This is a genomic window from Sphingomonas sp. NIBR02145, from assembly GCF_027359115.1.
GTDB lineage: Bacteria > Pseudomonadota > Alphaproteobacteria > Sphingomonadales > Sphingomonadaceae > Sphingomonas > Sphingomonas kyeonggiensis_A.
The window spans coordinates 2,885,425-2,941,381 of sequence record NZ_CP114791.1 but is presented as its reverse complement, the minus strand read 5'-3'; the positions used below and the strand labels follow the sequence as shown (position 1 = coordinate 2,941,381).

Sequence of the window (55,957 nt, the reverse complement as noted above, 5' to 3'; positions counted from 1 at the left end):
GCGATGGGGTCTTTGCACCGCTCCGGAGCGAGCCGTTTCGATACCCGGACGGGGTCAGCGGGCGGGAAGGAGACGGAGCAGCCGCACATTGCCGGCGAACCCCGCGGAGCCAAGCACCAGCTTGTTGTTGCCGTCGAGCAGCGAGACCGGGGCGGGGAGGCGCAATTTCTGCCAGCCGGGCTTGCCGGCCACTGCGAGCGTAACCGGGGCGCCGCCGTTGAGCGTGATCCTCAGCGGGCCGCCGGTGTCGGATTTCACTTCGATCTCCACCGCGAAGCTGCCGCCGCCCTCGGCCACCAGCGTGTAGCGCATCCATTCGCCGGGCACGAAGTCGCTGACATACAGGCTCTCGCCCTCGCCACGGGCGATGTCGACCCCGTCGTTGCGCCAGGTCCGCCCGTTGTTCCACAGCGTGCGCGCCTTGCCGGTGGAGACATGGTAATTGGCGTTGTCGCTGTCGTGATAGGCGACGCCGTCCGGGCCGAGATCATAATCGGTGGCGCCGATCTCGGCGCCTTCGGCGGCTACCCCGAGCGGTGCGAAGGACCGGGGGCTGGGATCGTGCGGCTGGCGCAGCATCGCGTCGACCACGTCGGGATGGAAGACATTGTTCTCGTGCCGGATGTCGTGCCGGGCGAGCTGCATCAGCGTGGCATAGGCTTCCTCGGCGGTCGGGCGCGGGCCCTTGGCGGTCCAATAGGCGACCAGCTTCGCCCAGCCGGGATTGGGCACGATCTCCAGCGGGTTGTTGAAGCCGATCTTCTTGAGCGGCCAGAAGGCCCAGCCGATATCGTGCTTCTCGACCAGGCTGATCGCATCGCGGAACCAGACATTGGAGTTCTCGCCCGATTCCCCCAGCCAGAGCGGCATGTCGTAGGTCTCGCGCAGCTTGAGTACGCCGGCGATCGAGGCTTCGTCGTTGGTGTTCCAGTATTTGTGGAAGCTGAGCGCGGTGTTCTTGTCGGCGAAGGGCAGCAGGCCCTGGTAATTGTTGCCCCAGCAATTGCCCTCGATGATGATCATGTGGCGCTTGTCGACCTGGCGGATCGCGGCGGCGATATCGGTATAGAGCTGCTTGAGCGGGGCGTTGCTCGTCTCCTTGCAGCCATGGTCGCCGCCGGGCGCGGTGAAGTCCCAATTGGGCTCGTTGAGCACGTCATAGGCGCCGATGCCGGGTTCGTCGGCGTAGCGCCGGGCAAGCTCGCGCCACAGTGCGATCGTCTTGCGGCGGTTCTCGGCGTTCTGCCACAGCGAAGGCTTGTCGGGATCACGGTCGGCGATCGGCAGGTCGTTGCCCTGGCCGCCGGGCGCCGCGTGCAGGTCGAGGATCAGGTACATGCCGTTCGCCCTGGTCCAGGCGAGCAGCGTGTCGATGCGCTTGAAGCCGTCCTCCAGCCAGCTGTCCTTGCCTGCGACGGGTTCCTTCTCGATCGGCAGCGTGAGCAGGTTGTAGTGGAGCGGCAGGCGGACCGAGTTCATGCCCCAGCGCGCCATCATGTCGATGTCCGCCTTGCGCGTGTGGTTGTCGATCCAGGCCTTGTAGAATTCCGCCGTCTTCTCCTCGCCGATCAGCTCGGCGATCGCGGCGCGGATGCGATATTGCTGGCCCGAGCCCAGCTGGCCGAGCTGGAGCATATAGCCTTCCTGCAGCATCCAGCCGCCCAGCCCCATGCCACGCAGCAGCACCGGGTTGCCGCTCTCGTCGACGATGCGCTGGCCATCGGCGCGCAGGAAGGTCTGGGCTGACGCTGGCAACGTTGTCATGCAAGCGAGCAAGGCGAGCGCGAGCTTCTTCATTCCGGGCGGTCCTCTCTGTTCGGTTTTGGAGGAACCTAGCGCGAAGCGCGGTTGAGAGCGATCACAATTGTCGACGGGATGGCGCCGGAAGGCGGTTCTTGGCCTGTACTTCGTGTACTTCCGATTCGGATCAATCGATGATCGGGTGCTTGTCGCGCAGGCGATCGGCGATGCGCTCGATCGCGTCATTCTCGTCCGCCTCGCCGCCGGGGGTAATCGACCAGTTGCAATGCGGATGGGTCTCGGCGCTGTAGCGCTTCACCGGGCCGATGACGTTGCGCCAGCGCCGCCGCGTGCCACCCACTTCGCGCAGCAGGATGGCGAGGAACTGGTCGGTAAGGTCGAGCGCGTTCATGCGCCTTCCGCCGCCAGGCCCTTGAGCCGGTAGAGCATCTCCAGCGCCTCGCGGGGGGACAGGCTGTCGATGTCGAGCGCGCCGAGCTCGGTGCGCAGTACATCGACCGCTTCTTCCTCTTCCACCGCGTTGGCGGCGAATAGCGGCAGGTCGTCCAGCCCCGCCGCGAGCCCGCCGGTCTGGGCGCGGCCGGCCTCAAGCTTGTCGAGCACTGCCTTGGCGCGCTTGATCGTGATCGGGGGCAGGCCGGCGAGGCGCGCGACGGCCAGGCCATAGCTGCGATCGGCCGGGCCCTCGGCGACTTCGTGGAGGAGGACGAGATCGCCCTTCCACTCGCGCGCGCGGACATGGTGGAGGGTGAGCGCGTCGCAGCGCTCGGCCAGCCGGGTCAGCTCGTGATAGTGGGTGGCGAACAGGCAGCGGCAGCGATTGTCCTCATGGATCGCCTCGACCACCGACCAGGCGATGGCGAGGCCGTCATAGGTCGAGGTGCCGCGGCCGACCTCGTCGAGGATGACGAAGCTGCGCGGGGTCGCCTGGGCGAGGATCGCGGCGGTCTCGACCATCTCGACCATGAAGGTAGAGCGGCCCCGGGCGAGGTTGTCGGAAGCGCCGACGCGGCTGAACAGCCGGTCGACCATGCCGAGCGTCGCGCGGGCAGCGGGGACGTAGCTGCCGGCCTGGGCCAGCACCGCGATCAGCGCGTTCTGGCGCAGGAAGGTCGACTTGCCGCCCATGTTCGGGCCGGTGACCAGCCAGAGCCGGCTGCTCTCGGACAGGTTGCAGTCATTGGCGACGAAGCGCCCGCCGCTCTTCGCCACGGCGTCCTCGACCACCGGATGGCGTCCACCCTCGATCTCGAAACAGGCATGCTCGACGAGATGCGGGCGGGCCCAGCCGCCTTCGGCGGCGCGTTCGGCGAGGCCGGCGGAGACATCGATCCGGGCAAGCGCGTCGGCAGTGCGGGCAATGGTCTCGCGGTCGCCGAGCGCCCGGTTGGTGAGGTCCTCGAGATGCGCGGCTTCGGCGGCGAGCGCATGGGCGCCGGCCTGGGTAACCTTGACCGCGACATCGTGGAGCTCGGGCGCGTTGAAGCGGACCACGCCGGCCAGCGTCTGGCGATGGGTGAAGCCGCTGTCCTGCGCCATCAGCGGATCGGCATTCTTGGCCGGCACTTCGATATGATAGCCGAGCACGCCGTTATGGCGGATCTTGAGCGAGCCGATGCCGGTTCGGGTGCGATACTCGGCTTCGAGCGCGGCGATGGCGCGGCGGCCGCCGGCGCCGGCGTCGCGCAGGTCGTCGAGCGCTGCGTCATAGCCCTCGGCGATGTACCCGCCATTCGCGGCATCGACCGGCGGCTCCGGGACGAGCGCGCGGCTGAGCAGGTCGATCAGCGCACCGTGGCCGCGCATCTGCGGGATCAGGTCGGCGAGCAGTGGCGGAATGCCGGTCGCCTCAAGCCTTTCGGCAAGGCGCCAGGCGCCGTCCAGGCCGTCGCGCAGCTGGCCAAGGTCGCGCGGGGAGCCGCGCCCGGCGGCGAGACGGCCGAGCGCGCGGCCGATGTCGGGCATGGCCCGCAATGCGCCGCGGACCATGTCGCGCAGCAGGGCGTCGTCATGGAAATGGGTGACGAGATCGAGGCGGGCCTCGACGCCAGGGCGGTCCATCAGCGGCGCGGCGATGTCGCTGCCAAGCAGGCGCGCGCCGGCGCCGGTGACGGTACGGTCCACGCTGTCGAGCAGGCTGCCCTTGCGGGTGCCCGCCGAGCTGACGGTGAGTTCCAGGCTCTCGCGCGTCGCGGCGTCGATCGCCATCGCCGCTTCGGTGCGGGTGACGCGGGGCGGGCGCAGAAAGGGCAGCGAGCCCTTGGCATTATGCTCGAGATAAGCCGTGAGGCCGCCCGCCGCGGCCAGCGCGGCACGGGAGAATTGCCCGAAGCCGTCGAGCGTCGCCACGCCGAACAGCCGCTTGAGCCGGTCCTCGCCGGCGGCGCTGTCGAAGTCGACGCGCGGGCGGGTGACGGTGGCGAGTTCGTCGAAGGACGATCCGTCGCCGACCACGGTTTCGGCGGGAGAGAGGCGGGCGATCTCGGCGCCGGCGCGGTCGGTCGTCGTCTCGATGATCTCGAAGCGGCCGGTGGAGATGTCGGCGCAGGCGATTGCGACGCTGCCGCCCGCTTCTCCGATCGCCGCGCACCAGTTTGCGGTGCGGCTGTCGAGCAGCGATTCCTCGGTCAGCGTGCCGGCGGTGACGACGCGGACGATGGCGCGGTTGACCAGCGCCTTGGAGCCCATGCGCTTGCGCGCTTCCTCCGGCGTCTCGGTCTGGTTGGCGATGGCGACGCGGTGGCCGGCCTTGATCAGGCGGGCGAGATAGCCCTCCATCGCATGCACCGGCACGCCGCACATCGGGATGCGCTCGCCGTCATGCTCGCCGCGCGCGGTCAGTGCGATGTCGAGCACCGCGCTGGCGATCTTGGCGTCCTCGAAGAACAGCTCGAAGAAGTCGCCCATCCGGTAGAAGAGCAGGCAATCCTCGGCCTCGGCCTTGAGCGCCAGATATTGCGCCATCATCGGAGTGGGAGCGGTGGAGGACATGTCCGTTCCGGACTAGCCGAACGTCCCCGCCGATCAACACCCGCTCGTCGCTTTTCTGGGGAAAAGCGAGATGTGCGGTTTTCCGCACGGTTGCGCGAAATTATCAGACCAGGAACGCGGCAAACCTAGCGTCATTTGGCGGATTCCGCGCATTGCGACCTCGGAAACGCCCCCCTAAAGGAGGGGTAATCCGGGAGAGAGAAATGTCTGAGGAATCGAACGTCCAGTTTTCCGAGCGCGAGGCGCTGCTGTACCATTCGGAAGGACGTCCGGGTAAGATCGAGATCATCGCATCCACGCCGATGGCGACGCAGCGCGACCTCGCGCTGGCCTATTCGCCCGGCGTCGCCGTGCCGGTGCGCGCGATCGCCGAGGATCCGGCGACCGCTTATGACTATACCGCCAAGGGCAATCTGGTCGCCGTGATCTCCAACGGCACCGCGATCCTGGGCCTCGGCAATCTCGGCGCGCTGGCTTCCAAGCCGGTGATGGAAGGCAAGGCCGTGCTCTTCAAGCGCTTCGCCGACGTCGATTCGATCGACATCGAGCTGAAGACCGAGGACGTCGATCGCTTCATCGACGCGGTCGAGCTGATGGAGCCGACCTTTGGCGGCATCAACCTGGAGGACATCAAGTCCCCCGAGTGCTTCGTGATCGAGCAGACCCTGCGCGAGCGCATGAACATTCCCGTGTTCCATGACGACCAGCACGGCACCGCGATCATCGCCGCCGCCGGCCTGATCAACGCGCTCCACCTGACGGGGCGCGACATCAGGACGACCCGCGTTGTGGTGAACGGCGCCGGCGCGGCCGCGATCGCCTGTGCCGAGCTGATCAAGGCGATGGGCCTGCCGCACGACAATCTGCTGATGCTCGATCGCACCGGCGTGATCTATCAGGGTCGCGAAGGCATCAACCAGTGGCAGTCGGCGCATGCCGTCTCCACCGAGCGCCGCACCCTGGCCGATGCGCTGGAAGGCGCCGATGTTTTCCTGGGCCTCTCGGCCGCTGGCGCGCTGCCCGCCGAGCTGCTCAACCACATGGCGCTCAAGCCGATCATCTTCGCGATGGCCAATCCCGATCCCGAGATCACGCCGCCGGAAGCCAAGCGGGCCCGTCCGGATGTGATCATCGCCACCGGACGTTCGGACTATCCGAACCAGGTCAACAACGTGCTCGGCTTCCCGTTCATCTTCCGCGGCGCGCTCGACGTGCGCGCGACGACGATCAACGACGCGATGAAGGTCGCCGCCGCGCAGGCCATCGCCGAGCTCGCCCGCCAGCAGGTGCCCGAGGAAGTCGCCGCGGCCTATGGCACGCAGCACAGCTTCGGCCCCGACTATATCATCCCGGCGCCGTTCGATCCGCGCCTGATGGAACTGGTGCCCGCCGCCGTCGCCCAGGCGGCGATGGACTCGGGCGTGGCAACCAAGCCGATCACCGACATGAACGCCTATCGCCAGACGCTGCGCGCGCGCCTGAACCCGACGACGTCGGTGCTCAGCCTCGCCTATGAGGGCGCCAAGGCCAATCCGAAGCGCGTCATCTTCGCCGAAGCCGAAGAGGAAGTCGTGCTGCGCGCGGCGATCGCCTTCAAGGATGGCGGCTATGGCACGCCTGTGCTGGTCGGCCGCGAGAGCGTGCATGATCGGCTGCGGGTGCTTGGCGTCAATCCCGACGACTTCGAGGTCCACAACAGCGTCAACTCGCCGCTGGTGCCGGAAATGGTCGAGTTCCTCTATGCCCGCCTGCAGCGCCGCGGCTATCTCCGCCGCGACGCGGAGCGGATGGTCAATCGCGACCGCAACATCTTCGGTGGCCTGTTGCTCCAGCTCGGCCATGCCGATGCGATGATCACCGGCGTGACGCGCACCTGGGCCGAATCGATGCGCCAGGTGAAGCGCGTGATCGATCACCGCCCGGGCCAGACGCCGTTCGGCATGCACGTGCTGGTCGGCCAGTCGCACACCGTGTTCATCGCCGACACCACGGTGAACGAGCGGCCCAGTGCCGAGGAACTGGCCGACATCGCGGAGGGCGCTGCGACGGTTGCCCGTCGCATGGGCCATGAGCCGCGTGTCGCCTTCCTCAGCTACTCCAATTTCGGCAATCCCGAAGGCCAGTGGCTCGACAATGTCCGCGGCGCGATCAAGATTCTCGACGGGCGCGCGGTCGAGTTCGAATATGAGGGCGAGATGTCGCCGGACGTCGCGCTCAACGAGCGCCAGCTCGCCAACTATCCCTTCGCGCGGATCTCTGGCCCGGCCAATGTGCTGATCATGCCCGGCCTGCAGTCGGCCAACATCTCGGCCAAGCTGCTTCGCGAGCTGGGTGGCGATTCGACCATCGGCCCGATGCTGATCGGCATGGAGAAGCCGGTGCAGATCGCGCCGATGACTGCCACGGCCAGCGAACTGGTGACGCTGGCGGTGCTGGCTGCGGGCGGGATTGCCCGCTGATATAGCACGATAAAACACCTCTTGCCTGTTACATTTGTAGCATGCTACAAATGTAACAGGTTGAGGGAGGTCGAGTCGTGATCGAATCGCTGCCGCGCCGTGAGCGCGAGGTATTCGAGGCATTGTGCAGCCTGGGTGAGGGCACCGCCGCCGCCGTGCGCGGGGCGATGGCCGATCCGCCCAGCGACTCCGCGGTGCGTACCCTGCTCGGCCGGCTCGAGGCCAAGGGGCTGATCGGCCACAGCACGCGCAACCAGGCCTATGTCTATGCCCCGGTGCCACAGGCCGATGCGGTGGCGGAGACGGCGCTGCAGCGGCTGGTGCAGACCTTCTTCCAGGGTTCCGCGGCACGCGCCGCCACGGCGCTGCTCGGCATGGAGACCCGGCTGACCCGGGACGAGATCGACGAGCTCCAGCGCGCGATCGACGAAGCACGGGGAGAAGCGAAATGAGCTTCGACCTGCTGATCGAGCTTGGCTGGAAATCCTCGCTGGCCTGTGCCGTTGCATTGTTCGCGAACCATGCGCTGCGCGGGCGGCCGGCGGCGCAGCGGGTCGCGATGCTGCGTGCCGGGGTTGTGGCGCTGCTGTTGCTGCCGCTGCTGATCCTCACCGTGCCCGCGCTCGAGATCGCGGTGTTGCCCGCGAGCGCGCCGTTGCCGGCACTGCCGGAGGCGGCGGCTGCCGTCGTCTTGCCCGTGGCGACGGCGGCGCCCGCGCCCGAGATCGACTGGATCGCCCTTGCCTACATGATGGGTGGCACGCTCATCCTGCTTCGTCTCGCGCTCGGCCTGTTCACGCTGCACCGTTGGACCCGCCATGCGGTGCCCGTCTCCGATCCCGTGTGGATGGAGGCGATCGCACGGGCCGCCGAACCCTTGAGGCGGCCCGTGCGACTGCTCGTCTCGCCGCGCGTGCCCTCGCCGCTGAGCCTGGGCGTGGCGCCGGCGACGATCCTGATCGGACCCGATACCGAGCGTTCGCCCGACCGCGCCGCCGCGGTGGTTGCTCATGAGATGGCGCATGTCCGCCGCTTTGACTGGCCGGTGATGCTCGCCGCGCGGGTCGCGCTGGCGCTGTTCTGGTTCAATCCGCTCGCCTGGCTGCTGGTTACCGAGCTTGCCCGCCAGACCGAGCTGGCGGCGGACGAGGACGCGGTGACGCGGGTGGCGCGGGCCGATTATGCGCAGACGCTGCTGGCGGTGGCCGGCGGCTGCGGCGCGCATTCGGCGTGCGGCATGGCGGTGACACGCAGCGCGCTTGGCCGGCGGATCCGGCTTGTGCTCGACGCGGCGCCGCGCAAGCCGGCGAGCGGGCTGCTCTGCACCGCGCTGATCGGCAGCATCCCGCTGGGCATCGCGCCGCTGGCGGCGATGCAGCTGGTCGAGAAGCCCTACGTGCAGGTGCCCCACATGGGCGGTGACCTGCGGGCGGCATTGGCCAGGCTCGAGACGCAGCCGAACCCGGCGCCGGGCGCGCTCCGGTTCCGGGCGGCGGCGCCCGCCACGCAGGAGCGCCGGCCGCTGCGTGCGCCGCGCGCTGTCGGGCCGGAGCGGGCTTCGCTCGTCGCGCCGACTGTCGCCAGGCAGGAGCGTGCTCCGCTCGTCACGCCACCTGCCGATGTCCGGGAGCAGGCGCCTCTTGATCGCAAGCCTGCGCCGGCAAAGCCTCCTGTGCCCGGCATGGAGGAGGTTTACCTGAGCGGGGCCAAGGCGCGCGGCATGGTCAAGGCGTCGCTGGAGGCAAGCAAGCCGGAAGCGAGTGCGCCGATCAAGCTGTCCTGGAAAACCGGGCCGGATGTGAAGGCCAAGGTGGCGCAGTTGATGGAGGCGGCGGGCCAGTTGCGCGCGGCGGCAAAGGAATATCGTGAAAAGGCGCAGGACCCCGGCCTCTCGCTCGATATCCGACAGGGGTACCGCAATGCCGCAGAGACGCTGCGGACCGAGGCCTGGAAAATGATGAAGCAGGCGGAGCAGATGAAGGGCGTCCTCTAGCCTCGCGCTGACCCAGCACCGCCGAACCAAAGCGCGGCTTTCGCGCCACGGAGCCGGCTTGCCCGGTGCACTGAAGGGAGAATGACGATGCGTTCGATCCTGTTCCTGTCCCTTGTCCTGGCTGGCACCTGCGCGGCGCGGGAGCCCATGCAGCGGCCCGAGCCGTCGGCCCGGCTGGCCTATGCCGACCTTGCCCTCGACACCCCGGCGGGCCGCGACGCGCTGCGTGCCCGGGTGGAGACCGCGGTGCGGGCCTTTTGCCGGGCGCATGGCGATACCGTCACGCCGCAGCTGATCCGCAACGAGACGGGCTATTGCCTCGACACGCTGCGCCAGTCGATGGCCGACGCCATGCCCGAGCCGGTGCGTCGCGCCTATTATCGGCGTTAGGCCTCTCCAACATCGCTCGGGCGGCGACTCGCGAAAGTACACGAAGTACAGGCCAAGCGCGGGGTTTGGGGCGCCTCAAATTGATGCAATTCCCGCCAACGCCGCGCATCTCGCAACAATCTTGCGAGCGCGCGATCCTATTTTCCCAACGGCATCAAGGAGCGGCCGGCGATGGCGCCGGCTGCTCCAGCCCAGCAGGCCAGATCCTACATTGCAAGCGGCGTCAGCCGTCGATGCTAATCCCCAGCGAAGCGTTGACCAGTCCGCCATCGACCGTGATCGTGTCGCCCACGACATAGTCGCCGGCGCGGCTGGCCAGGAAGATCGCGGCGCCGGCCATGTCCTCGTCATAGCCGATGCGCCTGGCCGGGATCGCCTTGGCGACTTCGCCGCCATGGTCGCGCGCCGCCTTGTTCATGTCGCTTGCAAAGGCGCCGGGGGCGATCGAGGTGACGTTGATATGGTCGCGGATCAGCCGGGCGGCCATGCGCTTGGTCAGGTAGATCAGCGCCGACTTGGAGGCGTGATAGCTGTAGGTCTCCCAGGGATTGAGCCGCTGGCCGTCGATCGAGGTGATGTTGATCACCTTGGCCGGGCGCTCCGCCGAGCCGCCGGCCTTGAGCAGGTCGAACAGGGCCTGGGTGAGGAAGAAGGGGGACTTCACATTGAGGTCCATCACCTTGTCCCAGCCCTTTTCCGGGAAGGTGTCGAAGGGCTCGCCCCAGGCGGCGCCGGCATTGTTGACCAGGATGTCGAGCCGCTCCTCGCGCTCGGCAAGCGCAGCGGCGAGGGCCTTGCAGCCTTCCACGGTCGACACGTCCATCGGCAGGGCGATGCAGTTCGGGCCGAGCGCGGCGGCGGTTTCCTCACAGGCCTCGGCCTTGCGCGACGAGACATAGACCTTGGCGCCCTGGGCGACATAGCCCTCGGCGATCATCCGGCCGATGCCTCGCGAGCCGCCGGTGACGAGTGCGATCCGGCCGTCGAGGCGGAAGAGCGTGCTTGTGTCCATTCTGTCCTCTCCAAATTCGTCATCCCGGCGAAAGCCGGGATCCTGTGCGGCTCTTTCGCCGCGCTTCCGCCTGAGATCCCGGCGTTCGCCGGGATGACGGCTATTCTCTTCTACCCGCCCCGCTTCAGCGTCTCGCGGGCAATGATCAGCTGCTGGATCTGGCTGGTGCCCTCATAGATCCGGAACAGGCGGACATCGCGGTACAGCCGTTCGATGCCATAGTCTGCGATGTAACCGGCGCCGCCGAAGATCTGCACGGCGCGGTCGGCCACCCGGCCGACCATCTCGCTGGCGAAATATTTGGCGGCGGCGGCTTCCATCGTGGTGTTCTGGCCGGCGTCCTTGGCGGCGGCGGTCTCCAGCACCAGCGCCTTGGCGGCCAGGGCCTCGGTCTTGGAATCCGCGAGCATCGCCTGGATCAGCTGGTGCTCGGCGATCGGCTTGCCGAACTGTTTGCGCTCGCTCGCATAGGCCACGCAGTCGGCAATCAGCCGCTCCGCCACGCCGACGCACACCGCCGAGATATGGAGCCGGCCGCGGTCCAGCACCTGCATGGCGATCCTGAAGCCCTCGCCCTCGGCGCCGAGCCGGTTGGCGGCGGGGACGGGGGTGTCGTCGAACACGACATCGGCCACCCTTGCGCCCTTCTGGCCCATCTTCTTCTCGGGCTCGCCGATGCTCACCCCGGGCAGGTCGCGCGGCACCAGGAAAGCGGAGACGCCGCGGCCCCCCGGCTCGTCGCCGGTGCGGGCCATGACGGTGAAGAGCTCGGCCTTGTCGGCATTGGTGATGAAGCGCTTGGTGCCGGTGAGGCGGTAGACATCGCCATCCTTAACCGCCCGGGTCTTCACCGCGCCGCTGTCCGATCCGACATCGGGCTCGGTCAGGGCGAAGCTGGTGACGATCTCGCCGCTGGCGATCCTGGGCAGCCACTGCGCTTTCTGTTCCGGGGTGCCGGCCATGACGAGGCCCTGCGAGCCGATGCCGACATTGGTGCCGAAGCTCGAGCGGAACGCCGGGGTGGTGCGGCCGAGCTCGATGGCGACCCTGCACTCCTCGAGCATCGTCAGGCCCAGGCCGCCATAGTCCTCCGAGATCGACAGGCCGAACAGGCCGAGGGCCTTCATCTCGTCGATGACTTCCGCCGGGATGGCGTCGGCGGCCTCGACCTCGCCCTCCAGCGGGCGGAGGCGCTCGCTGACGAAGCGGCGGATAGTGTCGATCAGCGTATCGAAGACTTCGGGGTCGAGCGCCATTGCTTCACGTTCCTCAGGTTCGAAGCGGGACGCTATACCGCCAGCACGGGCTTGGGCAAGCCATACCCGATGTTCCAATCTGTTCCGGTTGACCCTCCGGGTGCGGCACCTATGCTGCGCGGCAAACGGGTCGAGAGGGAACGCAAGGGCATGGACACCAACCAGGCGGCAGTGCCCCCGACACGGCGAATCCGCACTCCCATCATGCTCGCCTATGGCTTCGGCACGGTGGCTTACGGCGTGAAGGATTTCTGCTTCTCGACCTTCCTGCTGTTCTTCTTCAACCAGGTGCTCGGCCTGCCGGCGACCGAGGTTGGCTTCGCGATTATGTGCGCGCTGCTGCTCGATGCGGTGGCCGATCCGGCGATCGGTTTCCTGTCGGACCGGACGCGGAGCCGCTGGGGGCGGCGCCATCCCTGGATGTATGCCTCCGCCATCCCGATCGCGGTGGGCTGGATCCTGCTGTGGAACCCGCCCTCGCTCTCGCATGGCAACATGCTGCTCTGGGTATTCGCCATGTCGGTGCTCGTCCGCACCGCGGTCTCGGCGTACGAAGTGCCGAGCCAGGCGCTGACCCCGGAACTTTCCGCCGATTACGAGGAGCGGACCCGGATCATGTCCTATCGCTTCCTGTTCGGCTGGGCCGGCGGGCTGGTGATGATGATCCTTGCCTATTCCTGGCTGCTCGGGCCCTCGCCGGGCCATCCCAACGGCCAGCTGGTCCGGGAGAACTACCCGGCCTTCTCGCTGGTGAGTGCCGGGCTGATGGTATTCGCGATCCTGGTTTCGGCCTGGGGCACGCATGGCGAGATCAAGCGGCTGCCCCGTGCCGAGGGCACGCGCCAGTCGCTCGGTGCGCATTTCGGCGAGCTGGGCCGGACGGTGCGGAACCGCGCCTTCCTGATCCTGATGGCGGCGGGGCTCTGCTATTATTGCGCGCAGGGCGTCAGCTTCGCGCTGTCGAGCTATATCTACGCCCATGTCTGGCGCTTCCAGAACCAGGACTTCACGATCATCGCCTTCTCGCTGCTGGTCGGTGCCTATTTCGCCTTTCTCGTCGCGCCCCGGGTCTCGCGCCGGCTGGGCAAGCCCAGGGCGGCGATGTGGCTGATGGCGGCGGCCGCCTTCTGGGTGGCGCTGCCCTATGTCCTGCGCCTCGCCGGGCTGTTTCCCGAGCCCGGCACGCCGTGGATGCTGCCTTCGCTGTTCGTCATCTACGTCCTCAATGTGACGTGCAGCATCTCGGCGACGATCCTGGGTTCCTCGATGATGGCCGATGTCGTCGAGCACTCCGAGATCGAGACCGGGCGGCGCAACGAGGGCGTGTTCTTCGCCGGCGCCTTTTTCGTGCAGAAATGCTGCAGCGGCCTGGGCATCTGGGCGACCGGCATGCTGCTCGACCTGGTCGACTTCCCGGCGGTGGCCAAGGTGGGGCAGGTCGCCCCGGCGGCAGTGGATCGGCTGACCATCCTCTTCTCCGTCCTCTACGCCGTGCTCGCCCTGGCGGCGGCGGGCCTCTATCGCTTCTTCCCCTTCGGCAAGGCCGAGCATGAGGCCCGGGTGGCCGTGCTTGCCGGCCGAAGCGCGGAAATGTCCGCCGAGGGCTGACCCCCCGGCGGACATCCTTTCCTCCCCAGGAAAGTCGTTCCTCACCCCTTCCGCCATCCCCGACGAAGCAGGGATGGCGCGGGGGAAGAGGGAAAGTCGGCGTCCTCAGGCCACGCGGCCCAGGCGGTGATAGAGGTTGGCGTATTTCACGCTCTCGGGAGCGTCCTTCACCTTCTCGAGATGGGTCGCCACCGCGTCGCGGATGAGGCGGAAATCCTCGGTCGAGAAGACGGCGCGGCTGCGCTGGGGTTCGGTCATGGCAATCACTCCTTTCTCAGGTTTCAGGCGGCTTCGGTGGTGACGAACTGGGCGGCCTCGGTGCTCTCGGCCAGCGCCGTGGTGCTGCTCGATCCGCCCGCCAGCGTGGTGGCGATCGCATCGAAATAGCCGGTGCCGACTTCGCGCTGGTGGCGGGTCGCGGTGTAGCCGTTTGCCTCGGCGGCGAACTCGGCCTGCTGCAGCTCCGAATAGGCCGCCATGCCGCGATCCTTGTAGCCCCGGGCCAGCTCGAACATGCCGTAGTTGAGCTGGTGGAAGCCCGCCAGGGTGACGAACTGGAACTTGTAGCCCATCGCGCCGATCTCGCGCTGGAAGCGGGCGATATCGTCCTTGTCGAGATTCTTCTCCCAGTTGAAGCTGGGCGAGCAATTGTACGCCAGCATCTTGTTGGGGAACTCCTTCTTGATCGCCTCGGCGAAGCGGCGGGCATCGTCCAGGTTCGGCTTCGAGGTTTCCCACCACAGCAGGTCGGCGTGCTCGGCGAACGCCAGGCCGCGCTTGATGCAGTGATCGACGCCGGTGCCTTCCCTGAGGCGGAAGAACCCTTCCGGGGTCCGCTCGCCGGTGAGGAACTCGCGGTCGCGCTCGTCGACATCCGAAGTGATCAGGCGCGCGCTCTCGGCATCGGTGCGGGCGCAGATCACCGTCGGCACGCCGGCGACGTCCGCCGCAAGCCGCGCCGCATCGAGGTTGCGGATATGCGCCTGGGTGGGGATCAGCACCTTGCCGCCGAGATGGCCGCACTTCTTCTCCGAGGCGAGCTGGTCCTCGTAATGCACGCCCGCGGCGCCGGCGGCGATATAGGCCTTCATGATCTCGAAGCAGTTGAGCGGGCCGCCGAAGCCGGCCTCGGCATCGGCGACGATCGGCATGAACCAGTCGCGCTTGGCGCCGCCTTCCATATGCTCGATCTGATCGGCGCGCTGGAGCGTGGCGTTGATCCGCTTTGCCAGCTCCGGGCCGGCATTGGCGGGATAGAGCGACTGGTCGGGATACATCTGGCCGGCGGTGTTGGCATCGGCGGCGACCTGCCAGCCCGACAGGTAGATCGCCTTGAGCCCGGCGCGGACCATCTGCATCGCCTGGTTGCCGCTGAGCGCGCCCAGGGCGTTGATGTAATCCTCGGTCTGCAGCAGCTCCCACAGCTTCAATGCGCCGCGGCGGGCGAGCGTGTGCTCGACGGGGAGCGAGCCGCGCAGCCGCTCGACATCCTCCGGCGTGTACGGACGCACGATGCCGTCGAACCGGCCGGTGGGGGCGGGGATCAGGTCTTCGAAGCGCGTCGGCATTGTGTGTTCCTTGACTAGGTTGCCCAGTCTGTATGGATATTTCTTGAGTCCCTTTGCAGTCGGTGTGTGCATTTGTGAGGGTCTGGGTGTTGAGGCGGCTTTCCTTTGCCTTGAAAGGTTGTAAATTATTTACAATTGGGATCGACTCGTTCGGAGTGAACGTATCGGGAACATGTGGTGTAGGACAGCATCTATTCTCCTCCCTGGAAGGGAGGGGCTAGGGACGGTTGGGGGCCTGGCGATACGGATGAGTCTGGTGTGACTGCACCCTATCGCGAGCATTCCACCCACCCCCGACCCCTCCCTTCCAGGGAGGGTAGTTTTTGAAGGCGGAATTGGATGGCCGAACAGAAGCTCTTCGCGGGACATGCCGTGCGCCGGCTGCGGCGGCAGCTGCTGCTGACCCAGGCGGCGATGGCCGAGGCGCTGGGGGTGTCGGCCAGCTACCTCAACCTGGTCGAGCGCAACCAGCGGCCGGTTTCCGCCACGCTGATGCTGCGGCTGGCCGAAGTGTACGACTTCGATCCGCGCAAGCTGGCGGCGGCCGAACCGGGCGGGGGGATGGAAGCGCTGCGTCGGCGGCTGGCGGATCCGCTGTTCGCCGATCTCGAGATCGACCGGCAGCAGATGGAGGAATGGCTGGCGGGCGCGCCGGGCGGGGCGGAGGCGTTCGCGCGTGCCTATGACCGGCTGGGCGGCGGCGGGCCGGCGGCGGATGCGCGGGCGGGCGATCCCGGGCGGCAGGTGCGCCGCGAGGTCGAGCGCTGGCGCAACCATTTCGCCGATCTCGACGCGGTGGCCGAGGCGCTGGCCGACGAGCTGCGCCAGACCGCCGGCGATCCCTATGGCGCGATGGCCGAGCGGCTGCGGGTGCGGCACCAGCTCTCCGTGCGCATCCTGCCGGCGGACGTGATGCCGGGGCTGCTCAAGCGGCTCGATCTGCATGCGCGGCAGGTGCAGCTCTCCGAGCTGCTCGACGTGCCGGGGCGGACCTTCGCGCTGGCCGAGCGGCTTTCGCAGGAAGCGCGGGGCGAGATCGAGGCGCTGGTGCGCGGTGCCGGGCTCGATCGCGCGGGCGAGCGGCTCTACACGCGGCATCTGGTCGGCTATTTCGCGGCGGCACTGGTGATGCCCTATGGCCGGTTCCTGCGGGCGTGCGAGCAGAGCGGCTATGACATGGAAGTGCTGCAGCGACGCTTCGGGGCGAGTTTCGAGCAGGTGGCGCACCGGCTGACGACGCTGCAGCGGTTGGGCGCGCGCGGGCTTCCCTTCTTCCTGATGCGGATCGACCGGGCAGGGCAGGTCTCCAAGCGCTTCGCCGGGGCGAGCGGATCGGCGCTGGTGGAAGGTCCCGGCCTGTGCCCGTTATGGAACCTCACCGAGGCGTTCGGCCGGGCGGACGAGACGCTGCGCCAGCTGGTCGAGACCGAGGACGGCGCGCGCTGGTTCACGCTGGCCCAGGCGCGGACCCCGCAGGGGGCGCGCGGGGTGAAGGCGCGCTTCTCGATCGGCATCGGGCTGGCGGCGGCTGAGGCGCGGGTGCTGTCCGCGGCGCGGGGCGTCGACCTGGCGGGCGAGGCGGTGCCGGTGGGGCTGGGGTGCCGGGCCTGCACCCGGCCGGATTGTGCGCAGCGCTCGGCGGCGCCGGCCGGGCGCGCGGCGCTGGCGAGCGAGCGGGAGAGCGGGGTTACGCCGTTCGGCTTTGCGGGGGATTAGGCGCGCAGAGGCATGGCAGGCATCCCCCTTGTGGAGGCCTGCTTCATCGGTAGAATTCCAACATGCCCGGCCTGCTGATGATCTATCTGCTTTTCTTCTTCGCGGCGCTGATCGGGGTGCTGCCTGTCTTCGCGATCGCCTATCTGCTGCGCAACCAGCGGTTCAATGCATGGGTCTGGGCGTGGCTGGGCACCGGCGTCGGCGTCGTCCTGATCCTGCAGGTGACGGGTGTCATCTGGACGGTGCTCAGCTGGCAGTAGCTTCCGTCACTGGTGAGCGGGCGCTGACGAACGGGCGCGAGAGTTCGGGTTTGCGGGGGACCAGGGCCAGACGTTCCGTGCGATCAAAGACTGGAAGCCGGGAATGGCCCATGGCAGGATCGAGCGATGTGGTGGTGGAAGCTCAATCGGCAGCAGAAGCTGCGAAGGGTGGCGGTGTCGCTGTGGACCACGCCTATCGTCATGCTCTTCCCGCTCTGGCTTGGATATATTTTCTACCCCTCCCTGATCCTGGAAGCGCCGGAGGTGTTTTTCCTGTTTTTCGTCATACCCTTTGGCGCGGCTGCGTTTCTCTATTGGCTCGCTGCGCGCACGCCTGCCGGCTAGTTCTCGCTCATCGCCATTCCCAGCTGGGTAGGGAGAGCGGTATGTTTCAGATCGCGCTTTTCCGGCGAGCGAGCGCCCTTGAGGTCTGCGTGGGATTAGCACCGGAAGCGCGGCAATCGCGCTAACGCCGGTGCGGGCGACCGGATAGGAAGGGCGCGCAATTCCAGGGGGACGGGCGATGTCGATGAGCATGATCACGATCAATTTCCAGAACGCGATGCTGACGACGACGACGTCGCAGATCCTTGTGCAGAACGGCAATTTCGCGCTCGACACGACGAGCGCCCTGTCGATGTCCGGCACGCTCCCGTTCTCGTCGCTCTACATCACCTCGGGTGCGATCAACTTCAATGTCGAGAGCGGGACCAGCTTTGCCGCGAACATTATGGTGCCGCTGAATGCTCCCGGTGGCGCGCCGGTGCTCGAGATCACCAATTTCGCCGGCACCGTGATCGTGACCTGGCCGACGGCGATGGGTCTGCAGACGCAGACATTGATGTCGGGCGATCCGATCACGCTCAACGGGTTTGTGAACTAGCGCGCGCGATCGGCTTTGCTGTTCCCCGGCGAAGGCCGGGGCCCGGGGTAACCGAGCAAGACGGCAGAGAAACCCTGGGCCCCGGCTTTCGCCGGGGAGCAGTTTGGGGTGTTTGGGTTACGCCGCCTGTTCGGCCAGCAATTCCGCCAGCTGGGCGAACTGCTCGGGCAGGCCTTCGCTGCCGCCGATATTGGCGTCGAGCGCTTCCTTGGAGGGGTGGCGCTCGTGGAAGGTGAGCAGGGTCTTGCCGTCCCGCTCCTCGAAGGTGACGGTGGAGATCGGGCCATCCTCGCTCTCCTCGTTGGTCCAGACGATGCGCTGGTTGGGGACCACTTCGACGTACTTGCCGAAGAATGCCCAGACCTGGCCGCCCTCGCCGTCGAACTCGATGCGATAGCCGCCGCCGACCCGGACATCGAGCTCGCGGACATGCATCGGCGCGCCGAGCGAGGCGGGTACCCACCAGCGCTGGAACAGCTCGGGCGTGGTCCAGGCGCGCCAGACGAGATGCGGCGGGGCGTCGAACAGGCGGGTGGCCTCGACTTCGGTGTCCGAGGTGCGCGTCACCTTGGTGGCGCCGAGTTCAGTGGCGTTCAGGCTCATCCAAATTCTCCTGGGCTTTGAGTTCCGCGATGACCTGGTCGAGCGCATCGAAGCGCGCGTTCCAGAGCTGGTGATAGCCGGCGATCCAGGCCGCCTCGTCGGCGAGGCCCTGCGCGCCGAGCCGGCAGGTGCGCACCCGGCCGATCTTCTCGGTGACGACCAGCCCGGCGCGCTCGAGGACGTGGATATGCTTCTTCATGCCGGTGAGGGTCATGTGGAAGCGTTCGGCAAGATCGGTGATCGACGCTTCCGCGCGTGCGAGTTGCTCGAGCACGCCGCGGCGCGTGGCGTCCGACAAAGCGGCGAAGGAAGCGTCGAGGCGGGCGGTGGCTGAAAACTGAACCATGTGGTTCAGTGTTAGCCTATCGCGGATTTGCATGCAAGCGCAGGGAACCGTGTGCGGCCGCTGCCGGTTGCCTCTGGCGAGAGAGGAGCATCCCCATGGAAACCATGCAGCTGCATCGCGGGCGGTTGATCGATCATATCCAGCTGGTCGTGCGCGACCTGGGCGCCAGCCGGCGTTTCTACGGGAAGGTGTTCGAGGTGATCGGCGTGCCGATCGCGGGCGAGGGCGAGGAGTTTTTCTGGGCGGACGAGCTGTTCATCTCGACCGCCGACAGCGAAGCGGCGGCGGGCAAGCTCACCGGCAGGCACCATATCGCCTTCCAGGCCAGGGACCGGGCGATGGTCGATCGCTTCCATGCGGAGGGGCTGGCGGCGGGCGGCACCGACAATGGCGCACCGGGCGAGCGACCCTATCATCCCGGCTATTACGGCGCCTTCCTGATCGATCCCGACGGCAACAATATCGAGGCGGTGTTTCACGGCCCGGCCGAGGTTTCGGCGGAGAGCGTGGTGGTTACGTTCGAGGCGTGATCTCAGGCCGGCTCGGCGGACGAGGCCGCGGGTTTCCTGCGCGAACGCCGGCGGCGGGGCTTCCCGCTGATGAAATCGTTGATCCACCAGGCGACGAGGACCATGCTGATGACGATCTGCGCCGAGTACAGGGCGCGCACTATGCTGTGATTGGGCGCGATGTCCCCGAAGTTCGCGGTGGTCGCCCCGCCCAGGCTGAAATAGAGAAAGTCGAGATAGCCGAGCTTCGCCTTCGCTGCGGTGAGATAGGCAGCGAACGCATCGTACAGCCTGCCGTTGAGATCGTAGATCGAGAGCTGGTGGTCCGACAGGCGCTTCTCGAGCGCGGCGGTCTCCCTGAGCCGGGCCAGATAGGCCTGCTGCGCGGGCTGGCGCTGGAACGCGTTCAGGTTCTTGAGGATGTGATCGCTGGCATCGATGTCCGCCTGGATCGCCTTGACCCTGAGCTCCGCCGCCTTGATCGCCAGGTCCGCATGCCTGATGGCATCGGGGCCCGCCGGAAGCTCCTCGTTGGTCCTGGCGTGATGGGCGTCGAGAATGTCCTGCTGCTGCCGGGCGATCGCGGCGAGCTGGCTGTCGAACGGCGCGGTCCTGGACTTGCGATAGGCCTCGGCCTGGCGCCACATGCTGGCCTGGAACGGCACATTGTCCTGCTGCTCGGCCTTGCGCCGCGCGTCGAGCGCCCGGCGTTCGCCGTCGATCACGGCGGTGCGCGCCTGGAGATCGCGATAGGCGCCGCGGATCCGGGCGACGGCGGCATCGACATCGGGATCGGTGAATTGCGGCAGCGGGCGGCCCGAGGTGACGCTGTAGGAACGCGCGGCGGCATAGAGATCGAGCGGCAAGTCGTTGAGCTTGCTCTCGACGCGGAAATAGTCGGGCCGCCACTCCCAGATCTGCTGATAGACGAACGCCATCCCGACGACCTGCACGGCCAGGGCGATCGATTTACAGTGTCGGCCAATCCGGCCGGACCAGGTGCGCTTCATGTTTCCCCCGATGCCGCGGACCATAGGGGGCGGGCGCCGGGGGAAGCAATGGCGCCTGGCCGACCTCAGCCCCTCTCCCGCATTTCCTTGAGCCAGCGGGCGCGGAGCTGGGCGGCGCTGCCGGGGATCGATGCGTCGAGGAACTCCGCCGCCAGGATCCGGTCGAGCCGGAAGGTGCGGAAATCGGCGCGCAGCTCGCACCAGGCGAGGACCATGCGGGTGGCGTCGGCATAGCCGATCATCAGCGGCCAGACGGTGCGGCTGGTCGCCCGGCCCTGCTCGTCGGCATAGTCCAGGCGCAGCTTGCGGCCGGCGCGGATCCAGGCGCGCAGCTGGGTGGCGTCGATGCCGTCGACCGGGCGATCGAAGGCCGGCACCGCGCGGGCGGCGGGATTGCCGAGGAACGGGCGCATCTCCTCGGGCAGCACGGCGGCGATCTTGGCGAGCAGGTCGCTGGCGGCGCGGGCGAGGCTCTCATCGGCATGGCCGGCGACCCAGGTGGCACCGAGCGCGACCGCGTCGATCTCGTCGGCGGTGAGCATCAGCGGCGGCAGGTCGAAGCCGCTTTCGAGGACATAGCCGATCCCCGCCTCGCCGCGGATCGGCACGCGCTGGCCGATCAGCGCGGCGATGTCGCGATAGACCGAGCGCTTCGAGGTCTCGAGCTCGGCGGCGATCGCGTCGGCGGTCACCGGGCGCGGGGAACGCCGAAGGATCTGGACGATCTGGAAGAGGCGATCCGCTTTCCGCATTTGCTTGTTCCTTGGCGGCACCAGCCCGCTCCCCCACCCAGTGTTAGGTGAACAGCGCCCCGCGCTGTTCACGTCATGCTGGGGGCATGACCGACCTAACACTCCCATAGAATACTGCCGTTGGGAGGCCGGGTGGGGGAGCGGGCCGGCACCGCAAATCTACTGCCACGCTGCTGACACCATGCTGGCAGCAGCGTGGCAGTAGGTCGAGTCCCGACACAGACAAACGGGAGTTCGGGACATGACGACGAAGACCTATCAGGGCAGCTGCCATTGCCGCGCGGTGACGTTCGAAGCGGATATCGACCTCGCGGCGGGCACCGGAAAGTGCAATTGCAGCTATTGCCGCAAGCGCCGCAACTGGGGCGTGGTGCTCAAGCCCGACCAGTTCCGGCTGCTCTCTGGCCGCGATGCGCTGGGCGAATATCAGTTCGGCACGAAGAGCGGGCATCACCGCTTCTGCGTCTATTGCGGGATCGCGCCGTTCGGCGACGGGCATGTCGAGGCGATCGGCGGCGATTTCGTCTCGGTGCAGGTCCTGTGCCTCGACGATGTGCCGCTGGCAGAGCTGGAGGCGGCGCCGGTCCGCTATGCCGACGGTCTGCACGACGCCTGGTGGCAGGAGGCCGAGGAGAAGGCGATCCTGTAGGAAGAGGCCGGCGGACGCGCCGGAGTTCTTCGCGGCCAATAGGCGGCGGATTTATTGAAGAGGACAATTATCAGATTGCGGATGTCGGCGCGGAGTAACTTGCGCTTCCGCTGTTCATGGTTACTATTTCCTTTGTTCGGGTAATCATGAGCTGGGGGGTAGCATGATATTTCGTTCGCATCTGACGGTTTTCACTCTGGTGGCGGCGTGCGCGCCGCTGCCTGTTCTGGCGCAGGGCGCCGAAGCCGTGTCCGGTTTCCGGAACGGGCTGAAGGGGCGGATCGTCGAGCAGCGCGCGCAGGGCGTGGATCCGCAGCGCGATTCGGCCAACAAGATCGATGCCGGCTATTATCGGCTGCGTTTCGAGCAGACCGCCATCGCCGACGCGGCGATCTGCCCGCGCGCGGCGTTCAAGTCGGGAGAAGAGTTCGCGAAATGGCGAAGCGACGAGGGCGGGCTCTACCAGCAGATCTTCGACAAGAAGGGCGTCTGGAGCCTCACCGCGCGGGTGGGCCTGCGCGCGCGGGGGAGCGAGCGGACGTCGCGCGAGCTGCGCCTGATCGCGGTCGAGAATCCTGAGGAGAAGAACTGCAAGCTGAAGATTGCCGGCAGCCAGCAGGGCGATGACGATGTGCTGGACGCGGCTTCGCTGCTGGTACCGTTCGACCCGACCAACACGATCTACGAGGACCGGCTCACGGTCGCGTTCAAGTCGGTCTACAAGCTGGAGCCCAACAGCCAGCGGCTCGACCAGCTCTGGGCGGGGATCAACCTGTTCGCCACCACGATCTCGGCGGGGCTCGGCCCGATCGTCGGCGCGGCGACTCCGCTGGGGAAGACCGAGACGGCGAAGCTGCTGACGACCGATGTCGAGACGGAAGCGCCGGCCAGCTTCGAGGCCGATCCCGGCCAGGGCACCCGGGCGAACCGGGTGTTCGTCTATCTGGGGTTCCCGCCGCTGCCCAGGACGCTCCCCGCGACGCTCACGGGCGGCATGACGATCTCGCTCAACTATCAGGCGTCGCTGTTCCGCAAGGGGCAATATTATTCGACGACCTTCACCCAGACCAATCCGATCCGCGCCAATGAGGTGCTCAACGCGACGCCGATCCCGGCCGAAGCCGCGGGGGGCAATTTGCGCACGGTGCGCCAGGCGCTGGCGACGGGCGTGTTCGACGGCCTGAACAATGCCACTTCGGCCGCGGGCTTCGACGGGGCCTGCTCGACCGCCCGCCCGGCGCTGAAGGCGCTCGACCTGTCCGAAGTCGATATCGATGCGTTCCTCTGGGCGGTCGCGGCCAGGTCCAGCCATGAAGCGGTGCGCGATCATCCCGGCAAGCTCACCTGTTTCGGTACCGAGGGGCGCGCCAATCTGGCCAAGCTGGGGGTCGTCGTCACCGATGAGGTGCCGCCGCCGCCACCCACGACGCAGGCGCCCCTTCTGGCGATGCATGCCGCGATGACCAGCTTCGGCGGGATCATCCAGGCGCCCCCGGGGACGCCGCTCAATCCCGACCTGACGGTGCGCTTCGCCGACAAGATCAGGATCGTCCTGGCCGACGATGCGGCGCAGGCGCTGATGCCGCAGTCCGAGATCAGCTTCGAGCGCCCGCGCGACGAAGCGCTGACTCTGCTCAACCAGAACTTCTCCAATATCGGCTGCTTCGCGCCGCGACAGGGCAGCGATACGCTGATGCTGCCGCTGCGGCCGAACTTCTTCCCACTCCCGGCCAATGGCCGGGCGGCGGCGGCGCTGGTGCTGTCTCGCGAAGCCACGCCGCGACCCTTCATCTTCTCGTTCGGCTTCGATCCGGTGCTTCAGGGCGGGAATGCGAAGATCGCGACGATCCTGATCGGACGGCGCGGGGCGGGAACCGATGATGTGGTCAAGGAACTGACCGTCAACCGGCGCCCGAAGAGCTGCACCGAGACCTGGATGAACGACGCGTTCAATCCCTGAGGCCGGGTGCGGCGGAGCCGTGGAAAATGCGAAAGGCCGGGGCGCGAACCCCGGCCTTTCCGTTTGCGTGGACCGGCGATCAGAAGGACGTGCTGAGCGTGCCGAACACCTGGCGCGGGGCCGAGGAGTGGAACACCACGATGCTGCCCGCCGCGTCGTCCGGCGCGAAGACGCTGCTGTCGAAGTTCGACGCGTAGCGCTTGTCGGTCAGGTTGGTGACGTTCAGGGAAAGCTTGAGGCTCTTGAGCCCGGCGAGATCGCCGAAATCATAGCCCATGCCGAGATCGACGGTGGTGTAGCCGCCGAAGCTCTGGTCGTTGGTGTAGGTATAGTAGCGGCGGCCGGTATACTTGCCCTGGACCGAGGCGGAGAAGCCGCCGGTGTGGAGGGTGAGCACGCTGGCAAGCATCTCCTTGGGCGTGTCCACCTGCTGCTTGCCGGCAGTCATCTTCACCACGCAGGTGGTGGTGCACCAGTTGAGATTCTCGTCATAGGTCGACTTGTTGTACGACGCCGAATTGTACCAGCTCAGCCAGGGCGTCGCCTTCCACAGCACGCCGAGCTCGACACCCTTGCTGGTGACGCCGCCGGCATTGTGGAAGCTGTTGCCGCAGCCCGGGTTCTGCTGCTGGTTGGTCGGGCAGGGGTTGTACTGCAGCAGGCGGTTCTCGAACTTGACGTAATAGCCGCTGAGCGCGACCTGGAGCGGGCCGCCGACATAGCGATAGCCGCCCTCGACGCTCTTCGAGGTTTCGGGCGTGAGATACTGGCCCTGCTGGTTCCACACGGTCTGCGAGACCGACTGCGGCCCGAGTTTGAAGCCGCCCTGGTACATGGCCATGTTTTCGGCATAGCTGGCGAACAGCTCATGGCCGGGCGCGACGTTCCAGTGGACGCCGACCTCGGGAAGGAAATTGTCCTTGGCGACCAGCGAGCCAGTGGCGAACTGGCTCGAGGCGGGCGGCGCGGTGACGGCGATGCCGCGGATCGCATAGGCGTTCGAGCGCGAATAGGTGCTCTTGAAGCCGAAATCGACGGTCAGCGCGTCGTCGAACAGGCGCACCGTGTCCTGCACGAAGAACTGGTGGGTCTTCCAGCGGGTCTCCTGCACCCACTGGGCGGTGTTGGGCACGCCGCCGAGGAACTGGGCGAGGCTGAACACGCCGGTGACGTTGGTCCAGATATAGCGCGCGGCGCTGCTGGTGTTCTGCTCGACCCACAGGCCGGCCTGGAGCTCGTTGAAGCCCAGCTTCCAGGTCAGGCTGCCGACCACGCCGGTGCGATCGATCGTGTAGCGCGTGTCGCGGATCTGGACGGGCAGGTCGTCCGCGGTCGATGTGGTGCCCTGGTTCGACAGGCCCGCGATCCAGTTGTTGCCCGCGCCCTTGTCATTGTGATGATAGACCTGGGTGCGGACGCTGAGGTTGCCGGTCAGGTCGAAGTCGCCGGCCAGGTAGAACAAATTGTCGTTGCGCAGGATCTGGCCGTTGGTGAAGGTGACGTCCGCGTTCTTCTGCGGCGAGGGGGCGGCGGCGCACTTGATCGGCGTGGTGGTCACCGTGCAGGCGGCGACGCCGAGATAGCGGTTCCAGTCGGGCGCATAGCCGGCCCAGTCCCAGCCGAGCCGGTTCAGCATGTCCTTCGACAGATAGGGATCGTCGGCCTGGTTGGTGCGCGACACGTCGGCGAAGGCCGTGATCCTGATGCCGTCGGCCTGGTACTGGAGCTTGGCGTTGAGCTGCTTGCCGTTCGACCAGTTATAGGCGCCCTGGTTCACGAACAGGTCCTGCTCGACATATTGCGCCGAGACATAGGCCGAGAAGCCGCCATGCTCGCCGGTGTCGATGCGGACGAAGCCGCGACGGCTCTTCTCGCTGCCGGCGGTGATGCTGGCCGAGACGCCCATTTCCTTCTTCGGATCGCTGCTGAAATAGGTCAGCGCGCCGCCCAGATTGCTGGTCGAGGGGATGGCCAGGCCGGCGATGCCGGTGGCGAGATCGGCGCGGCCGAGATTCTCCGAGATCAGCGCGCGGCTGATCGTGAGGCCGTTGTAGTTGTTATAGGCACCGTCGCCGAGCGGCATGCCGTCGAGCGTGTAGCCGAGATGCGTGGTGTTGAAGCCGCGGACCTGCAGGGTGAGCGACTGCTCGTTGGTGCCGAGCGCGTCGATCGACTGGGCGCTGACACCCGGCAGGAAGTTGAGCGCCTTCTGCACGCTGGTGCCCGGCGGCAGCGTGTCGAGGTTCGAGGGGAGCAGGGTGGAGACCGAGCGGGTCTGGCCGCTGCCGATCACGACGATGGTGGCGTCGCTGCCGGTGTCCTCATCGGCGACGGCGACGGTGTTGTCGGCGGTCTGGGCATGCGCGGCGGGCGCGAGCGAAACCAGCGCGGCCGAGGCCATCAGAACGGCATAAGCGTGGCCATGGCGCAGCCGGCGGCGCGAAAATTCGGTCATGTGATCTTTCCCATCCCGGCGACCGGCTGGCCGCCCTCGACCGGGCGGCTAGGCAGGGTTGGGGACGGTACCGTTACGGGAGCGCGACAGTTTGATGACGCGGGGGCGGTTGGCCATGCTGCGTTGCCAAATGGCAACAATCCGCAAGGTTCTTGGTGGCGCTTTCGCTCCGGGGAACGGAGCGTCCAGTGCCGTTTGCAAGCAATCGCGGGCAAGCGTCGGTTTTTGTTGCTGCAGCACCGTGAACATGCAGGATGCCGCCCGAAAGAGGGGAGAGCGTTTCATGCGTCGAGTGGTGCGTTTCGGATTGATGGGGCTGCTGGCATTGGGAGCCGCCGCGCCGGCCGCGGCCAGGGGGCCGGACATGGATGCCGCGGTGAAGGCGGCGATGGCCGAGACCGGGGCGAAGGGCGTCGCGGTCGCGCTGATCGACAAGGGCAAGGTCGTCTCGGTGAAGACCTGGGGCGATCGCAACGCCAAGGGCGATCCGCTGACGCCCGACACGATCATGTACGGCGCGTCGCTGACCAAGGCGGTGTTCGGCTATCTGGTCACCCAGCTGGCGGAAGAGAAGAAGCTCGATCTCGACGCGCCGATCGCGGCGATGCTGCCCAGGCCGATCCCCGACTACGGCAATCTCGATGCCTATGGGCATTGGGGCGACCTGGCCGGCGATGCGCGCTGGCGGAAGGTGACGCCGCGCCACGTGCTCAACCACGCCACCGGTTTCGCCAATTTCGCGGTGCTCGAGCCCGACGGCAAGCTGCGCTTCCACTTCGATCCGGGCAGCAATTACGGCTATTCGGGCGAGGGCATCTCGCTGCTCCAGTTCGGGGTGGAGAAGGGGCTGGGGCTGAGCGTGGAGGCCGAGCTGCAGCGCCGCTTCTTCCAGCCGCTGGGCATGACCCGGACCAGCCTGATCTGGCAGGACAGCTTCGGCACCAATTTGGCGGACGGCTGGGACGAGAACGGCAAGACCGAGCCGCATGACGACCGCAGCCGGGTGCGCGCGGCGGGATCGATGGACACGACGATCCACGACCTGGCGATCCTGGCGGCGGCGATGGTGCGCGGCCAGGGCCTGTCACCGAAGTGGCGCGCCGAATATGTGCGCGGCACCCAGAAGATCCCGAGCCGGACGCAGTTCCCGACGCTGAACAACCCGGCCAAGCCGGGCGAGGGAACGCGCGCGAAGGCGGCGCTGGGCGTGATCGCCTTTACCGGGCCGCAGGGCGCGGGCTGGCTGAAGGGCGGGCATAACGAGGTGACCGCGAACACTTTGGTCTGCCTGGAGAAGGGCCAGCGCTGCGTGCTGATCCTGGGCAATGACGTGCGGATCGAGAAGGCCTTCCCGAAGCTGGTGAAGGCGGCGCTGGGCGATACCGGCGTGCCCTATGCCTGGGAATATGGCTTCAAGGACTGAGGCCGGAGGGTTGCGGCAGCCGGTGGCGCGCCGGCTGCCGCCTTCGCGCGACCCTCAGGGTTTGCCCGGCGCCGAGGACAGGTCGAATTCGGTGAGCGGCTTGCCGTAATAGTCGCGCACGACCAGGCGCACGGGCTTCACGTCGAACGGCATCGGATAGACATAGGTCAGCGGGGCGGTGCCGTCCTTCTCCAGATAGACGCTGGTCGTCATCCGGTCCGTGCCGTCGCGGCCATAGCCATTGCCGTCATGCTTGTAGGACTGGCCGTCCGAGCCGATGAGGGTCCAGCTGTTATAGTTGTTCCAGATGCTGCGCCGGATCGTCTGGTCGTTGCGCATCGTCAGCGTCACTTCGACTGCGCCCGAGCGCTGGCGGCGGACGGCGTCGAGCCGGGTGAAGAAATAGCCGGTGTTGCGGAAATCGCCGGTGACGCTTGCCGACGTCGCGGCCGGGGCGGGCGTCGGTGCCGGAGCCGGCGTCGGCGTTGGGGCCGGAGCAGGTGCCGGTGTGTCCTTCGTGGTCGCGGTGCCCGTCTTTCCCGTCGATGCCGGTGCCGGCGCCTTTCGCCGCGGCTGCACGGGGATATCGACACTGGTCGCGGCCTGCGCCTTGAGCAGCAGGCCCTGCTTGGGCTGGGCCAGTTCCTTGATCGTGATCGAGCTGACCATTTCCTGCTGGGCGCGCGGCAGGTCGAACGAAGGCGTGACGACGACTTCCTTGAGCGCCGCGACCGGAGAACTCGGCGCATAGACGATCTGCTTCGCGACGGTCCTGGTCGCGGCGCCGGCGCCGCTGTTGAGGGTGAACTCGAAGACGGACTGCGGCGGAAGCGACATCACCGTCTTGTTCTTCGCGGTGATGCTCACCGTCATGCTGGTGGGCGTCTTGTACTGCAGTTCGCTGACCCGCACGGTCCAGCGGCCCAGGCTGAAGAACCCCTGGTCGTTGAACTTGATGGGATCGCCGCTGGTATCGGGCGGCGGGGTATCGGCCGGCGGAGGGGTCTGCGTTGGCGTTGGGGTCGCGCCCGGCGGCGCCGGCAGGTCGACGACGGCGTTCGCCTGGCTTGCCGGGAAGAGCGGGCCCCGGATCCTGTCGATCGTGGTGACCTTGACCGATTTTAGCTTGGCCCGGTCCGCCGCGGGCAGGCGGAAGGACGCGTAGACGACCACTTCCTCGCCCGTCTTGACCTGCGGGGGAAGGGAGGAGCCGGACATGGTCGTCCGCGCGAAATCGGCCTTGGGATTGCCGGTGGAAGGCGGGCGTGGGGCGCCGGCGGACAGGATGTCGTAGCTCAGCCCCGTCGCCTCATGGCTGCTCGCGCCGTTCAGGCTGAGCTGGAACGAACCGCTGGCGGTCTGCGGCAGGGGCGAAGCGTTCTTCGCGGCGATGGCGACGATGACGTTCGGGGTCTTCCCGTCGTCTTCCGGGCTATAGTAGACGCCGGCCTTGCGCAGCAGCCATCTGCCGAGCGTCTGCGGCTGCGCGCTGGCGAGGGTGAAGCCGGCAAGCGTGGCCTCGGGTGGCGGGGCCGGCGTCGGGTTCGGGTCCGATCCTGGCCCCGGATTGTTGGAGCCGCCGCCAGCCTCCTTCACCAGAAGCCGTATGCGGGGAAGGCCGTGGTCTGCCTGGAACTCGCTTGTGTAGCTGCTTGCCCATTGCCGCGGCGTGACCTCCGCGCTCACCAGCAGCGCCCGGCCGCTATAGGTCGCGCTGATTTCGTACTTGTCGGGCCGCAGGCCGCTTATGACATGGCCCTCGCCGCCCGTGTAACGCGCAGTGCGCGTGATCGGGGTGCCGCCGCCCACGGGTTTCGCCGTGACGACGACCTTGGACAGGTCCAGTGTTTCATAGGTCTGGGCAATGACGTTGATCACGCCGCCCAGGCCATAGTCGCTCAGCCGATCGGGGTTTCCCCGCAGCTCGACGAAGCGGAGCTGGAAGTTGCGGGTCGCGCCGGTGGCGCTGCTGAACTCCTCGCTGGTTTCGGGCAGCAGCTCGAACCGCCAGCCCCGATAGACGGCATAGGCATAGCCGGACCACTTGCCCTTTGGCTGGGTGACGGCAACGCGGTAATAGCCCTTGTCGTCGGTGGTGGTTGCCTTGTTGCTCTGGTTGTTGGTGCCGCCGCCGTCGGACGTGTAATAGGCCGAGACCTCGGCATTGGGGATGCCCTGGCCGTTCTCGTCGGTGACGCGGCCCTGCATATAGGTGTCTTCCTGCGCGGCGGCATCGACCGCCACCATGCAGGCCAGGGCCGCGAGGGAGACCGAGGCGGTCCGAACAAATCCCACCTGATACATGCTTACTCTCGCCACAGAAGATTTGAGCGGGACGCTGCTCCCGTGGCGACGGGCGGGACAGTAATAAGCGATGAAAGCGGAGCGTCGCGATGCGGGGCCCGCGGCGGCGCTAGCGGGCTGGCTCCGCCCGGCTCTGCAGATAGGCGATGATGTCCGCGCGATCGAGCGGATCGGAGACGCCCGAGAATTGCATGGTCGTGCCGGGGACGCGCCCGGCGGGATTGGCGATCCAGGCGTCGAGCGTCTGCGCGTCCCATGTGCCGCCGGCGTCGCGCAGCGCCGCCGAATAGCCGAAGCGCTGGCTGTTTCGCCCCATCGGCCGGCCATAGACGCCGTAGAGATTGGGGCCACCAAGGTCGGGCGCGCCCGGGTTGATCCGGTGGCATGCCGCGCACCGCCCGAACTTGCGCGCGCCGATCTCGGCATCGGCTACCTTGAGCAGCGCCTCGAGCGACGGGTTGGGCCCGGCCTTTCGCAGCCGCGCGTCATGCTGGTCGCCCGAGCATCCGGCGAGGAGGGCGGTGGCGATCAGGGCACCGGCGGAAGCGACGCGCGCGAACATGGCGCGGAGCTAGGGGCTCCCGCGCCCGGTTCCCATGGGACGAATTGTCCGGGTGGTCAGGCGCCGGCGGCGGTGAGCCTGTCGAGCTGCGCCTTGCCGAGCGTGACGTTCCAGCTGCCGACCAGCTCCTCGGCCTGGGCGACCGAGGTGGCGCTGGCGATCGGGGCGGTGACGCCGGGCTGGGCGGCGAGCCAGGCCAGGGCGATCTGGGCGAGGGTGGCGCCGGTCTCGGCGGAGATTTCGTCCAGCGCGGCGAGCATGGCCGGGCCCTTGCCCTCCATGAACGCGGTCATCCGGCCGCCACGCACCGATTTGCCGAGATCGGCTTCGGAACGGTACTTGCCGGTGAGATAACCCGAGGCGAGCCCGTAATAGGGCACGCAGCCGATATTATACTCGACGCACAGGTCCTGCAGCTCGCCTTCGTATTTGTGGCGGCTGAGCAGGTGATATTCGTTCTGCAGCGCGCGGTAGTGCGGCAACCCCTCGCGCGTGGCGATGTCGAGCGCGGACTTGAGGCGCATCGCGTGGAAGTTCGACGCGGCGATCGCCTGGACCTTGCCGGCCTGGATCAGCTTGTCGAACGCGGCGAGGACTTCCTCCTGCGGCACGTCCTCATCGTCCTGGTGCGCGAAATAGAGATCGATCGTCTCGACGCCGAGCCGCTTGAGGCTGGCGTCGCAGGCCGCGGCGATGCGCGCCGGGGCGAGCTTGGTGCCGCCCTCGCCATCGAGCATGCCGACCTTGGTGGCGACCTTGACCTTGCCCTGCTTGCCCGAGCCCTTCAGCCACTCGCCGATGATCGCCTCGGACTCGCCGCCCTGATGGCCGGGGACCCAGGCGGAATAGACATCGGCGGTGTCGACCAGCGTGCCGCCGGCCTCGGCGAAGCAGTCGAGGATCGCGAAGCTCGTCGCCTTGTCCGCAGTCCAGCCGAAGACGTTGCCGCCGAGGATCAGCGAAGGCGTCTGGATCCCGCTGGCGCCGAGGTCGCGAAGGGTTGTCATTGCTGGTTTCCGGTGCTGGCGTTGATGTCGGTCGCGGCCGCCGCCGCATCGAGGTCGCGCGACTGGCTGGCGCTCAACCCGCCATGGCCGTCATCGGAGCCGTCGCCGCCGCAGGCCGCAAGTGCGAGGAGCAGGAGGAGCGGGGCGAGACGCATGGCTTATTCGTCGCCCGAGCCTTCGTCGCCCGAACCGGCAGCGCCCGCGGCATTGCCGACCGGGACGGCCTGGTCGTAGTTGCTCTCGGCAGCGCCGAAGGCAGCGTTTTCGGCGGCGTTCACGTCGCCCACGGCTTCGCCCATCGTATTGCTGTCGCCGGCGACCGATTCATTGGCCTCGGCGGCTTCGTTCTTCGCGCTCTTGCCGCATGCCGAGAGGCCGAGCAGCGCGACCGCCGCGAGCGGGAGGAAGATCTTGCGCATGACGGGGACCCTTTTGCCGGAAAATTGCTCGCGCCAAGGGCTAACGGGGGCTGGACTCGCGTGCAAGGCGCATGCGATGCGTTGACCCCATATAAAGATATCTTTATATGTCTAACTGCCATGCAGCAGGCCCTCGCCATCTTCCGTGCCCTTGCCGATTCGACGCGGCTGCGCATCCTTGCGCTCGTCCGCTCGATGGAGCTGAGCGTGGGCGAGCTGGCGCAGGTACTCGGGCAGAGCCAGCCGCGCGTCAGCCGGCACGTGAAGATCCTGTGCGACGCCGGGCTGCTGGAGCGGCGCAAGGAAGGCAGCTGGGTGTTCGTCGGCCTGGGCGCCGATGCCAAGGTGGCGCCGGTGCTCGCGGCGCTCGACCAGTGGAGCGAAGCCGATCACTGGATGGTCGCCGACGAGGCGCGCCTCGCGGCGGTGCGCGCCGACCGGGCGAGCGCGGCGGCCGAATGGTTCGAGAGCAATGCCGGCGAATGGGACGCGATCCGCTCGCTCCATGTCGCGGAGAGCGAAGTCGAGGCCGCGATGGCCCGGGCGCTGGGGGACGGCGAGATCGGCTATCTGGTCGATATCGGCACCGGGACCGGGCGGATGCTCGAGTTGTTCGCGCCGCGTGCCGAGCGGGCGCTGGGTATCGACCGCTCTTCCGAGATGCTGCGGCTTGCCCGCGCCAAGCTTTCCGAGCAGGGACTGGCCAATGCCGAGCTGCGCCAGGCCGATCTCTATGCGCTGCCGATCCAGGATGGCGGCGCCGATCTCGCTATATTGCATCATGTGCTCCACTTCGCGCAGCAGCCCGGTGCGGCGATCGGCGAGGCGGCACGCGTGCTGGCCCCCGGCGGCCGGCTGCTGATCGCCGATTTCGCGCCGCATGAGCGCGAGGAACTGCGCAGCAAGGACGCGCATACGCGCCTCGGCTTCTCGGACGAGCAGGTGCTCGGCTGGTTCGAGGCGCATGGGCTCGCTCCGATCCAGGTGGAAACGCTGGTGGGCGGCGAGCTGACGGTGAAATTGTGGCTCGGTCGCAAGACCGGGCAGGTGAATGAAAAGGTGAGGGCCGCATGACTATCCTGGACCCGCTGGCGGCGCCGCTCTTCGCGGATGTGGCGGGCGATATCGACGTGAGCTTCGAATTCTTCCCGCCCAAGACGGAGAAGATGGAGGAGACTTTGTGGGAGTCGATCGAGACGCTGAGCCCGCTCGGGCCGCGTTTCGTCAGCGTTACCTATGGCGCCGGCGGCACGACCCGCGAGCGCACCCACAATACGGTGGCGCGGATCGCGCGCGAGACCGGCATCCCGGCAGCCGCGCACCTCACCTGCGTGGAAGCGACGAAGGAAGAGATCGACCAGGTCGCCCAGGAATATTGGGCGGCGGGCGTGCGCCACATCGTGGCGCTGCGCGGCGATCCGCCGCGGGCGGGCGAGAAGTACCAGACCCATCCGGGCGGCTATGAGAATGCGGCGGACCTGGTGGCGGGGCTGCGCAAGCTGCATCCGTTCGAGATCTCGGTCGCAGCCTATCCCGAATGCCATCCGGATTCGCCCAATCCGACCGCGGACATCGAGAATTTGAAGCGCAAGATCGACGCCGGCGCCAACCGCGCGATCACCCAGTTCTTCTTCGAGCCCGACACCTTCTTCCGCTTCCGCGACGATGCGGCCAAGGCCGGCATCGACGCGGAGATCGTGCCGGGGATCATGCCGGTGATGAGCTTCGCCAGCGTGGTGCGCATGGCGGCGATGTGCGGCACCGAAGTGCCCGGCTGGATGGAGCGGCTGTTCGAGGGGCTCGACGAGCATCCGGCGGCGCGCCAGCTCGTCTCGGCGACGCTGGCGGCGGAGCTGTGCCGCAAGCTCTATGCCGGCGGGGTGCGCCAGTTCCACTTCTACACGCTGAACCGTGCGGAGCTGAGCTACGCGATCTGCCATCTGCTGGGCGTGCGGCCGAAGGTCGGCGCCGAGATTGTGGCGGCCTGAGCCGCATATAACCACCCGTCATGCTGAACTTGTTTCAGCATCCAACGCGCAACGGGCGATGGATTCGCGGGTGGAGAGTTGGACCCTGAAACAAGTTCAGGGTGACGAGGAATTTGGACGATGACTGCACGCGAGAAACTGCTGGCCGAGGCCGCCAAGCGCATCCTGATCACCGACGGGGCGTTCGGCACCGAGATCCAGAACTGGAAGCTCGACGAGGCCGCCTATGCCGGCGATCTCGGGCTGAGCCATGACCAGAAGGGCAACAACGACATCCTCGCGTTGACCAAGCCCGAGGTGCCGGCGAGCATCCACCGCGCCTATTTCGAGGCGGGGGCGGACATCGCCGAGACCAACACCTTCTCGGCCAACCGGATCAGCCAGGCCGATTACGGCGCCGAGCATCTGGTGCGCGAGATCAATGTCGAGAGCGCCAAGCTCGCGCGCAGCATCGCCGACGAGTTCGAGGCGAAGGATGGCCGTCCGCGCTTCGTCGCCGGCGCGCTGGGGCCGACCAACAAGACGCTGTCGCTGAGCCCGGACGTCAACGATCCCGGCTATCGCGAGATCGACTTCGATTACCTCAAGGACGTGTACCGCGAGCAGATCGACGCGCTGGTCGAAGGCGGCGTCGACTTCATCCTGATCGAGACGGTGTTCGACACGCTCAACGCCAAGGCCGGGGTGATGGCGGCGATCGAAGCGGGCAATGACCTGGGCCGCGACCTGCCGATCATGCTGTCGATGACGCTGACCGATCTTTCGGGGCGCAACCTGTCGGGCCACACCGTCGAGGCGTTCTGGCATGCGGTGCGGCATGCGAAGCCGCTGACGATCGGGCTCAACTGCTCGTTCGGCGCCGAGCAGCTGCGCCCGCATGTGAAGACGCTGTCGGGCATCTGCGACACGCTGATCATGGTCTATCCCAACGCCGGCCTGCCCAACGAGCTCGGCGCCTATGACGAGGCGCCGGTGACGACCGCCGGGCTGGTCAAGGAATGGGCCGATGCGGGGCAGGTCAATGTGCTGGGCGGCTGCTGCGGCTCGACGCCGGCGCATATCAAGGCGATCGCCGATGCCGTGGCCGGGCTGCCGGCGCGGCCGATCCCCCAGGTCGCGGTGCGCACCCGGCTGGCCGGGCTCGAGCCGTTCACGATGGCGGCGGCCTAGCCGTCACCCCGGTGAAGGGTCCCATCAAAGTACTACTTTGATGGGGGCCCGATTGCCGGGGCCTCGCAGTTTTATAGCGTGCGCATGCGGCACGAGATCCCGGCTTTCGCCGGGATGACGATTGGAAGAACAGAATGACCACCGCCTCCTCCACCAACTTCGTCAATATCGGCGAGCGCACCAACGTCACCGGATCGGCGCGGTTCAAGAAGCTGATCATGGCCGGCGACTATGCCGCCGCCGTGGAAGTGGCGCTGCAGCAGGTGGAAGCCGGCGCGCAGGTGCTCGACGTCAACATGGACGAGGGCCTGCTCGACGCGTTCGAGGCGATGACCACCTTCCTCAAGCTGATCGCCGCCGAGCCCGACATCGCGCGCATCCCGGTGATGGTCGACAGCTCCAAGTGGGACGTGATCGAGGCGGGCCTGAAGTGCGTGTCGGGCAAGCCGATCGTCAACTCGATCAGCATGAAGGAAGGCGAGGCGCAGTTCCTCGAGCATGCCCGCAAGTGCATGCAATATGGCGCGGCCGTGGTCGTCATGGCGTTCGACGAGACCGGCCAGGCCGACACCCAGGCGCGCAAGGTCGAGATCTGCGAGCGCGCCTACAAGCTGCTGGTCGGCATCGGCTTCCCGCCCGAGGACATCATCTTCGATCCCAATGTGTTCGCGGTGGCGACGGGCATCGAGGAGCATAACAACTACGGCGTCGATTTCATCGAGGCTTGCCGCGAGATCAAGGCGCGCTGCCCGCATTGCCATATCTCGGGCGGCCTCTCGAACCTGAGCTTCTCGTTCCGCGGCAACGAGCCGGTGCGCAAGGCGATGCACTCGGTGTTCCTCTACCACGCGATCCCCGCGGGCATGGACATGGCGATCGTCAATGCCGGCCAGCTCGACGTCTATGACCAGATCGAGCCGGAACTGCGCACCGCCTGCGAGGACGTGATCCTCAACCGCGACCCCGAGGCGGGCGACCGCCTCGTCGCGCTCGCCGAGAAGTTCCGCGGCACCGATGCGACGGCGGAGAAGCAGGCGGCGGAATGGCGCGGCTGGCCGGTCGAGAAGCGGCTCGAGCATGCGCTGGTCAAGGGCATCGACGCGCATGTCGTCGAGGATACCGAGGAATGCCGCGCCGCGCTGATGGGCAGCGGCGGCCGCCCGATCCAGGTGATCGAAGGCCCGCTGATGGACGGCATGAACGTGGTCGGCGACCTGTTCGGATCGGGCAAGATGTTCCTGCCGCAGGTGGTGAAGTCCGCCCGCGTGATGAAGAAGGCGGTCGCGCACCTGATGCCGTTCATCGAGGCGGAGAAGGAAGCCGGCTCCAAGGCCAAGGGCCGGGTGATCATGGCGACCGTTAAGGGCGACGTGCATGATATCGGCAAGAACATCGTCGGCGTCGTCCTGCAGTGCAACGGCTTCGAAGTGATCGACATGGGCGTGATGGTGCCCTGGTCGGACATCCTCAAGGCCGCGAACGAGAATGACGCGGACATGATCGGCCTCAGCGGCCTGATCACGCCTTCGCTGGACGAGATGGTGACCGTCGCCGAGGAGATGCAGCGCGCGCAGATGACGATGCCGCTGCTGATCGGCGGCGCGACCACCAGCCGCGTCCATACCGCGCTGCGCATCGAGCCGGCGTATACGGGCCCGGTGGTGCATGTGCTCGACGCGTCGCGTGCGGTCGGCGTGGCGACGGCGCTCGTCTCGGAGACGCAGCGCGACGACTATGTCGCCAAGGTCGCGGCCGAATATGAGCAGGTGCGTGCAGCACGCGCCGGGCGCGGGCAGAGCGAGCTGCTGCCGCTGGAGAAGGCGCGCGACAACGCCTTCGAGGCGGACATGAGCCTCAAGCCGGGCAAACCGCGCATGCCGGGCGTTCACACGTTCGACGACTGGGACCTGAAGGACCTGCGCGAGTATATCGACTGGACGCCGTTCTTCCGCGCCTGGGAGCTGGCGGGCAATTATCCGGCGATCCTGACCGACGAGGTGGTCGGCGAGAGCGCGTCCAGCCTGTTCGCCGACGCGCAGAAGATGCTCGACACGATCATCGCCGAGAAGTGGCTGACCGCGCGCGGCGTCGCCGGGCTGTGGCCGTGCCGCCGCAAGGGCGACGACATCATCGTCCATATCGGCGACGAGGAGCATGTTACCCTGCCGATGCTGCGCCAGCAGATCGCCAAGCGCGAGGGCCGGGCGAACATGTGCCTGGCGGACTTCATCGACACCCAGGGCGACTGGATCGGCGGCTTCGCGGTCTCGATCCACGGCATCGAGCCGCATCTCGCGCGCTTCAAGAACGCGATCGACGATTATTCGGACATCCTGCTCAAGGCGCTGGCCGACCGCCTGGCCGAGGCGTTCGCGGAGCGACTGCACCAGTTCACCCGCACGTCGCTATGGGGTTATGCCGAGGGCGAGCAGCTCGACAATGCCGCGCTGATCAAGGAAGAATATCGCGGCATCCGCCCGGCGCCGGGCTATCCGGCCTGCCCCGAGCACAGCCTCAAGCCGATCCTGTTCAAGATGCTCGATGCGCATCACCGCACCGGCATCTCGCTGACCGAGAGCTTCGCGATGCTGCCGACCGCGGCGGTTTCCGGCTTCTATTTCGGGCATCCCCAGGCCGAATATTTCGGCGTGGCGCGGATCGGCCAGGACCAGGTGCAGGACTATGCTGCGCGGCGCGGCATCGATCTCGACCTGGCGACGCGCTACCTGCGGCCGAACCTCGATTGAGGGTATCTGCCCTCTCCCCGGAGGGGAGAGGGCGATCACTCAGGGCTGGGTATAGCTGCCCTTAGTCCAGCCCGAGGTGCCGGGGTCGGCGCAATATTCGGTCGTGGTGTCGTTGCCCGTCACATAGAGGCGGATGTGCTGCCCGGCCGAGTCCGCCCAGGTGATGGCCGATGCCTGCTGGCCCGGGAAGCTGGCGCCGGTGACCCAGCCATTGCCGTCGTTGCAGCGCTCGGTGATCGTATAGTTGTCGCTCGAATAGACGCGGATGTGCAGCGCGTGGTTGCCGTCGAACCAGCTGATCGCGCAGGTGCTGACCGGAAAGCTTGGATTATCGGCCATCGGAGTTCCCCCTCTTTGCAACGCGTCCCGATGACGCGCGGCGGGAAGCTTCCTTCTCGCCTGGGCCGGCGCAACCGGCATTGGGTCCGGATCGGTGCGGTGGCGGATCGATCTGGATAAGTTCGGGATCGTCAGGCATCTGCTAGCGTTGAGCGTCCAATCCCGTGCCGGAGCCTGCATGACCGACAGCCGACAAGCGAAAACCTCGGTCGCAAAACAGCTTGGGCCCGGCCTGATCACCGGCGCGGCGGACGACGATCCCAGCGGCATCGCCACCTATTCCCAGGCCGGCGCGCAGTTCGGCTATGGGCTGATGTGGACGATGGTGCTCACCTATCCGCTGATGTCGGCGGTGCAGCTGGTGAGCGCGCATATCGGGCGGGTGACGGGGCAGGGGCTGGCCGCGAACATGCGCGGATTCCTGCCGAACTGGCTGCTGAGCCTGCTCGTCACCATCCTGTTCATCGCCAACACGATCAACATCGGCGCCGATATCGCCGCGATGGGCGATGCCGCGCAGATGGTGGCCGGCTGGGGCGACCATTGGTTCACGGTCTTCTTTGCGCTGGCCAGCCTGCTCCTGCAGGCGTTCGTGCCCTATCACCGCTATGCGCGGGTGCTGAAATGGCTGACCCTGTCGCTGTTCGCCTATGTCGCGGTGGTGCTCGCGGTGCAGGTCGACTGGGCCGCGGCGGCACGCGGCCTGGTGGTGCCGCGCATCGACGGACCCGATGCCATCGCGACGATCGTTGCGCTCTTCGGCACGACGATCAGCCCCTATCTCTTCTTCTGGCAGGCTGCGCAGGAAGTGGAGGAAGTCGAGGACCATGACGGCGCCCGCCCACTGGTCGATGCGCCGGAGCAGGCGCCGGACGAGATCAGGCGGATGCGGGTCGATACATTCGTCGGCATGGCCTTTTCCAACCTGATCGCGCTGGCGATCATCACCGCGACCGCCGCGACGCTGCATGTGCAGGGAATCTCCCAGATCAACACGGCGACCGACGCCGCCCAGGCATTGAAGCCGGTCGCCGGCAATTTCGCCTTCGCGTTGTTCGCGGTGGGAATCATCGGCACCGGGCTGCTCGCGGTGCCGGTGCTCGCCGGATCGGCCGGCTTCGCGGTGAGCAATGCGCGCGGCTGGCGCTGCGGGCTGGAGCGCAAGGTCAAGGACGCGCCCGGCTTCTACGGCGTGATCGCGCTGTCGATCCTGCTCGGCGTCTTCCTCGACTGGTCCGGCATCCCACCGATGCAGGCGCTGTTCTGGAGCGCGGTGGTCAACGGCTTCGCGGCCGTTCCGATCATGGCGGTGATGATGGTGATCGCCACCCGGCGCAGCGTTATGGGCGAGTTCCGCATCCATGGCCCGCTGCTCGTATTCGGCTGGGCGGCGACGATCGTGATGGGTGCGGCGGCGGTGGCGATGCTGGTCTGGCAATAAGTCCCCGAGCCGCTAAGCTTCGCCGAAAGGCAGGTGAGGGGCATATGGCAGAGGGCGCAGCGGAGCCGAGCGGCAAGGACATCCGGCTGGTGATCGGCGCATCGTCGCTGGGCACCATCTTCGAATGGTATGACTTCTTCATCTGGGGCACGCTGACCGCCACCGGCATCCTGCAGCATACCTTCTTTCCCGCGGGCAACGACGTGCTGGCGAGCCTGCTTGCCTGGGCGGCGTTCGCTGTCGGCTTCGGTTTCCGGCCGCTGGGCGCGGTGCTGTTCGGCTATCTCGGCGACAGGATGGGGCGGAAATACACCTTCCTCGTCACCATCACCGTGATGGGCCTGGCGACCGCCGGCATCGGGCTGGTGCCGGGCTATGCCGAGATCGGCGTGGCGGCGCCGGTGCTGATCCTGATCATGCGGGTGGCGCAGGGGCTGGCGCTGGGCGGCGAATATGGCGGCGCGGCGATCTATGTCGCCGAGCATTCGCCGGGCGGGCGGGCCGGCTTCCATACCAGCTTCATCCAGGCAAGCGTGGTCGGCGGCTTCATCCTGAGCCTGGCGGTGGTGCTCGCGTTCAAGACGCCGATGCCCGCCGCGACCTGGGAGGCCTGGGGCTGGCGACTGCCCTTCCTCTTCTCGATCCTGCTGCTCGCGGTGTCGCTCTACATGCGCCTCAAGCTCTCCGAGAGCCCGGTGTTCAAGGCGATGAAGGAGACCGGCGAGACGGCGAGCAACCCGTTCCTCGAGAGCTTCACCTATCCGGGTAACCTGCCGCGCCTGTTCGTCGCGCTGTTCGGCATCGCGGCCGGGCTGACGGTGATCTGGTACACTTCGATGTTCTCGGTGCTGTCGTTCCTCACCGGGCCGATGCGGATGGACCCGACCACGGCGCAGCTGATCTGCGGCGGATCGGCGTTGGTCGGCTGCGGGTTCTTCATCCTGTTCGGGCATCTCTCCGACCGGATCGGGCGCAAGAAGCCGATCGTGATCGGCTATGCGCTGACTTTGGTGCTGCTCTTCCCGCTGTTCTGGGTTATCGGGAATGCGGCCAATCCGGGATTGGCGGAATCGGCCCGGCACGCGCCGGTGATCGTGCGCGGGCCCAATTGCAAATATGATCCCTTCGCCGCGAAGCAGATCGATCCGTGCGCGCAGGTGCTCGATCATCTTTCGAAGAAGGGTGTGCCCTACAAGACCCAGCGCGCCGATGCGGTGGTGGTGACGGTGGACAGCGTGCCGGTGGCGGATGCCAGCCCGGCGGGGCTCGACGCGGCGCTGGCCGAGGCGGGCTACCGGCTCGAACGGGTCAGGCCTTCGATCGGCAACGTCGCGGTGATCGTGCTGGCGATGCTGGGGCTGATGGCGCTGGCCGGCGCGACCTATGGCCCGGTGGCGGCGCTGCTCAGCGAGATGTTCCCGAGCCGCATCCGCTATTCGTCGATGTCGATCCCCTATCATCTCGGCACCGGCTATTTCGGTGGCTTCCTGCCTTTCATCAGCCAGTATATCGTTGCGCGCACCGGCGATCCCTATGCCGGGCTCTGGTACACGATGGCGGTCGTGGCGATGGCGCTGCTGGTCACCGCCCTGGGGCTGACCGAGACGGTGCAGCCGCGGAAGCACGGGCACGCAAGGCACTGAGGGCATAGCCTCCCTCCGCAACGGCCATTGCGGGGGTGGGGCGCAGGGCCTAACCGCTGGAAACATGACTGCACCCCTGCGCCTGCGGCTGGACAGCGCCGCGCTCGTTTCCAACTGGCGGCACATGGCGAAGCTGAGCGGCAATGCCGCTTGCGGCGCCGCGATCAAGGCCAATGGCTATGGGCTGGGATCGCGCGCGGTGGCCGAGCGGCTGGCGGCGGCGGGATGCCGCGACTTCTTCGTCGCCACCTGGGCCGAGGCGGAGGCGCTCGCCGATCTGGGGCTGAGCGTGTCGGTGCTGCATGGGCTGCGCGCCGAGGATCCGCTCGATGCGACCTATGCCCGGCCGGTGCTGGCCACACCCGAGCAGGTCCGGCGCTGGAGGCCGACCGGGCGGCCGTGCGACGTGATGGTCGATACCGGCATGAACCGGCTCGGTGTCTCGCCAGAAGAGGTTGGTGCGGGCCTGCTCGACGGGCTGGTGATCGAGACTCTGCTCAGCCATCTCGTCTCGGCCGACGAGGATGTACCGCTCAACGCAAAGCAGCTCGCGGCGTTCGGTGCGCTCAGGGGGCGGACCCCGGCAAAGCGGATGAGCCTAGCCAATTCGGCGGGCATCGCGCTGGGCAGCGACTATGCCTTCGACCTGACCCGGCCGGGCATCGCGCTGTATGGCGGCCGGCAGCGCAGCGGGCATGACGCAATCCGTCAGGTCGCGACGCCCGAGGCGCAGATCCTCCAGCGGCGGCTGGTGCGGGCGGGCGAGAGCGTGGGCTACAACGCCACCTGGATCGCCGAGCGCGACACCGAGGTGGCGACGCTCAACCTGGGCTATGCCGATGGCTATCTGCGCTGCTTCTCGAGCAAGGGCCTGGCATCGGCGGCCGGGGTGACGCTGCCGCTGATCGGGCGCGTCTCGATGGACCTGACGGCGCTGGACGTGAGCGCGTTGCCTTCGCTCAGGGAAGGCGACTGGGTGACGATGTCCTATGCGCTGCCCGAGACGGCGGCGCTGAGCGGGCTCTCGCAATATGAGCTGCTGACCGGGCTCGGCCCGCGCTACGACCGGATCTGGGCATAAGAAAAGGGCCGCTCTTTCGAGCGGCCCTTTCCGTTTGTCAGGTGCTTCGGATCAGAAGCGAACCTGGGCGCCCGCGTAGAAGAAGCGGCCCATGTTCGGGTAGATCGCGTCGTTGCCGGTGCCGGTCGCGTCATACGGCGGCAGCTCGTTGGTGACGTTGTCCACGCCGAAGTACAGGCGGTAGTCCTTCGACACGTTCACGCCCAGACGGATGTTCTGGTAGACGATCGGATCGTAGAACACGAACGGACGCGCATCGGGATTGAGCGCCGCACGGCCCTGCGACGGGAAGAAGGTCTCGTAGGTGAGGCTCGAGACGATCTGCTTGCCGACGTAGCGCGCGTTGTAGTTCACGTCGAACTGGCCGAGCTTGATGTTCGCGGTGAACTGGCCCTGCCACTTCGGATCGCCCAGCGTGCTGTCGATACGATCGTAGCGGTTCGGCTCCGTGATGTAGCTGTAGGACAGACGATCCATCACATAGCTGACCACCGTGCGCAGGCTGATCGCGAAGTCGTCGTTGAACTTCTTCTCGTAGCCGACGTCGATGTCGATGCCGCGGGTCGCCAGCTTGGCGAAGTTGTACGGCTGGTTGATGAAGCTGTTGCCGTTGCCGGCCAGCGCCAGGTTGAAGGTCGACTGATCGATCTGACGGGTCGACTGGCCGTTGAACGTGAGGTTCTCAACCGCATTCGTGCTGCTGCGGCGGAAGACCGCGGCGCAGAAGATGTTGTTGATGCCCGAGGGATCGTCATAGCAGCGATTGATGATCGCCTGGCCGGTCAGGCCCGAGATGACGTTCTTCACGCGCACATTGTAGTAGTCGACCGAGATCGTCAGGCCGGGCACGAAGCTGGGCGTGAACACCGAGCCGACCGTGAAGCTGTAGCCGGTTTCCGGCAGCAGGTTCGGGTTGCCCGAGTTGATGCCCGCCAGGCCGGCCGTGGTCTGGTTGGTCCAGGCACGGGTCAGCACGGCGCCCGAAGTCGGATCGGTATAGGTGATCGTCGTCGGAACACCGGCCGCGGCGCAGTTCTTCGCGCGGTTCGGGTTGGCATTGATGTTGTTCGCCGAGTTGGTGCCACCGGGCTGGTCGCACGGATCGGTGAAGCCGTTCTGGAAGGTGGTCGCCGCCGTCGCATAGAGGTTGCTCAGGTTCGGCGCGCGGACCGACTTCGAGAAGGTGCCGCGGAAGCGCAGGTCGCGGATCGGCGCCCAGATCGCGCCCGCATTCCACGCCCAGACCGAACCCGTCGTGCCGCCGTAATCGGAGACGCGCGCGGCGCCTTCGAAGGTCAGCTCGCGGATGAGCGGCAGCTTGGCAAGCAGCGGGATGCGCAGTTCGCCATAGGCTTCCTTCACCTTCACCGCCGGCGGATCGAAGGTCGCTGCCGGGTTGAGGAAGGTCTGGCCCGACGCAGTGATCGCGTCCTGGCTCGAGCGCGCGTCTTCACGGCGATATTCGCCGCCGACCGCGAAGCCGACCGGACCGCCCGGCAGGCTGAAGAAGCCGCTGGTGTCGCCCGACAGGAACGCAGTGAAGTCCAGCTGCTCGGCCCACTGGTTGCGGGTCGAGGTGTGCAGGATGTAGTTCAGCGCGTTCTGATCGTAGCGGTTCTCGCCGAACAGGTTGATCGGGTAGCAGGCCGCGTCGTCATTGGTCGTGCTGGCATCGGCGTTGACGCCGCAGACGACCTTCTGGCCGGCGCTGTTGAGCACGAAGTTCGAGCCCGCATAGCCGGTCGGTGCGAGCACCGCATTGGCTGCGCGGTTGAACTGGGTGACCAGCACGTTGCCGCCGGTGCGGTAGAAGTTCTCGGTGCGGCCATAGTTGGCTGCGACTTCGTAGCGCAGGTTGCCCGAGCTGCTCAGGTCGCCGGCGACGCCGATCACGCCGCGATAGGTCTTGCGGTTGTGGAACTCGGCGCGGGTGCCGAGATCGTTGTTGAAGCGGTTGAGCGAGAAGCTCGTCGCGCCCGGAGCCAGGATGGTCGTCAGCGTGTTGCGGGCGGCCGTGGTCAGGAACGGGTTGTTGACGCTGAAGGTCGAGGTAAGCGTGCCGCCGGTGAAGCTCGGCTGCACCGACTGCTGGTGGACCTTCACCTGCGCATAGGTGAGCTCGGCGAACGGCTTGAACGCGCTCGAGAAGTCACCGTTGATGAGCAGGTTCGCGACATAGCGGTCCTGGCTCGGCATGAGCATGGCGCCTTCGACGCCCGAAGCCGACTTGCCGAACAGGATGCCGCCGCCGATCGCGCGGTTGTCGGTCATGCCGGTGGTGGCCGGCGAGTCCTTCACCAGCGAGCCGTCCGGCTCGAACATGTAGAAATAGGCGAGCGGGCTGCCGGTCGGCGAGTTCTGGCCGGTGCAGATCGCTGCGCGCTGGGCCGCATTGGCCGCGGTCGCGGTCGCCGGGCAGGTGGTCACGACGGTGCCGCCGATCGAGCGGTTGCCGAACACGACGCCGCGCGGAACGAAGCCGGTGTTCGGAATGCCGTCGAAGTTGCGGTTCGGCGCGGTGGTGATCTGCGTGGTGATGAAGCCCGGCGTGCCGCCATAGGCACCCAGATAGTCGCGATCGGCGTAGTAGAGCTCGTTCGCATGGGTGTATTCGGCCGACGCGGTGATGTTCAGACGGCCGTCCATCAGGTTCTTGCCGGCGAGCGCGCTGACCAGGTAGGTGCCGCGATCGCCATAGGTGCTGACGCCGCCCTGTGCGCGGACGCGCAGGCCCTCATAGTCGCGACGCAGGACGAAGTTGGCGACGCCCGCGATGGCGTCCGAACCATAGATGGCCGACTGGCCGCCGGTCACGGTCTCGACGCGGTCGATCAGGTCGTACGGAATGGTGCTGACGTCGGGCGTGTAGCTGCCCGGCACTGCCGAGACGACGCGACGGCCGTTGATCAGGGTCAGCGTGCGCGCAGTGCCGAGGCCGCGCAGATCGAGCAGGCTGAGGCCGGCGGTGCCGATCGAGCCGGTCGAGTTGGCCTGGCTGAAGGTCGAGCGGAACTGCGGAAGCTGGTTGAGCGCGTCGCCGACCGAAACGTCGCCGCGGGTGCCCAGCAGCTGGGTCGCGGAGATCGTCTGGACGGGAACAGCAGCGTCGATCGTGTTCCGGATGCGAATGCGCGAACCGGTTACAACGATTTCCTCATCCGGCGCCTTCTCGGCATCGCTGGTGGCGGGCGCGGTCGGCGCCTGCGTATCCTGAGCATATGCTGCTGAGGACCACAGGAGCGACCCGGCGAGCGCCGTCGCGCTCAGCAAGTGAGAGATTTTCATTGGTTCTTTTGCCCCTTCGGACTGGATGTCCGAGGGTGCAAAGAAGCCGGACATGTTTCCGCATCGCAAGATATGGAAATAAGGGGCCGCGCAATTAGGCGGGCACTGTTGCAGAAATGCGACTGTTACACGCGATAAATTTCAATAGCAACGACATTAATGCAACATTCAGAATGTGCCTTAGCGCTTCAACACGCTAAGGCCCATTCATCGGAAATATTTCGTCACACGATGAAAACAGTCGAGCAAGCGATAAAGCCCGCTCAGCGCTCGACGCACATGGCGATTCCCATGCCGCCGCCGATGCACAGAGTCGCCAGGCCCTTCCTGGCGTCGCGCTTGCCCATTTCGTAGATCAGCGTGGTCAGCACGCGGGCACCAGACGCGCCGATCGGGTGGCCGATGGCGATCGCGCCGCCATTGACGTTGACCTTCGAAGCGTCCCAGCCCAGCTCCTTGCCGACCGACAGCGCCTGGGCGGCGAAGGCTTCATTGGCTTCGATCAGGTCGAGCTCGGCGATCGTCCAGCCGGCCTTTTCCAGCGCCTTCTTCGACGCCGGAACCGGGCCGATGCCCATGATCGACGGATCGACGCCGGCGCTGGCCCAGCTCTTCACCGTGGCGAGGATCGGGGCGCCGCGCTTCTCGGCTTCGGCGCGGCTCATCAGGACGAGCGCGGCGGCGCCGTCGTTGAGGCCCGATGCGTTGGCGGCGGTGACGGTGCCGTCCTTCTTGAAGGCCGGGCGCAGGCCCGAGACGCTGTCGAGCGTCGCGCCGGCGCGGATATATTCGTCATCGGCGACGACGGTGTCGCCCTTGCGGCCCTTGATCGTGACCGGCGCGATCTCGTCCTTGAAGCGGCCCTCGGCGCGCGCCTTCTCGGCCTTGTTCTGGCTGGCGACGGCGAACTCGTCCTGCTCGAGGCGGGTGACCTGGAACTGCTCGGCCAGGTTCTCGGCGGTGATGCCCATGTGATAGCCGTTGAACACGTCGGTCAGGCCATCCTTGATCATCGTGTCGACCAGGGTGACATCGCCCATCTTCGCACCCGCACGCAGCGCCTGGGCGTGGTTGGCGAGCGACATGCTCTCCTGGCCGCCGGCGACGACGATGGTCGAATCGCCGGTCTGGATCGCCTGGGCGGCGAGCGCGACGGCGCGCAGGCCCGAGCCGCAGACCTGCTGCACGCTCCAGGCCGGCACTTCCCTGGGCACGCCGGCAGCCATCGAGGCCTGGCGGGCCGGGTTCTGGCCCTGGGCGGCGGTGAGCACCTGGCCGAGAATGACTTCGCTGACTTCCTCGCCCTTCACGCCGGCCTGCTCGAGCGCGGCCTCGATCGCGACGCGGCCCAGCTCATGCGCGGGAGTGCTGCCGAATGCGCCGAGAAAGGCGCCGACAGGGGTGCGCTTGGCGGCGATGATGACGACGTCGGTCGGGCTGGTCATGAAAGGACTCCTGCGGTGGTCTTTGTCGTTTGGCGGCTATTTAGTGTGCGCTGCGGCAAGAAGCCAGTCGCGCAACGGCTCCCAAACCATTTCGCGCGCCCGGCCGCCGACGATCATGCCGACATGGCCGAGCGCGAGGCTTTGCCGCTCTGCCAGGCCCACGGCGGTGGCGGCGGGAACGATCCGGTCGGTGGTCGAGAGCAGCTCCAGCGCCGGGCACGCTAGGCGGGAGGGCAGGATGCGCGTGCCGTGCACCCACCAGCGTCCGCTGCCGGGGCGATCGGCGCGGAAGAAGCGCTCGAACATCTCGGCGCCGGCGGCATAGGTGAGCGGCGCGCCGGCATTGGCCCAGTCCTCGAGCGCGAGGAAGGCGGCGGCCTGGTCGCTGCCGGGCTCGAGCCGGGCGAAGCGCTCGAACTTGGCGATCGTGCGGGCGGGATCGAGCTGCCAGAAGCCGGACTGGAGCACTTCCATCGGCACAAGGCCCAACCGGGCGCAGGCGGGCCGGGCGGCTTCCCATTGCGCCGCAATGGCTGCGCGCGCGAAATCACCATAGCGGCGGAAGCGCCAGGGCGCCGCGATCGTCACCAGCCCGCGTACCGGGCGGAGCATCGCCGCGGCCATCGCCAGCGTGCCGCCCAGGCAATAGCCGGCGAGGATCGGCGGTTCCTCCAGCGCATCGAGCAGCGGAAGCAGGAGTTCGGCGATGTGGTGGTCGATGCCCTGGTCGCGATCCGCGGGCCCGGGGGTACCCCAGTCTACAAGAAGCGGTCGAACCCCTTGAGTCGCCAGCCATTCGAGCAGTGAATTGCCGGGCGCCAGATCGAGGATGAAGGGCGGATTGATCAGCGAGGGCACGAACACCACCGGCACGCCGCTGCCGCCATAATCGCGCAGGGATGCCCGTCCCGCGGCGGCGATGGCGGGCTTGGGCGCGCGTTCGGCGGGCCGTTCCGCCTCCTGATAGGCCTTCAATCCGGCAAGCGCGGCGGCTCTTCTTTCAGGCGATGTTGCAGTTTCGCTGCGCAACAGCGAAAGGAATAGCGGAAGCGGTCGCGGCCCGTGTTGCGCCGCAGAATGAAACGATGATAGATATGTTTCACTCACGCGGGGATCCTAGATGAAGAAAAGCGCTGCGGGCACTGGGCCGGTCATCATCAAGAAGTACGCGAACCGGCGCCTCTACAACACCGAAACCTCGTCCTACATCACGCTCGACCATCTGGCGGCGATGACGCGCGAGGGGCGCGACTTCAAGGTCGTCGATGCCAAGACCGAGGAGGACATCACCCATAATGTCCTCACCCAGATCATCATGGAAGAGGAGCAGCGCGGCCAGACGATGCTGCCGGTCAACTTCCTGCGCCAGCTGATCGCGCTGTACGGCGATTCGATGCAGGCGATGGTGCCGGGCTATCTCGAAGCCTCGATGGAAAGCTTCCGCCGCAACCAGCAGCAGTTCAAGTCGGCGGTCGAGGGCGCGTTCGCCAACTCGCCCTTCGCCGAGATGGCCAAGCGCAACATGGAAATCTTCGAGGCGGCGACCCAGGCGTTCAAGCCGGGCGCGACCCCGGGTGCGCCCGGCGCCGCCGCGGGTGCCACGCCGGCAGCGGCTCCGGCCACCTCGGGCGAGGACGATGTCTCCGCGCTCAAGGCCGAGCTGGCCCGGTTGCAGGACAAGATCGAGAAGCTGGCGAAGTAATCCGAGCTCCCCTCCCTTCCAGGGAGGGGCTTGAGACGACTTAGCCCCGCGCGTTCAAGCCACCCAGCGCCGCGCGGATTTCCTCCAGCGTCGGCATCTTCTGCTCGATCACGCAGCGCAGGCCGAGCCCGCCAAAGCCGTGATAATCGGTGGCGCTGGCGAAGGCGATCGTGTTGTCCCCGCGCACTTCGGCGCCGCGCACCGCATTGGCGGGAAGCGCGACATGCTCGCCATAGCGCTTGCCCGAGGAACTGGCGACGATGCGATCCTGCTCGTCGACGATCGAGATGCTGGTGCGGCTCCAGTCGCGCTCGCCGAACAGCGACCTGTCCGAGATGATCGTCGGGATATGGCCTTCCCAGTCGAACTCGACATAGAGCGCGCCGAGCGGGCGGCCGTCATGGCCGCGCGGGCGCACGCCGGTGACGAAGACGAGCACCGCGCGATGGTCCGAATAGGGGTTCAGCCAGACTTCGTCGGTGAACCATTCGTCGCGCCGGTGGCTGCGCATCGCATTGAGATATTGCGGCGCGCTCGACAGATCGACGCCGCGCACGCGCGCATGCGGATCGGAAGCGGCGATCACCTGCCCCGCATCGTTGGCGAGGAAGGTATTGAGATAATAGGGCGAAATCGAAGTGAGCATCGCCAGACGCGCATCGGCCGCGGCGATCGTCCCGGGCGAGGGATCGGTGAGCGCGGCGATCACCTCGGCGTCCGAGGCCATCACTCGGAGGTCGACGCTGCGGCCATAGAGATGGCGCGTGACGTTCTGGATCAGCGCCTGGGCAAGCTCGACCAGGCGGGTGCCCTCGATCTCGCTGACCATCTCGTCGGCAATGCCGGCGCCCATCGCCAGGCGCTCGCGCACTTCGGAGCGGAATTCGATCGAGGCACCGCGCGCCTGCTGCGCCAGCGCCTTCACTTCCTGCGCCACCACCGAGAAGCCGCGACCGGCCTCGCCCGAGCGGGCGGCCTCAATCGCCGCGTTCAGGGCGAGCAGATTGGTACGCGCGGCGATCTCCTCGCTCGTCGCGGCGTAGCTGTCTACTTCCTCGCGGAGGACCGACAGAAGGGTTCGAATTCTGCGTGGCACATGACCGTCATAAGACAGGACGGTTAATGCCTAGTTTAGCACGATAAAATCAGGGCTTGCGGAATTTGAGCGTCATCCGGTCGCTTTCGCCGATCGCCGCGTATTTGGCGCGGTCGACATCCTTCAACCGGTAGCTGGGCGGCAGCGTCCACACACCATCGGGCCAATCCGCCGTATCGCGCGGATTTGCGTTCACTTCCGATGCGCCGGCGAACACGAAGCCGGCCTGTTCGGCGAGGCGGCGCACGGTCGAGACCTTGATATAGCCGCTCGACTTCTCGCGCTCGGCGCTGGCGCTTTCGGGCAGGCGATGGTCCTCGATGCCGAGCGTGCCGCCCTTCTTGAGCATCGCGAACATCTGCTTGAAGGCTTCGGGCGAATAGTCCTGGTCGTTCCGCTTGTAGCCCATCCGCCAGTTATGGACGTTGCGGAAGGTCAGCACGACGTCGGCGGTGCCGTCCGGCACCCTGGGCTGGCCCGCCTCCGCCGGGAAGGCGACGAGCTTGGCGTGGCCGTACAGCGCCGGATCCTTGGCCTTGAAGGTCTCGACCGCCTTGCCGCCATTCGGGAAATCGGGGCCGACCGCGGCATAGTAATTGCCCTTCGCCCGGGTGAGCGGGGCGAGGATCTCGGTGTACCAGCCGCCGCCGGGCCAGATCTCGACCACGGTGTTGCCGGGCTTCACGCCGAAGAAGCTGAGCGTATCGACCGGATGACGATACGGGTCGCGCGCCACATTCGCCGGGGTACGGCTGGGCGACGAGACGGCTTCGGCGATCGCGGAACGCTGCGTGCGCGGCGCGCCGGTGGCGACGCTGGCCACGGCGACGGCAGTGGTGAGCACGGCGAGCACGGACAGGGTCTGGCGCATGCGAAATTGCTCCCTAGATGTCGCGCTCGCCTTTGGGGGGTTTTTGTGACGATGCAACTACAATTATGGCTCGGCGCGGCGGGCGCGGCAGTGATCGCGGTGGTCAGCGGCCTGGGCGAGCATCGCCGGCGCAAGCGCAGGCGGATCGACGATGTCGGCTTCGTACCCTGGCAGTTCATCCAGGTGATGGCGATGCTGGGCGCGGTGATCCTGGCGAGTGTGGCGCTGAATTTGCGCTAGAGGGCGCCTATTTCGCCCCGGGCGGGCACAGGGCGACGCCTGCGGATCGCTGATCGATCAGCAGCGCGAAGTGCTGCAGCGCATGCGCGCCGACCAGAAGCTCGGGATATTTCTCCGACACCCGCACCCTAATGTCGGCGAGCGTCGCCGCGCCGATGCGGAAGGGGCCATGCAGCGTCGCGCTGCCCGTCTTCACGATCGTGTTGGTCAGCTTGCCTTCGCCAGCCGCCTCGATCGCACCGCCGCCAACCCGATCGAACAACGCCTGCGGCAGCACGAACGCGACATTGGCGCCGGTATCCAGATTGCCTTCGGTGGCGACGCCACCGATCGTCACCGGCACGCGGAAGGCGCGCGTATAGCCCAGCACGCCCGGTTCGCCTGGCTTGAGCGCGAGGCTGCGCGTGAAGGTGAGCCTTTGCTGCGGATAGTCGATCACCAGCAGGCCATCAGCGAAGAACTCGCGGCCGAGGATTCCGGCGAATGCCGCTTCGGGCGCCATCCTGCCGCTATAGTCGCGGGTCATGACCCTGACGTCGCGACGGACCAGGCCGCCAAGCTCGACGGAGGCCAGCGTCACTGTCTCCACGCGCGCGGTGGCTACGGCGTCCGAAGTCTCGGCGCTTCCCGTGACGGGCAGGTTCAGCTTCGAGACGAGGCTGGCATCGGCACGGCCCATGCCGCTGGCGCCGGTATCCACGGCGAAGGCGAACGGTCCTTCGCCATCGACGCGCACGTCGACATAGATGCGGCCATCGATGACGCGGAAAGGTACGCTCAGCACCGCGTCGGTTTCGGCTGACCGCACCAGCGAGCATGGGGACGAGGGGGCTGCGGCCATCAAGGGCTGTGCCGGCACCATTCCCGCAATCAGGCCGGCAATTGCAGCACTTCCGGCTTTCCAACGCATGCCTGCCTCCCCATCGGCGTGTATTAATTACATAATACACCTACCTGGATTGGCGTCAACGATCGCCGGGCGGCTAGTAGAATTTCCGCAGGGTCAGCCGGCGCGCGGTGCCATCGCACAGTTCCAGCGCCACGACCCGTCCCGGCACTCCGGCGCTCCATTCGATTGGCCTGCCGGCGACCGGCGCACCATCGGCGGCACAGATCTTGTCGCCTTCTTGCCAGCCGGTCTCGGCGGCCGGCGAGCCGCGCATGACGTGGAGCACACGCAGATGCGTGCCCTCGGCGCCGAGCAGCAGCCCGCTGGTCGAGCGGAGCACCGGTGGCGGCGCCAGGCCGGGCTGGAGCACCATGCGGCCGGCGCGCGGATCGAGCAGCACGCGGTAGCGCAGCAACAGGCCGGTGCCGATTCGCCCGGCCGCGCCGGCACTGGCGGAATAGCCGCCTTCGCCTTCGATGCGGACTTCGGTCTCGGACAGGATATTGCCACCGAGGATGAAGCCGGGGATGACCGCGGTCTCGCTGACCAAGGCGCCGCCGATGCCCCAGCCCAGCGTGGTGGTGAGCGTGGCGCCGCGATAATTGGCCGAGGCCCAGGCCGGGCGGCTGAGCGTGATCGCAGCGCCGTCGCCGGTATCGACGATCATCGGGCGCAGCCGCGCGCCGCCCAGCCTTATCTCCGTGACCGGCACCTCCGATCCGCGCTGGAGCGCGAGCGACGCGGTCTGGCCGGTGAAGGGCATGCGGCCCGTGGGCAGGATGCGGAAGCGCCTCGCCGCATAGTCGATGTCGAGCGCGCAGCAGCTCAATATGTCGCTGCCGATCAGCAGGTCGGCGCCGAACCGGTCCTGGCCCGGCGCATCGGGCACGGCGATGCGGCCGCCGCGCCGGGTGAGCCCGCCCATGACCAGCGTGCCGCCGGGCGCCCAGGCGACCTCGACCCCGCCACCGATCGCCAGCGCGCGCTGGCTGCGGCCCAGGGCGAGCCGGGCACGCGTGGCGAAATCGCGGGTGGCGAGCGTGTTGGTGAGGCCGGTATCGAGGATCGCGCGGACCGGGCGGCCGTTCAGCACCGCCTCGAAGCGGATCTGGTTGGAGGGCGTCAGGTCGAAGGCGATCCAGCGCGCCTCGCTGTCGGGCGCGAGCGTGATGCCGTCCCTCGGCTCCTCGCCGGGCGCGGAAACGGGAGAAGCGGCAAGCGCCAGGGGCAGGAGAAAAGACAGCACCGACACAGATTAGCCGGTCAGGCGATCAGAGGCACGCCTCGAGCAGCGCCTGGTCGAAGCCGTACTGCTTGGCCTTGTCGAGCGTATAGGGACGCAGGCCCATCGAGCGATATTCGCCGATGATCTTGCCGTCGGCGCTCTCGTCCAGATACTCGAACTTGAACAGTTCCTGGGTGACGATCACCGGGCCTTCCATGCCGATCACTTCGGTGACGTTGGTCACGCGGCGTGAACCGTCGCGCAGGCGCTTCACCTGGATGATGAGATCGACCGAATCGGCGATCTGGCGGCTGATGGCTTCCTTCGGCACCTTGATGTCCGACATCATCACCATGTTCTCCATACGGGCGAGCGCCTCGCGCGGAGAGTTGGAGTGGAGCGTACACATCGAGCCGTCGTGACCCGTGTTCATGGCGGCGAGCATGTCGAAGCACTCGCTGCCGCGGATTTCGCCCAGGATGATGCGATCCGGGCGCATACGCAGCGCGTTCTTCACCAGATCACGGATGGTGATCTCGCCCTGGCCTTCCAGGTTGGGCGGACGGGTTTCGAGCGGCAGCCAGTGCGGCTGCTGCAGGCGGAGTTCGGCCGCGTCCTCGATCGTCAGCACGCGCTCGCCCGGGTCGATCATCTTCGACAGGGCGTTGAGCATCGTCGTCTTGCCCGAGCCGGTGCCGCCCGAGATGACGATGTTGAAGCGGCTGGCGCCGGCGATCTTCAATGCGGTCGCCATCTTCTGCGACATCGACCCGCCCTGGGCCATCATGTCGAGCGTGATCGGCTTGGCCGAGAATTTACGAATCGAGATCGCGGTGCCGCGCAAGCTCAGCGGCGGCACGATCACGTTGACGCGGCTGCCGTCCTTGAGGCGGGCGTCGGCCAGCGGCGTGGTCTGGTCGACGCGGCGGCCGACCGAGTTGCAGATGCGCTGCGCGATCTGGAACAGATGCTCCTCGTCGCGGAACTGGATGTTGGCGAGTTCGAGCTTGCCCTTGCGCTCGACAAAGGTCTGCTCGGGGCCGTTGACCATGATGTCCGAGATGGCCGGATCGGCCAGCAGCTCCTCAAGCGGCCCGAGGCCGAGCAGCTCGTCGACCAGCACCTTCTCGAGCGCGAACTGCTCGCGGCGATTGAGGGTGAGCTTCAGCTCGGCGAGGACTTCGCCGATGATCGGGCGGAACTCCTCGGCCAGCTCGTCCTTGCTGAGCGTGGCGGCGGCTTCGGGATCGACGCGCTCCAGCAGGCGCGGAAGCACCTGTTCCTTGATGCGGTGGATCGAGGCTTCGAAGCCTTCGACGCGCGAATTGCCGGCATCGCCCGAGGCGGCCTGGCGATCGGCAAGGCGTTGCAGCGCCTCGGCGCTGGCTACGCTCGGGCCGTTGGGGTCACGCTGCTCGAAGGAATCGGGTGCGGCGCCCTGGCCGGGCAGCGGCACCGAATTGATCGGCGGGAACTGTTCGCCGCCCAGCGGGGCGGGATCGACCGGGCGGGGCAGCGGTCCGCCACCCTGCATCGGGCGCGCAACGCCGAACGCCGGCCGGCCTGCCGGTCCACCACCCAATCCGCTGCGTCGTCCGAAAGCGCTCATCAGAACCCAATGTCCCCTCGACGGCAGAGTGTTACCGGCCAAGGCTTGATATTTACCTAACCCGATCACCGCCGCGCAGTTACGGATTGTTCCTGCGGGTAAACGTGCGGGGTTAAAGGAATGGTCCCCGGGCGCGGGTGCGGGCCCCGCTGGGCGGCACGCCGGCGAGTTCGCGGAAGTCGCGGGCCATGTGCGCCTGATCCGCATAGCCGCGCGCGGCAGCGGTATCGGCGAGATTGTCCCCGGCCTGCTGGACGTCCCGCAAGGCCGCACGGAAGCGGAGCAGGCGCAGATAGGTGCGCGGGGCCATACCCAGCTCGCGCGCGAAGATGCGCTGGAGCTGGCGCGGGGGCAGGCCGGTACGGGCGGTAATCTCGCCGACGCCGCGCGATGCAAGGATCGCCCGGGCGAGCGGCGGCGGCGTTGTGCCGGCCAGCGCCCGGGCAAGATTGGCGACCGGGTCGCCTTCCAGCAAGGCGGCGAGCGTCGAACCCGGCGCGAGCGCGATCCAGTCATCGGCGAAGCCGGGGCAGGGTGCGCCGCCCAGCACGTGCCAGGCCCAGGGCCAGAGCTTGATCGCGGTGAAACGGGCATCGCCGCTGAAACCGAAGCGGATCGGATGCGGTGAAAGGCCGGTGGCGAAATATCCGGGCTGGTCGCGCCGCCAGGTCGAGCGGCCGGCATAGCGGTGGATCAGCTCGATGCAGCCGTCGGGCGTTGCCTCATGCTCGACCCAGCCGGGCTGGCTGGCGGCCAGCGTCCAGACCGAGGCGACCAGCCCGTCCAGCGCGGGCGGCAGGGGCAGCTCGGCATAGTCCATTGCGCCAGCCTCGCATGTCGTGTCGGTTCAAGCCAGTGTCGGCGCGCGGGGCTATCGGCTGGTGCAAACGGGAGGATCGACGATGATTGCCAACCTCATGCTGCTTGCGGGCATCGGCCTGTCTCCGGAGTCGTTCGACTGGCTGATCGGAAAGTGGTGCACCGAGCCGCGGAACGGCCGGATGACGTGCGAGACCTGGCAGCCGGGCGGCGCCGACGGCGTGCTGCGCGGCGAGACGGTAATCACCTCGCCCAAGGGCGAGCAGCGCGAGACGATGCGGATCGAGGGGGCCGGCGACGCGCTGGTATTCCATGCCGAGCCTGCGGGCCAGGCGCCGGCCGATTTCAAGGTGAAGCCCGGCGGGGTCGGGGCGCAAAGCGTGGAGTTCCTCGATGCCGCGCATGATTACCCCCAGCGCATCCGCTACTGGCGCGAAGGCGAGATGCTGATGGCGGAGATCTCGCTGGCCG

Annotated in this window: 50 protein-coding genes (1 of these 50 cut by a window edge); 23 read left to right on the top strand and 27 right to left on the bottom strand. The window is 67.2% G+C overall.

What is annotated here, in order from left to right:
- Positions 1-54: 54 nt before the first annotated feature.
- The 3 genes from O3305_RS13020 to mutS form a co-directional block, all read right to left on the bottom strand.
- Positions 55-1,764, bottom strand: coding sequence for a cellulase family glycosylhydrolase (locus tag O3305_RS13020; protein ID WP_269572943.1), 1,710 nt, complete (start codon positions 1,762-1,764; stop codon positions 55-57).
- 163 nt (positions 1,765-1,927) lie between these two features.
- Positions 1,928-2,152, bottom strand: a complete 225-nt coding sequence (locus tag O3305_RS13015) for a hypothetical protein (protein ID WP_184164533.1) — start codon at positions 2,150-2,152, stop codon at positions 1,928-1,930.
- Positions 2,149-4,728, bottom strand: coding sequence for a DNA mismatch repair protein MutS (mutS, locus tag O3305_RS13010; protein WP_269576511.1), 2,580 nt, complete (start codon positions 4,726-4,728; stop codon positions 2,149-2,151). The genes O3305_RS13015 and mutS overlap by 4 nt, the downstream gene beginning before the upstream one ends.
- A 227-nt stretch (positions 4,729-4,955) precedes the next feature.
- On the opposite strand from mutS, the gene O3305_RS13005 reads away from it, so the two are divergent.
- The 4 genes from O3305_RS13005 to O3305_RS12990 all read left to right on the top strand — a co-directional run bounded on the left by O3305_RS13005 (position 4,956) and on the right by O3305_RS12990 (position 9,594).
- Positions 4,956-7,211, top strand: a complete 2,256-nt coding sequence (locus tag O3305_RS13005; protein WP_184164537.1) for an NADP-dependent malic enzyme — start codon at positions 4,956-4,958, stop codon at positions 7,209-7,211.
- A 77-nt stretch (positions 7,212-7,288) separates the two neighbouring features.
- Entirely contained in the window at positions 7,289-7,663 is a 375-nt protein-coding gene (locus O3305_RS13000) for a BlaI/MecI/CopY family transcriptional regulator (RefSeq protein WP_269572942.1), read from the top strand.
- Positions 7,660-9,204: a M56 family metallopeptidase gene (locus O3305_RS12995; RefSeq protein ID WP_269572941.1), complete on the top strand. Its 1,545-nt coding sequence runs from the start codon at positions 7,660-7,662 to the stop codon at positions 9,202-9,204. The genes O3305_RS13000 and O3305_RS12995 overlap by 4 nt, the downstream gene beginning before the upstream one ends.
- Positions 9,205-9,291: 87 nt before the next feature.
- Entirely contained in the window at positions 9,292-9,594 is a 303-nt protein-coding gene (locus O3305_RS12990) for a UrcA family protein (protein WP_269572940.1), read from the top strand.
- Between the two features lie 223 nt (positions 9,595-9,817).
- Here the strand turns inward: O3305_RS12990 and O3305_RS12985 are convergent, their stop codons facing one another.
- Both O3305_RS12985 and O3305_RS12980 read right to left on the bottom strand, forming a co-directional pair.
- The gene (locus tag O3305_RS12985; protein WP_269572939.1) at positions 9,818-10,606 is read right to left on the bottom strand and encodes an SDR family oxidoreductase; all 789 of its coding nucleotides are present in this window, start codon (positions 10,604-10,606) and stop codon (positions 9,818-9,820) included.
- Between the two features lie 110 nt (positions 10,607-10,716).
- A complete protein-coding gene (locus O3305_RS12980; protein WP_269572938.1) occupies positions 10,717-11,862 on the bottom strand; it encodes an acyl-CoA dehydrogenase family protein in 1,146 nt (381 codons plus the stop codon).
- A gap of 150 nt (positions 11,863-12,012) precedes the next feature.
- On the opposite strand from O3305_RS12980, the gene O3305_RS12975 reads away from it, so the two are divergent.
- Positions 12,013-13,470 (top strand): MFS transporter, encoded by a 1,458-nt coding sequence (locus O3305_RS12975; protein WP_269572937.1) that lies wholly within the window; start codon positions 12,013-12,015, stop codon positions 13,468-13,470.
- A 105-nt stretch (positions 13,471-13,575) separates the two neighbouring features.
- Here the strand turns inward: O3305_RS12975 and O3305_RS12970 are convergent, their stop codons facing one another.
- Positions 13,576-13,728: a hypothetical protein gene (locus O3305_RS12970; protein WP_180147184.1), complete on the bottom strand. Its 153-nt coding sequence runs from the start codon at positions 13,726-13,728 to the stop codon at positions 13,576-13,578.
- 23 nt (positions 13,729-13,751) lie between these two features.
- Positions 13,752-15,038 (bottom strand): isocitrate lyase, encoded by a 1,287-nt coding sequence (gene aceA / locus O3305_RS12965; protein WP_269572936.1) that lies wholly within the window; start codon positions 15,036-15,038, stop codon positions 13,752-13,754.
- A gap of 339 nt (positions 15,039-15,377) precedes the next feature.
- Between aceA and O3305_RS12960 the strand changes: the two genes are divergently transcribed.
- From O3305_RS12960 to O3305_RS12945, 4 genes are all read left to right on the top strand, one after another.
- Positions 15,378-16,754 carry a helix-turn-helix domain-containing protein gene (locus tag O3305_RS12960; RefSeq protein ID WP_269572935.1) on the top strand — a complete coding sequence of 459 codons (1,377 nt, stop codon included), beginning with the start codon at positions 15,378-15,380 and terminating at the stop codon, positions 16,752-16,754.
- Positions 16,755-16,816: 62 nt separating this feature from the next.
- The gene (locus O3305_RS12955; RefSeq protein WP_269572934.1) at positions 16,817-17,014 is read left to right on the top strand and encodes a hypothetical protein; all 198 of its coding nucleotides are present in this window, start codon (positions 16,817-16,819) and stop codon (positions 17,012-17,014) included.
- A gap of 126 nt (positions 17,015-17,140) precedes the next feature.
- Positions 17,141-17,359: a hypothetical protein gene (locus tag O3305_RS12950; RefSeq protein ID WP_269572933.1), complete on the top strand. Its 219-nt coding sequence runs from the start codon at positions 17,141-17,143 to the stop codon at positions 17,357-17,359.
- A gap of 178 nt (positions 17,360-17,537) precedes the next feature.
- Positions 17,538-17,897 carry a hypothetical protein gene (locus O3305_RS12945; RefSeq protein WP_269572932.1) on the top strand — a complete coding sequence of 120 codons (360 nt, stop codon included), beginning with the start codon at positions 17,538-17,540 and terminating at the stop codon, positions 17,895-17,897.
- 117 nt (positions 17,898-18,014) lie between these two features.
- Here the strand turns inward: O3305_RS12945 and O3305_RS12940 are convergent, their stop codons facing one another.
- Both O3305_RS12940 and O3305_RS12935 read right to left on the bottom strand, forming a co-directional pair.
- Positions 18,015-18,500 carry an SRPBCC family protein gene (locus O3305_RS12940; protein ID WP_269572931.1) on the bottom strand — a complete coding sequence of 162 codons (486 nt, stop codon included), beginning with the start codon at positions 18,498-18,500 and terminating at the stop codon, positions 18,015-18,017.
- Entirely contained in the window at positions 18,481-18,846 is a 366-nt protein-coding gene (locus tag O3305_RS12935) for an ArsR/SmtB family transcription factor (RefSeq protein ID WP_269572930.1), read from the bottom strand. The genes O3305_RS12940 and O3305_RS12935 overlap by 20 nt, the downstream gene beginning before the upstream one ends.
- Positions 18,847-18,941: 95 nt before the next feature.
- Here O3305_RS12935 and O3305_RS12930 point away from each other — a divergent pair, with 95 nt between their 5' ends.
- Positions 18,942-19,376 (top strand): VOC family protein, encoded by a 435-nt coding sequence (locus tag O3305_RS12930; protein WP_342250728.1) that lies wholly within the window; start codon positions 18,942-18,944, stop codon positions 19,374-19,376.
- Between the two features lie 2 nt (positions 19,377-19,378).
- Here O3305_RS12930 and O3305_RS12925 read toward each other — a convergent pair whose 3' ends face one another.
- Together O3305_RS12925 and O3305_RS12920 are read right to left on the bottom strand one after the other, a co-directional pair.
- Positions 19,379-20,365, bottom strand: a complete 987-nt coding sequence (locus O3305_RS12925; RefSeq protein WP_269572929.1) for a potassium channel family protein — start codon at positions 20,363-20,365, stop codon at positions 19,379-19,381.
- Between the two features lie 65 nt (positions 20,366-20,430).
- Positions 20,431-21,117 (bottom strand): helix-turn-helix transcriptional regulator, encoded by a 687-nt coding sequence (locus tag O3305_RS12920; protein ID WP_269572928.1) that lies wholly within the window; start codon positions 21,115-21,117, stop codon positions 20,431-20,433.
- Between the two features lie 241 nt (positions 21,118-21,358).
- On the opposite strand from O3305_RS12920, the gene O3305_RS12915 reads away from it, so the two are divergent.
- Together O3305_RS12915 and O3305_RS12910 are read left to right on the top strand one after the other, a co-directional pair.
- Entirely contained in the window at positions 21,359-21,766 is a 408-nt protein-coding gene (locus O3305_RS12915) for a GFA family protein (protein ID WP_269572927.1), read from the top strand.
- Between the two features lie 163 nt (positions 21,767-21,929).
- On the top strand, positions 21,930-23,726 hold the full coding sequence (locus O3305_RS12910) for a hypothetical protein (protein ID WP_269572926.1): 1,797 nt from the start codon (positions 21,930-21,932) through the stop codon (positions 23,724-23,726).
- Between the two features lie 79 nt (positions 23,727-23,805).
- Here O3305_RS12910 and O3305_RS12905 read toward each other — a convergent pair whose 3' ends face one another.
- Positions 23,806-26,181, bottom strand: coding sequence for a TonB-dependent receptor (locus tag O3305_RS12905; protein WP_269572925.1), 2,376 nt, complete (start codon positions 26,179-26,181; stop codon positions 23,806-23,808).
- A 283-nt stretch (positions 26,182-26,464) separates the two neighbouring features.
- Here O3305_RS12905 and O3305_RS12900 point away from each other — a divergent pair, with 283 nt between their 5' ends.
- Entirely contained in the window at positions 26,465-27,604 is a 1,140-nt protein-coding gene (locus O3305_RS12900) for a serine hydrolase domain-containing protein (RefSeq protein WP_269572924.1), read from the top strand.
- 54 nt (positions 27,605-27,658) lie between these two features.
- Here the strand turns inward: O3305_RS12900 and O3305_RS12895 are convergent, their stop codons facing one another.
- From O3305_RS12895 to O3305_RS12875, 5 genes are all read right to left on the bottom strand, one after another.
- Positions 27,659-29,899, bottom strand: a complete 2,241-nt coding sequence (locus O3305_RS12895; protein ID WP_269572923.1) for a carboxypeptidase-like regulatory domain-containing protein — start codon at positions 29,897-29,899, stop codon at positions 27,659-27,661.
- A gap of 118 nt (positions 29,900-30,017) precedes the next feature.
- Positions 30,018-30,470, bottom strand: a complete 453-nt coding sequence (locus O3305_RS12890) for a c-type cytochrome (RefSeq protein ID WP_269572922.1) — start codon at positions 30,468-30,470, stop codon at positions 30,018-30,020.
- Between the two features lie 56 nt (positions 30,471-30,526).
- Positions 30,527-31,477, bottom strand: a complete 951-nt coding sequence (locus O3305_RS12885; RefSeq protein WP_269572921.1) for an aldo/keto reductase — start codon at positions 31,475-31,477, stop codon at positions 30,527-30,529.
- Complete coding sequence (locus O3305_RS12880) at positions 31,474-31,632, bottom strand: hypothetical protein (protein WP_269572920.1); 159 nt, start codon at positions 31,630-31,632, stop codon at positions 31,474-31,476. Before O3305_RS12880 ends, O3305_RS12885 begins: the two co-directional genes overlap by 4 nt.
- Before the next feature lie 3 nt (positions 31,633-31,635).
- Positions 31,636-31,896: a hypothetical protein gene (locus O3305_RS12875; RefSeq protein WP_269572919.1), complete on the bottom strand. Its 261-nt coding sequence runs from the start codon at positions 31,894-31,896 to the stop codon at positions 31,636-31,638.
- Positions 31,897-32,016: 120 nt separating this feature from the next.
- On the opposite strand from O3305_RS12875, the gene O3305_RS12870 reads away from it, so the two are divergent.
- The 4 genes from O3305_RS12870 (at position 32,017) to metH (ending at position 37,801) form a co-directional block, all read left to right on the top strand.
- Positions 32,017-32,970 carry an ArsR/SmtB family transcription factor gene (locus tag O3305_RS12870; protein ID WP_184164612.1) on the top strand — a complete coding sequence of 318 codons (954 nt, stop codon included), beginning with the start codon at positions 32,017-32,019 and terminating at the stop codon, positions 32,968-32,970.
- Entirely contained in the window at positions 32,967-33,884 is a 918-nt protein-coding gene (gene metF / locus O3305_RS12865) for a methylenetetrahydrofolate reductase (RefSeq protein ID WP_269572918.1), read from the top strand. Before O3305_RS12870 ends, metF begins: the two co-directional genes overlap by 4 nt.
- A 120-nt stretch (positions 33,885-34,004) precedes the next feature.
- On the top strand, positions 34,005-35,054 hold the full coding sequence (locus O3305_RS12860; RefSeq protein ID WP_269572917.1) for a homocysteine S-methyltransferase family protein: 1,050 nt from the start codon (positions 34,005-34,007) through the stop codon (positions 35,052-35,054).
- 134 nt (positions 35,055-35,188) lie between these two features.
- The gene (gene metH / locus O3305_RS12855) at positions 35,189-37,801 is read left to right on the top strand and encodes a methionine synthase (protein ID WP_269572916.1); all 2,613 of its coding nucleotides are present in this window, start codon (positions 35,189-35,191) and stop codon (positions 37,799-37,801) included.
- Between the two features lie 39 nt (positions 37,802-37,840).
- On the opposite strand, the gene O3305_RS12850 is transcribed toward metH, so the two are convergent.
- Complete coding sequence (locus tag O3305_RS12850; protein ID WP_269572915.1) at positions 37,841-38,140, bottom strand: fucose-binding lectin; 300 nt, start codon at positions 38,138-38,140, stop codon at positions 37,841-37,843.
- A 178-nt stretch (positions 38,141-38,318) separates the two neighbouring features.
- On the opposite strand from O3305_RS12850, the gene O3305_RS12845 reads away from it, so the two are divergent.
- The 3 genes from O3305_RS12845 (at position 38,319) to O3305_RS12835 (ending at position 42,305) form a co-directional block, all read left to right on the top strand.
- On the top strand, positions 38,319-39,581 hold the full coding sequence (locus O3305_RS12845) for an NRAMP family divalent metal transporter (protein WP_269572914.1): 1,263 nt from the start codon (positions 38,319-38,321) through the stop codon (positions 39,579-39,581).
- 44 nt (positions 39,582-39,625) lie between these two features.
- Complete coding sequence (locus tag O3305_RS12840; protein ID WP_269572913.1) at positions 39,626-41,224, top strand: MFS transporter; 1,599 nt, start codon at positions 39,626-39,628, stop codon at positions 41,222-41,224.
- A gap of 64 nt (positions 41,225-41,288) precedes the next feature.
- Positions 41,289-42,305, top strand: coding sequence for an alanine racemase (locus O3305_RS12835; protein ID WP_269572912.1), 1,017 nt, complete (start codon positions 41,289-41,291; stop codon positions 42,303-42,305).
- Between the two features lie 51 nt (positions 42,306-42,356).
- Here O3305_RS12835 and O3305_RS12830 read toward each other — a convergent pair whose 3' ends face one another.
- From O3305_RS12830 to O3305_RS12820, 3 genes are all read right to left on the bottom strand, one after another.
- The gene (locus O3305_RS12830; protein WP_269572911.1) at positions 42,357-45,590 is read right to left on the bottom strand and encodes a TonB-dependent receptor domain-containing protein; all 3,234 of its coding nucleotides are present in this window, start codon (positions 45,588-45,590) and stop codon (positions 42,357-42,359) included.
- A gap of 263 nt (positions 45,591-45,853) precedes the next feature.
- Positions 45,854-47,035 (bottom strand): acetyl-CoA C-acetyltransferase, encoded by a 1,182-nt coding sequence (locus tag O3305_RS12825; protein ID WP_269572910.1) that lies wholly within the window; start codon positions 47,033-47,035, stop codon positions 45,854-45,856.
- A 36-nt stretch (positions 47,036-47,071) separates the two neighbouring features.
- Positions 47,072-48,142, bottom strand: a complete 1,071-nt coding sequence (locus O3305_RS12820) for an alpha/beta fold hydrolase (RefSeq protein ID WP_269572909.1) — start codon at positions 48,140-48,142, stop codon at positions 47,072-47,074.
- A 13-nt stretch (positions 48,143-48,155) separates the two neighbouring features.
- On the opposite strand from O3305_RS12820, the gene phaR reads away from it, so the two are divergent.
- Positions 48,156-48,737: a polyhydroxyalkanoate synthesis repressor PhaR gene (gene phaR, locus O3305_RS12815; RefSeq protein WP_269572908.1), complete on the top strand. Its 582-nt coding sequence runs from the start codon at positions 48,156-48,158 to the stop codon at positions 48,735-48,737.
- Positions 48,738-48,777: 40 nt separating this feature from the next.
- Here phaR and O3305_RS12810 read toward each other — a convergent pair whose 3' ends face one another.
- Together O3305_RS12810 and O3305_RS12805 are read right to left on the bottom strand one after the other, a co-directional pair.
- Positions 48,778-49,833, bottom strand: a complete 1,056-nt coding sequence (locus O3305_RS12810; RefSeq protein ID WP_269572907.1) for a methyl-accepting chemotaxis protein — start codon at positions 49,831-49,833, stop codon at positions 48,778-48,780.
- A 49-nt stretch (positions 49,834-49,882) separates the two neighbouring features.
- Complete coding sequence (locus O3305_RS12805; RefSeq protein WP_269572906.1) at positions 49,883-50,704, bottom strand: class I SAM-dependent methyltransferase; 822 nt, start codon at positions 50,702-50,704, stop codon at positions 49,883-49,885.
- Positions 50,705-50,749: 45 nt separating this feature from the next.
- On the opposite strand from O3305_RS12805, the gene O3305_RS12800 reads away from it, so the two are divergent.
- On the top strand, positions 50,750-50,944 hold the full coding sequence (locus O3305_RS12800; protein ID WP_502958128.1) for a hypothetical protein: 195 nt from the start codon (positions 50,750-50,752) through the stop codon (positions 50,942-50,944).
- A 7-nt stretch (positions 50,945-50,951) separates the two neighbouring features.
- Here O3305_RS12800 and O3305_RS12795 read toward each other — a convergent pair whose 3' ends face one another.
- The 4 genes from O3305_RS12795 to O3305_RS12780 form a co-directional block, all read right to left on the bottom strand.
- Entirely contained in the window at positions 50,952-51,752 is an 801-nt protein-coding gene (locus O3305_RS12795; RefSeq protein WP_269572905.1) for a retropepsin-like aspartic protease, read from the bottom strand.
- Between the two features lie 175 nt (positions 51,753-51,927).
- Complete coding sequence (locus O3305_RS12790; RefSeq protein WP_269572904.1) at positions 51,928-53,079, bottom strand: aspartyl protease family protein; 1,152 nt, start codon at positions 53,077-53,079, stop codon at positions 51,928-51,930.
- Between the two features lie 25 nt (positions 53,080-53,104).
- The gene (locus O3305_RS12785; protein WP_269572903.1) at positions 53,105-54,667 is read right to left on the bottom strand and encodes a TadA family conjugal transfer-associated ATPase; all 1,563 of its coding nucleotides are present in this window, start codon (positions 54,665-54,667) and stop codon (positions 53,105-53,107) included.
- A gap of 112 nt (positions 54,668-54,779) precedes the next feature.
- On the bottom strand, positions 54,780-55,487 hold the full coding sequence (locus O3305_RS12780) for an AraC family transcriptional regulator (protein ID WP_269572902.1): 708 nt from the start codon (positions 55,485-55,487) through the stop codon (positions 54,780-54,782).
- An 82-nt stretch (positions 55,488-55,569) separates the two neighbouring features.
- Here O3305_RS12780 and O3305_RS12775 point away from each other — a divergent pair, with 82 nt between their 5' ends.
- Positions 55,570-55,957, top strand: the 5' portion of a protein-coding gene (locus O3305_RS12775) for a DUF6265 family protein (protein WP_269572901.1). Its footprint extends 47 nt past the window's final position; the window shows 388 of its 435 coding nt (coding positions 1-388); its start codon is at positions 55,570-55,572; its stop codon lies beyond the right edge, outside the window.

Bases quoted from the DNA above. Each gene is read 5' to 3' on its own strand.
- O3305_RS12990 (WP_269572940.1), top strand. From the start codon at position 9,292: ATGCGTTCGATCCTGTTCCTGTCCCTTGTCCTGGCTGGCACCTGCGCG.
- O3305_RS12890 (WP_269572922.1), bottom strand. From the start codon at position 30,470: ATGTTCGCGCGCGTCGCTTCCGCCGGTGCCCTGATCGCCACCGCCCTC.
- O3305_RS12825 (WP_269572910.1), bottom strand. From the start codon at position 47,035: ATGACCAGCCCGACCGACGTCGTCATCATCGCCGCCAAGCGCACCCCT.
- O3305_RS12955 (WP_269572934.1), top strand. From the start codon at position 16,817: ATGCCCGGCCTGCTGATGATCTATCTGCTTTTCTTCTTCGCGGCGCTG.
- O3305_RS12905 (WP_269572925.1), bottom strand. From the start codon at position 26,181: ATGACCGAATTTTCGCGCCGCCGGCTGCGCCATGGCCACGCTTATGCC.
- O3305_RS12830 (WP_269572911.1), bottom strand. From the start codon at position 45,590: ATGAAAATCTCTCACTTGCTGAGCGCGACGGCGCTCGCCGGGTCGCTC.
- O3305_RS12980 (WP_269572938.1), bottom strand. From the start codon at position 11,862: ATGGCGCTCGACCCCGAAGTCTTCGATACGCTGATCGACACTATCCGC.
- O3305_RS12835 (WP_269572912.1), top strand. From the start codon at position 41,289: ATGACTGCACCCCTGCGCCTGCGGCTGGACAGCGCCGCGCTCGTTTCC.
- O3305_RS13020 (WP_269572943.1), bottom strand. From the start codon at position 1,764: ATGACAACGTTGCCAGCGTCAGCCCAGACCTTCCTGCGCGCCGATGGC.
- O3305_RS12840 (WP_269572913.1), top strand. From the start codon at position 39,626: ATGGCAGAGGGCGCAGCGGAGCCGAGCGGCAAGGACATCCGGCTGGTG.
- O3305_RS12930 (WP_342250728.1), top strand. From the start codon at position 18,942: ATGGAAACCATGCAGCTGCATCGCGGGCGGTTGATCGATCATATCCAG.
- O3305_RS12950 (WP_269572933.1), top strand. From the start codon at position 17,141: ATGTGGTGGTGGAAGCTCAATCGGCAGCAGAAGCTGCGAAGGGTGGCG.
- O3305_RS12940 (WP_269572931.1), bottom strand. From the start codon at position 18,500: ATGAGCCTGAACGCCACTGAACTCGGCGCCACCAAGGTGACGCGCACC.
- O3305_RS12860 (WP_269572917.1), top strand. From the start codon at position 34,005: ATGACTGCACGCGAGAAACTGCTGGCCGAGGCCGCCAAGCGCATCCTG.
- O3305_RS12925 (WP_269572929.1), bottom strand. From the start codon at position 20,365: ATGAAGCGCACCTGGTCCGGCCGGATTGGCCGACACTGTAAATCGATC.
- O3305_RS12935 (WP_269572930.1), bottom strand. From the start codon at position 18,846: ATGGTTCAGTTTTCAGCCACCGCCCGCCTCGACGCTTCCTTCGCCGCT.
- O3305_RS12960 (WP_269572935.1), top strand. From the start codon at position 15,378: ATGGCCGAACAGAAGCTCTTCGCGGGACATGCCGTGCGCCGGCTGCGG.
- O3305_RS12870 (WP_184164612.1), top strand. From the start codon at position 32,017: ATGCAGCAGGCCCTCGCCATCTTCCGTGCCCTTGCCGATTCGACGCGG.
- O3305_RS12900 (WP_269572924.1), top strand. From the start codon at position 26,465: ATGCGTCGAGTGGTGCGTTTCGGATTGATGGGGCTGCTGGCATTGGGA.
- O3305_RS12910 (WP_269572926.1), top strand. From the start codon at position 21,930: ATGATATTTCGTTCGCATCTGACGGTTTTCACTCTGGTGGCGGCGTGC.
- O3305_RS12880 (WP_269572920.1), bottom strand. From the start codon at position 31,632: ATGCGTCTCGCCCCGCTCCTCCTGCTCCTCGCACTTGCGGCCTGCGGC.
- O3305_RS12785 (WP_269572903.1), bottom strand. From the start codon at position 54,667: ATGAGCGCTTTCGGACGACGCAGCGGATTGGGTGGTGGACCGGCAGGC.
- O3305_RS12845 (WP_269572914.1), top strand. From the start codon at position 38,319: ATGACCGACAGCCGACAAGCGAAAACCTCGGTCGCAAAACAGCTTGGG.
- O3305_RS12975 (WP_269572937.1), top strand. From the start codon at position 12,013: ATGGACACCAACCAGGCGGCAGTGCCCCCGACACGGCGAATCCGCACT.
- O3305_RS12780 (WP_269572902.1), bottom strand. From the start codon at position 55,487: ATGGACTATGCCGAGCTGCCCCTGCCGCCCGCGCTGGACGGGCTGGTC.
- O3305_RS12805 (WP_269572906.1), bottom strand. From the start codon at position 50,704: ATGCGCCAGACCCTGTCCGTGCTCGCCGTGCTCACCACTGCCGTCGCC.
- O3305_RS13005 (WP_184164537.1), top strand. From the start codon at position 4,956: ATGTCTGAGGAATCGAACGTCCAGTTTTCCGAGCGCGAGGCGCTGCTG.
- O3305_RS12850 (WP_269572915.1), bottom strand. From the start codon at position 38,140: ATGGCCGATAATCCAAGCTTTCCGGTCAGCACCTGCGCGATCAGCTGG.
- aceA (WP_269572936.1), bottom strand. From the start codon at position 15,038: ATGCCGACGCGCTTCGAAGACCTGATCCCCGCCCCCACCGGCCGGTTC.
- O3305_RS12915 (WP_269572927.1), top strand. From the start codon at position 21,359: ATGACGACGAAGACCTATCAGGGCAGCTGCCATTGCCGCGCGGTGACG.
- O3305_RS12945 (WP_269572932.1), top strand. From the start codon at position 17,538: ATGTCGATGAGCATGATCACGATCAATTTCCAGAACGCGATGCTGACG.
- O3305_RS13015 (WP_184164533.1), bottom strand. From the start codon at position 2,152: ATGAACGCGCTCGACCTTACCGACCAGTTCCTCGCCATCCTGCTGCGC.
- O3305_RS12995 (WP_269572941.1), top strand. From the start codon at position 7,660: ATGAGCTTCGACCTGCTGATCGAGCTTGGCTGGAAATCCTCGCTGGCC.
- O3305_RS12985 (WP_269572939.1), bottom strand. From the start codon at position 10,606: ATGGACACAAGCACGCTCTTCCGCCTCGACGGCCGGATCGCACTCGTC.
- O3305_RS12970 (WP_180147184.1), bottom strand. From the start codon at position 13,728: ATGACCGAACCCCAGCGCAGCCGCGCCGTCTTCTCGACCGAGGATTTC.
- metH (WP_269572916.1), top strand. From the start codon at position 35,189: ATGACCACCGCCTCCTCCACCAACTTCGTCAATATCGGCGAGCGCACC.
- O3305_RS12885 (WP_269572921.1), bottom strand. From the start codon at position 31,477: ATGACAACCCTTCGCGACCTCGGCGCCAGCGGGATCCAGACGCCTTCG.
- O3305_RS12875 (WP_269572919.1), bottom strand. From the start codon at position 31,896: ATGCGCAAGATCTTCCTCCCGCTCGCGGCGGTCGCGCTGCTCGGCCTC.
- O3305_RS12920 (WP_269572928.1), bottom strand. From the start codon at position 21,117: ATGCGGAAAGCGGATCGCCTCTTCCAGATCGTCCAGATCCTTCGGCGT.
- phaR (WP_269572908.1), top strand. From the start codon at position 48,156: ATGAAGAAAAGCGCTGCGGGCACTGGGCCGGTCATCATCAAGAAGTAC.
- mutS (WP_269576511.1), bottom strand. From the start codon at position 4,728: ATGATGGCGCAATATCTGGCGCTCAAGGCCGAGGCCGAGGATTGCCTG.
- metF (WP_269572918.1), top strand. From the start codon at position 32,967: ATGACTATCCTGGACCCGCTGGCGGCGCCGCTCTTCGCGGATGTGGCG.